Origin of the sequence: Micromonospora sp. NPDC002296 (assembly GCF_040296145.1) — a bacterium.
In the GTDB taxonomy this organism is placed as follows: domain Bacteria; phylum Actinomycetota; class Actinomycetes; order Mycobacteriales; family Micromonosporaceae; genus Micromonospora.
In genome coordinates, this window is record NZ_JBEOWQ010000023.1 from 55,483 (window position 1) to 96,840 (window position 41,358).

Consider the following 41,358-nt stretch of genomic DNA (forward strand, 5'->3'; position numbering starts at 1 on the left):
CTGGGGCGTGCCCGACCTGATCAAGCGGTTCACCTTGCGGGCCGCGCCCGGGGCGTACCTGCGGGTGCTGCGGGAGGGCGAGGTCAGCGCGGGCGACCCGGTCGAGGTGGTGGACCGGCCGGCGCACGGGGTCACCGTCGGCGAGGTGTTCCGGGCCGGCACCCTGGAGCCGGAGCTGCTGCCCCGGCTGCTCGACGTCCCCGAACTGCCGGAGTCGGTCCGGGAGAAGGCCCGTCGCCGCCTCGACGCGGGGCGTGCCTGACCGCGCCGGGCGTGCGAAAGGGCCCCCAGCCGTGCGCGACGCGCGCCGGCGGAGGGCCCTTCGGCTAAGGCGTCAGCGGAGCCAGGGGATGTTGCGATCGAGCTGGCCGCGCTCCTTGAGCTCCTTGCGCAGCGGGATCTCGTCGTCGACGTACCCGTTCCAGTTGATGCCCCAGTAGTTCGCGGTGTGGGTGCCCTCGCCGCAGAGCTGGCGCTGCACCGGCGTGCGGTTGGCCCACCACTCGCTCTCGGGGTCGATGTGCAGCTCGTCGAGGGGGCGGATCCACCGGTAGGTGTAGCCGACGAAGAGCATCTTGCGGGTGATCGTGGAAAGGTTCGTCGACCGGGAGTGCCACTGGCGGCGGTCGAAGATGAACGCGTCGCCCGGGTTGGCGGTGATCTCCACCGTGCCCTCCGGGTCCGGGTTGTGCACCGTCAGGTCGTCCGGCCGGGGCAGCGAGTTCCACAGGTGGCTGCCCGGGATCACCTTGGTCGCGCCGCGCCCGGTCTCCGACAGGTCGGAGAGCACGTACGCCACCTTCAGCGAGAACATCGGCCGGGGCAGGTTCGGGTCCATCGTCTCCGGGTCGGAGTTCTGCCGGTACCCGTCCTGGTGCCAACCCCAGTACGGCTTCTCCGGCTCGGCCGCCGGCGGGGTGACGTCCAGGTGGTTGTGGTGGGTGTAGATGTTCCACCCGGCCAGGCCCCACATGTAGGGGAAGGCGATCGGGTGGGTGAGCAGGTTGCCGAAGAGCTCGTCCCGATCCAGGAAGCCCAGCAGGTGCAGGGTGCCGTCCTTGGTGGTCTTGCCCTTGGCCTTCTCCTCCGCGTAGACGCGGTCGACGGCCTCCTCCAGGGCGGCCCGGTGGTCCTCCGTCAGCACGTTCCGCAGCAGGAGGAAGCCCTGCTCGTGGAACTCCTTGCGATCGGTGTCGCTGATCGGTTCGTAGCCGGTCCGGCCGTCGTAATCGAACACCGCGTAGTACCCCTCCCCATGAGGAAACCATTTCTGGCCCAGGCAGCCGATGGTACTGCGCCGGCATCGGGGGTGGCGCCGCGCCCGGCCGGCACCGGGCGGATGCCCGACGATCGGCAGCCGGCCGGGTGCGGAGGGTGACAATTGGGTGCCGGCTCGGGTAAATCGCCCCTCTATGCCGGATTGTGCGATCACCGTCGGTGGGGAGACCCGGGGACGGTCAGGAGTCGGCGAAGACCTCCGCGACGACCCGCCGGTCGGCAGCCGGGGCGTCGGCCACCCGACCCCAGGTGCCGCCCTCGGCGGTCCACTCCAAACCGCCGAAGCGCACCCGCTTCACCCCGTGGTCGGAGGCGTGCGAGACGAGCCAGTGCGCGTACCGCCAGCCGTCGCGCTGGTCGGTGGTCGGCACGGCGAGCCCGGTCAGCTCGGCCAGCGACACCGTCCTCGACAGTCCCCAGTCGAGGCTCAGGCCCTGGGTCAGCGCCGCCGCAGCGGCCTCGCCGCGCATCACCGGCGTCGACCCCACGGTGCAGGCGACGGCCCCGGTCGCCTGACCGAGCAGCGCCCGGGTCAGCACCTGCGACTCGTCGGCCCACTTCTCGTACGCCTCCGGGTAGGCCGAGCGCTGCACCCGCTGGGCCGCATCGGTGACCCGCATCTTCTCCCAGCCGCGCACCCGCTTGAGCGCGGCGTAGAACTTGTTGGTCGCGTACCGCGGGTCGCCGATCTGCTCCACGGTGCCCCAGCCCTGGCTCGGCCGCTGCTGGAACAGCCCCACGGAGTCGCGGTCGCCGCCGTCGAGGTTGCGCAGCCCGGACTCCTGGTACGCCGTGGCGAGGGCCACCACCACGGCGCGCTCCGGCATCTTCCGCTGGGTGCCGATCGCCGCGATGGTGGCGGCGTTGGCCATCTGGTCGGCGTCCAGGCGCACCTGGCCGTCCGCCTGCACGAGACAGGTGCGGCTGGCCAGGGGGAGCCGTAGGCGCTCACCCACCTGGCTGGCCACGAGCCAGATCCCGATGGCGGCGACGACGGCGACGACGACACCGGCCGCGATGACTGCCCGACTTCGCACCCGCACCCCCTGTTCGACGGCGTCCGCCAAGAGTACGTCCCCGTCGCCGCTGACCGACTGGTCCGACCGGTTCGCTCCGTTCCGTAGCGAGTCGACCACGTTTTCCGCCCGGGCGGCCTGTTCCGCCCGGCCCGGCGTCCGGGCGCAACGGGCGCGGTGCCGGCCGGCTTTCCCGCCGGCCGGGCCGGGAAACGCCTCAGGCGTTCGGCACCCAGCTCGGGTCCCGCTTCTCCCGGAACGCCAGTACCCCCTCGCGTCCCTCCTCGGAGAGGAAGTACCCGGTCGACACGGCGGCCAGCTCGGCGATCTCGGCGGCCAGGTCGGCGGCCGGCGGTCGGCGCAGCAGCGCCTTCGCCCCGGCCAGCGCCTGCGGCGCGCCCCGCACCAGCGACGCGCACACCCGCTCCACCGCCGCGTCCAGCCCGTCGGCCGGCACGGCGGTGGTGACCAGGCCGATCTCGGCGGCCCGCCGGCCGTCGAAGGTGTCGCCGGTCAGGTACAGCTCGGCGGCGGCCCGGGGGGCCAGCCGGGGAAGCACGGTCGCCGAGATCACCGCCGGGATCACCCCGATCCGCACCTCGGTGAAGGCGAACGTCGCCTCCTGTGCGCAGACCGCCAGGTCGGCCGCCGCGATCAGGCCCAGCCCGCCGGCCCGCGCCGGCCCGGCCACCCGGGCCACCACCGGCTTCGGGCACTCCCAGACCGCCGCGAGCACGTCGCCGAGCATCCCCGCCGGGACCGTCCCGCCGGCGTACGCGGCGGCGGTCTCCTTCAGGTCGGCGCCGGAGCAGAACACCGGGCCGGTGTGGTCGAGCACGACCACCCGGACCGCGTCGTCGGCCACCGCGGCGGCCAGCCCGGCCAGCAGCTCGGTCATCAGCGGCGTGGAGAGCGCGTTGCGGTTGTGCGGGCTGTTCAGCGTGAGGGTGGTCACCCCGCGGGCCGTGGTGACCCGCACGAGCGCGTCGGATGAGGTCATGCGGGCACACTAGTGGCCATGCCCGGCGTCCTTCCAGAAGGCGAAGCCGTCCCCGTCGACGGCTCGCTGCCCGCCACCGCCACCCGCGCCGTCGGCGCGCGCGGCTTCGGCGTGTACGTGCACGTGCCGTTCTGCGCCAGCCGGTGCGGCTACTGCGACTTCAACACGTACACGGCCGACGAGTTGGGCGGCGGGATCGGCCGCGAGTCGTACGCCGACACGGTGCTGGCCGAGCTGGCCCTCGCGGGCCGGGTGCTCGGCGACACCCCGCCGCCGAGGGTCGACACCGTGTTCGTCGGCGGCGGCACGCCCACCCTGCTGCCCGCCGACGACCTGGCCCGCATCCTCGACGGCATCGACCGCACCTGGGGGCTGGCCGCCGACGCCGAGGTGACCACCGAGGCCAACCCGGAGTCGGTCACGCCGGAGTCGCTGAAGACCCTGCGGGCGGCCGGGTACACCCGGATCTCGCTGGGCATGCAGTCCGCCGCCCCGGGGGTGCTGGCGGTACTCGACCGTCGGCACAGCGCCGGCCGGGCCACCGCCGCCGCGGCCGAGGCCCGCGACGCCGGGTTCGAGCACGTCAACCTGGACCTGATCTACGGCACGCCGGGGGAGAGCGCCGAGGACTTCGCGGCCTCCCTCGACCAGGTGGTCGCCGCCGGGGTGGACCACGTCAGCGCGTACGCCCTGATCGTGGAGGACGGCACCCGGCTGGCCGCGCGGATGCGGCGCGGCGAGCTGCCGTACCCCTCCGACGACGTGGCGGCGGACCGCTACCTGGCCGCGGAGGCCGCCCTCGGCGCGGCCGGCTTCTCCTGGTACGAGGTGTCCAACTGGGCCCGCACGCCGGCCGGCCGCTGCCGGCACAACCTGCTCTACTGGACCGGCGCGGACTGGTGGGGCCTGGGCCCGGGGGCGCACAGCCACGTCGGCGGGGTGCGCTGGTGGAACGTCAAGCACCCGAGCGCGTACGCGAAGCGGCTCGCGGCGGGGGAGTCCCCCGGCCTGGCCCGGGAGGTGCTCACGCCCGGCGAGGCGCACATGGAGGACGTGATGCTGCGCCTGCGGCTCGCCTCCGGCCTGCCGCTGGACGTGCTGGACGCCCCGGGCCGGGCCGGCGCCCAGCGGGCCGTGGCCGGCGGGCTGCTCGACCCGGCCGGGTACGCGGCCGGCCGGGCCGTGCTCACCCTGCGCGGCCGGCTGCTGGCCGACGCGGTCGTGCGCGACCTGCTGCCCTGACGGGGTGACCCGACCGGCCGGGGGAGCGGCCGGCCGGGGTCACTTGATCAGGCTGACGGTCATCGGGTAGCGGTAGGGGGTGCCCTCGTTCGCCTTGATGCCGGCGATGATGCCGAAGATGATGCCGATGATCATGGCGGCGAACCCGATCAGCAGGCCCACCAGGATGCAGGTGAGGATCCAGCCGATCAGGGCGATGACGGACCAGAGGAGCTGGAAGTTCAGCGCCGCCACCGCGTGGGCGCGGACCGTGGGCGACTGGTTGCCCCGGGCGAGGAGGGCGATCAGCGGCGCGAGCCAGCCGAGCATGCCGCCGCCCATGAACATTCCCGCCGCGCCACCGAAGTGGGCGACCAGGATCCAGGTCTTGTCCTCGTTGTTGGCGTAGCCGCCGGAGGGCGCACCGCCGGTCGGATATCCGCCACCGGGCGAAAAGCCACCGGGGGGCGGGTAGCCGCCCGCTGAGGGCTGGCCGCCGGAGGGCGGCGGATAGCCACCGGGCGGGGGATAGCCGCCCGCCCCGGGTGCGCCGGACAGTGGTGCGGTGGGGGGCTCGTACGACGAGCCGTACGGTGCTGACGGCGGGTTGCCCTCGGGCGGGTAGCCGCCCGGGTCGCCCGCTCCGGGAGGGCGAGGTGGTTCAGTCATGCACGTCACGGTAGGGGCTGCCGACAAGTGGGCACCAGAGCGACACTGGTCGGGTACGAGGGGATGATCGGCCGGCGTCCCGGGTGCCGCGGCCGGACCGACGGTCCGTCTGTGATCTTACCGACGACGGGGCAGCCGACGTAGACTGGCACTCATTACAGTCGAGTGCCAGGCCTCGCCGGCCTGCGGGCAGGCCCCGGGGCGTCGCCGCGACGACGGGCACCGACGTGCGACAGGAGGTAAGGGGAGTGGGTCTCGACGACCGTAAGCTCGCCGTGCTCCGCGCGATCGTCGAGGACTACGTCGCCACTCAGGAGCCGGTCGGCAGCAAGGCCCTGGTCGAGCGCCACCAGCTCGGCGTCTCCCCGGCGACCGTCCGCAACGACATGGCGGTGCTGGAGGAGGAGGGGTACATCCGGCAGCCGCACACCAGCGCCGGGCGGGTGCCCACCGACCGGGGCTACCGGCTCTTCGTCGACCGGCTCTCCCGGGTCAAGCCGCTCAGCCCGGCCGAGCGCCGGGCCATCGAGCGCTTCCTGGTCGGCGCGGTCGACCTGGACGACGTGGTGCACCGCACGGTCCGGCTGCTGGCCCAGCTCACCCGGCAGGTCGCCGTGGTGCAGTACCCGTCGCTGGCCCGGTCCTCGGTGCGGCACCTGGAGCTGGTGCCGATCTCCACCACCCGGCTGATGCTGGTGATGATCGCCGACACGGGGCGGGTCGAGCAGCGGCTGGTCGAGCTGCCCGCGCCGGTCCCCGCCGACGTCGTCACCGACCTGCGCCGGCTGGTCAACGAGAAGCTGGTCGGCAGCCGGCTGTCGGAGACCCCGCCGCTGGTGCAGGCCCTGGTCGAGGAGTCGGCGGCGCACCTGCGCCCGGCCATGACCACGCTGTCCACGGTGCTGCTGGAGACGCTGGTCGAGCGGCACGAGGAGCGCATCGCGCTGGCCGGCACCGCCAACCTGACCCGGGGCGGCCTGCTGGACTTCCAGGGTTCGCTGCGGCCGATCCTGGAGGCCCTGGAGGAGGAGGTGGTGATGCTCAAACTCATCGGCGAGGCCGAGTCGACCACCACCCGGGTGCTGATCGGCGACGAGAACGAGATCGACAACCTGCGCGCCGCCTCGGTGGTGAGCACCGGGTACGGGTCGGGGGCGGCCGCGCTCGGCGGCCTGGGCGTGCTCGGCCCCACCCGGATGGACTACCCCGGCACCATCGCCACGGTGCGGGCCGTGGCACGCTACGTGGGCGAGCTGCTGGCCCAGAACTGACCAGTCAGGGCCGACGGCCGGCTCCGGCCGCCGACCGGCGCAACGCGAGACGAACATGAGGACACGGGAACGCAGTGGCCAGGGACTACTACGGCATCCTCGGCGTAGGCCGGGAAGCCTCCGACGACGAGATCAAGCGCGCCTACCGCAAGCTGGCGCGGCAGTTCCACCCGGACGTGAATCCGGACCCGGAGGCACAGGAGAAGTTCAAGGACATCAACGCCGCGTACGAGGTCCTCTCGGACGACCGGAAACGGCAGATCGTCGACCTGGGCGGTGACCCGTTGGCCCCGGGCGGCGGGGGCGCCGGCCCGGGCGGGCCCGGCGGGGCCGGCCCGTTCGTCGGCTTCCAGGACATCATGGACGCCTTCTTCGGCGGCGCGGCTGGCGGCGCGCGCGGGCCGCGCCCGCGTACCCGGCCGGGGGCCGACGCGATCCTGCGGCTCGAGCTGGACCTGCACGAGACGGCGTTCGGCGTCGAGGCGCCGATCACCGTCGACACCGCCGTGCTCTGCACCACCTGCTCCGGCGCGGGCACCGCCGCCGGCACCCATCTGGCCACCTGCGAGGCGTGCGGCGGCCGGGGCGAGGTCCAGTCGGTGCAGCGCACGTTCCTCGGCCAGGTGGTCTCCGCCCGGCCGTGCACGGTCTGCCAGGGGTACGGCACCACGATCCCGCACCCCTGCCCGACCTGCGCCGGCGACGGTCGGGTGCGTACCCGCCGCTCGCTGACCGTGAAGATCCCGGCCGGGGTCGAGGACGGCATGCGGATCCGGCTGGCCCAGCAGGGCGAGGTCGGCCCGGGCGGCGGCACCGCCGGCGACCTGTACGTGGAGATCCACGAGCGCACGCACGACGTCTACTCCCGCAAGGGCGACGACCTGCACTGCCGGGTGACCGTCCCGATGACCGCCGCCGCGCTCGGCACCCGGCTGACCATCAAGACGCTGGACAGCGAGGAGACGGTGGACGTCAAGGCCGGCACCCAGCCGGGCAGCACCCTGCGGCTGCGCGCCCGGGGCGTGCCGCACCTGCGCGGCACCGGCCGCGGCGACCTCTACGTCCACCTCGACGTGCGGACCCCGACCAAGCTCGACGCCGACCAGGAGAAGATGCTGCGCGACTTCGCCAAGACCCGGGGCGAGGAGGTCGCCGAGCTGTCCAAGCAGGGCGGCTTCTTCTCCCGGATGCGCGACGCGTTCAACGGGCACCCCTCCTGACCCCGGTCCTCCGGCCTCGCCGCCCCGGTTCCGCCGGGGCGGCTAACCTGATCGTCGTGTCCGCGCCGCTGTTCCTGGTCGAGTCGCTGCCCCCCGCTGCCCAGCTCACCCTGGACGGCCCCGAGGGGCATCACGCCGCCACCGTGCAACGGCTGCGGGTGGGCGAGGAACTGCTGCTCGCCGACGGCCGGGGCGGCACCGCGTCCGCCGTGGTCACCGCCGTCGGCCGGGGCAGCCTGGAGCTCGACATCACCTCCCGGGGGTACGTCGACGCGTCCGTGCCCCGGCTGGTGGTGGTGCAGGGCATCGCCAAGGGCGACCGGGGCGAGCTGGCCGTGCAGGCGATGACCGAGGTCGGGGTGGACGAGATCGTCCCCTGGGGGGCATCCCGCTCGGTGGTGCAGTGGCGCGGCGACCGGGGCGTCCGGGCGCGGGAGAAGTGGGTGGCCACCGCCCGGGAGGCGGCGAAGCAGGCCCGCCGGGCGTGGCTGCCGGTGCTGGCCGGGTCCCCCGACGAGTCCACCGCCACCGTGGCCCGGCGGATCGCCGGCTCCACCGCCGCGTTCGTCCTGCACGAGGAGGCCGACGACCGGCTGACCACCGTGGAGCTGCCCGACGCGGGCGAGATCGTGCTGGTCGTCGGCCCGGAGGGCGGCATCGCCGAGCCCGAGCTGGCCACCTTCGCCGCTGCGGGCGCCCGCCCGGTCCGCCTGGGCCCGTCGGTCCTGCGCACCTCCACGGCCGGCGTGGCCGCACTCTCGGTCCTCTCCACCCGCCTTACCCGCTGGTGACCCCGGGGGTCAGGTGCGGAGGTAGCTGGCACCGTTCAGGTCGATGATGGTGCCGGAGGTCCACTCCGCCTCAGGGCTGGTCAGCCAGTGGATGGTGGCGGCGATCTCGTCGGGGCGGGCCACCCGGTTGAACGGGCTCTGGGCGCGGATCGCCGCGCCCCGCTCGCCGGCCAGGTGCTCCGTGGTCATGTCCGTCTCCACGAAGCCGGGGGCCACCGTGGCCACCGCGATGCCGTACGGGGCGAGGGCCACCGCGAGGGACTGGCCGAGCGCGTTCAGCCCCGCCTTGCTGGCCCCGTACGCCGGCTGGTCCGGCTCGCCCCGGAACGCGCCCCGGGAGGAGACGTTGACGATCCGCCCGCCCCGCTCGCGCATGTGCTGGGCGGCGCACCAGGTCACGTTGGCCGCCCCGGTCAGGTTGGTCTCCAGCACCTGCCGCCAGCGCCGCTGCCAGTCGGCGTAGGACGTGCCGAAGACCGGGTGCGGGGCGTCCCGCTCGCCGTACACCCCGGCGTTGTTGACCAGCACGTCCAGGCCGCCGAGGCGGGCCGCCGCGTCGTCGACCATGGCCCGTACCGCGTCGGGGTCGGTCAGGTCCGCGCGGACCACGACGTGGCCGTCGCCCGGCAGTTCGGCGCGCAGCCGCTCGGCCGGCTCCGCCGAGTCCCGGTGGTGGATCGCCACCCGGTCCCCGCCCGCCGCGAACCTCGCCGCCACCGCGCGCCCGATGCCGCGCGAGGCCCCCGTCACCAGTACCGCCCGTGGAGTCACGCCGCCATCATGCCCGAGCAGGCCGGCACGCCTTACCATGCCCCGATGGGATCCGACTGCTTGTTCTGCCGAATCGTCGCCGGGGAGATCCCGGCCACCATCGTCCGGGAGACCGACACCACCCTGGCGTTCCGGGACATCTCCCCGAAGGCCCCGGTGCACGTGCTGGTCATCCCCAAGGAGCACTACGCCGACGTGGCCACCCTGGGCCAGGGCGACCCGGCGCTGGCAGGGGAGCTGCTGGCCGCGGCGGCCGTCGTGGCCGAGGACGAGGGGCTGCTCGGCGACGGCTACCGGCTGATGTTCAACACCGGGGCGTACGGGGGCCAGGAGGTCTTCCACGTCCACGCGCACGTGCTCGGCGGCGCGCCGCTCGGCCCGATGATCTGCCGGTAGGCGGGCGGTGGTGGGCGAGATCGACGGCCGCCTGGAGCGGATGGTGCGGCGGGTCCAGGCCGACGGGCGGGTGCCGGCCGTGTCGGCCGCCCTGCACCGGGCCGACCGGCCGCCGTGGACGTGCGCGGTCGGCGGCACCGGCAACGACGGCGTCCTCGGCCCGCAGACGCTGTTCCGGATCGGCTCGGTCACCAAGACCTTCACCGCCGTGCTGGTCCTGCAGTGCCGCGACGCGGGCCTGCTCGACCTGGACGACCCGGTGGGCCGGCACCTCGACGTCCCGGCGCACGCCGAGCTGACCGTGCGCCGGCTGCTGTCGCACACCTCGGGCCTGCAACGGGAGCCGCACGGCGACGTCTGGGACACCCTGGCCGCCCCCGACGTGGACGCGCTGCTGGCCGACCTGGCCCGGGCCGAGCGGGTGTTGCCGCCGGCCCGCCGCTACCACTACTCCAACCTCGGCATGGCGCTCCTCGGCCAGCTCGTCGCGCGGCTGCGCGGCGGCACCTGGGCCGAGGTGCTCGGCGAGCGGGTGCTCGCCCCGCTCGGCCTGGCCGCCACCACCGACCGGCCGGGCCCGGCGGCGGCCACCGGGTTCCTGGTCGACGCGTACTCCGACGAGGCGCACCCGGAGCCGCCGACCGACTTCGGCGCGGTCGGCCCGGCCGCCCAGCTCTGGAGCACCGCCTCGGACATGGCCCGGTGGGCGGCGTTCCTGGCCGACCCGGCGGCGCTGGACCCGGCCGGCGCGGTGCTCGCCCCGGCCACCCTGGACGAGATGCGCTGGCCGTTGACCGTCACCGACGAGACGTCCTGGGGAGCGGGCTTCGGGCTGGGGCTCATCCTCGTGCCGCAAGGCGAGCGGGTGGTGCACGTCGGGCACGACGGGGCGATGCCCGGCTTCCTGGCCGCCGTCTACGGCCGGCGCGGCGGCGACGGCACCGCCGGGGCGATGGGCGCGGCGGTGCTCGGCTCGTCCGGGACCGGGGTGCAGGTGATGGACCTGCCGCACCGGCTGCTCGCGGCGTCCGCCGAGCACGACCCGGCCGACGTCGAGCCGTGGCGGCCGGGGGAGCCCGCCCCGGCGCACCTGCGCGGGATGCTGGGCCGCTGGTGGGGCGAGGGCTTCGAGTACGTCTTCGGCTGGCACGACGGGGCCCTGCGGGCCCGGGGCGCGGACGACCCGGCGGGGAAGCCCCCGGCGGTCCTCGCCCCGGTGCCGGACCGGCCGGACGTGTTCCGCACCGTGTCCGGGCGGGAGGCCGGCGAGCTGCTCCGGCTGACCCGGGACGCGGACGGGACGGTGGTCCGGCTGCACTGGGCCACCTACCGGTTCACCCGGGCCCAGGAGACCTTCGACGGGTACGACTTCCGGCGCTGAGCCACCGGCCCGCCGCCCCCGGTGGCTCAGCGCGGCGGCGGGCCGGTGGCCCGGCAAAATGGGCGAGGTGCCGCCGAGCGGGAAACGATACGATGGGAGGCAACGTCCGACCGCCGGGCCAGCAGGTTTCGGCGCCGAGAGCGAGAGCAGGTGGCGCAGGGCCCCTCGGCCCGACCTATGACCGGCACCCCACCTCCCGGCCCGCCCCGGGTGCAGACCAGGATCACCGTTCCTGATTCCAAGATCATGGTCAACCTGCTGGGCGCGGGCGACGAGATCCTGCGACTCGTCGAACGCTCGGTCACCAGCGACGTGCACGTCCGCGGCAACGAGATCACCATCACCGGTGCCCCCGCGGACAACGCCCTCGCCGAGCGCTTGTTCAGCGAGCTGCTCGAACTGATCGAGAAAGGCGAGACCCTGACCACTGACGCCGTACGGCGTACCGCCAGCATGCTCGAGCAGGGCAGCGCCGAGCGGCCCGCCGAGGTCCTGACGCTCAACATCCTCTCCCGGCGCGGGCGCACCATCCGCCCCAAGACCCTCGGGCAGAAGCGCTACGTCGACGCCATCGACGCGCACACCATCGTCTTCGGTATCGGCCCGGCGGGCACCGGCAAGACGTACCTCGCCATGGCCAAGGCCGTCCAGGCGCTCCAGGCCAAGCAGGTCAACCGGATCATCCTCACCCGGCCGGCGGTCGAGGCGGGGGAGCGGCTCGGCTTCCTGCCCGGCACGCTGAACGAGAAGATCGACCCCTACCTGCGCCCGCTCTACGACGCGCTGCACGACATGCTCGACCCGGAGACGATCCCGAAGCTGATGGCGGCCGGGACCATCGAGGTCGCGCCGCTGGCGTACATGCGGGGGCGTACGCTCAACGACGCGTTCATCATCCTCGACGAGGCCCAGAACACCACGCCCGAGCAGATGAAGATGTTTCTCACCCGGCTCGGCTTCGGTTCCAAGATCGTGGTCACCGGCGACGTCACCCAGGTGGACCTTCCTAGCGGGACGACCAGCGGCCTGCGGATCGTCCGGGAGATCCTGGGGAACGTGGAGGACGTGCACTTCGCGCAGCTCTCCAGCTCCGACGTGGTGCGTCACCAGCTGGTCGGGGAGATCGTCGACGCGTACGCCCGCTGGGACGCCGAGCGGGAGAACCAGCAGGCGCAGGGCGTGCACGCCGTGCCGGGGCGGACCGCCCAGGGCGGTCGGGCCGGCCGGCGCCGCCAGACCTAGGGAACCCAGTTGTCCATCGAGATCGCCAACGAGTCCGGTGTCGAGGTCGACACCGACGCCGTGCTCGCCGTCGCCCGGTACGCCCTCGACGAGATGGGGGTCAACCCCCTCGCCGAGCTGTCCGTGCTGCTGGTCGACATCGACTACATGACCGAGCTGAACCACCGCTGGATGGGTGGCGACGGCCCGACCGACGTGCTCGCCTTCCCCATGGACGAGGGCAGCGTCGACCACGGGCCGGGCGAGACCAGCGCGTCCGGCGGAGAGCCGGCCCTGCTCGGCGACATCGTGCTCTGCCCCGAGGTGGCGGCCAAGCAGGCCGCGACCGCCGGCCACGCGGCGGCGGACGAGCTGCACCTGCTCACCGTGCACGGGGTCCTGCACCTGCTCGGGTACGACCACGCCGAGCCGGAGGAGGAGCGGGAGATGTTCGAGCTCCAGGCCCGCCTGCTGGCCGGCTGGCGGTCGACCCGGTCCCGGTGATGCCCACCCCGATATCGGCGGCCGGCGCCACCGCCGGCCTTCCCGACCTGCAACTGCTCGTCTTCGCGGCCGGGCTGGTGGTGCTCGCCGGCCTGATCGCGATGACCGAGGCGGCGCTCGCCGCGGTGTCCCCGGCCCGGGCGGCCGAGCTGGCCCGCGACGGAGCCCGGGGCGCCCGCACCCTCCAGGCGGTCGCCGGCGACGTGGTCCGCCACCTCAACCTGCTGCTGCTGCTCCGGCTGCTGGCCGAGTTGACCGCCACCACGCTGGTCGCGCTGGTGGCGGTCGACACGTTCGGTGCGGGCTGGCGGGCGGCCCTGATCACCGCCGGCGCGATGACCGTGATCAGCTTCGTGGTGGTCGGCGTCGGCCCGCGCACCATCGGCCGGCAGCACGCGTACGCGGTCGGCCGGGCGGTCGCCCCGCTGGTGCGCTGGCTCGGGCGGGCGCTCAATCCGCTCGCCTCGCTGCTGATCCTGATCGGTAACGCGGTCACCCCGGGGCGCGGCTTCCGGGAGGGGCCCTTTGCCACCCAGGTGGAGCTGCGTGAGCTGGTCGACCTGGCCGAGCAGCGCGGCGTCGTGGAGCACGGCGAGCGGCAGATGATCCACTCGGTCTTCGCGCTCGGCGACACCATCGCCCGCGAGGTGATGGTGCCGCGCACCGAGATGGTGTGGATAGAGGAGAGCAAGACCCTTTCCCAGGCCCTGACGCTGTTCCTGCGTTCCGGCTTCTCGCGCATCCCGGTGATCGGGGAGAGCGTCGACGACGTGCTGGGCGTGCTCTACCTGAAGGACCTGATCCGGCGTACCCGGGGTGGCGATCTCGCCACGGCCCGGCTGCCGGTGGCCGAGCTGATGCGCCCGGCGACGTTCGTCCCGGAGTCCAAGCCGGTCGACGACCTGCTGTCGGAGATGCAGGCGGCCCGCAACCACCTGGTCATCGTCGTCGACGAGTACGGCGGCACCGGCGGCCTGGTAACCATCGAGGACATCCTTGAGGAGATCGTCGGGGAGATCACCGACGAGTACGATGTCGAGCGCCCGCCGGTCGAGCGGCTGGAGGACGGTTCGGTGCGGGTCACCGCCCGGCTGCCGGTCGAGACCCTCGGCGAGCTGTTCGACGTCGAGCTGCCCGCCGACGAGGTCGAAACGGTCGGCGGCCTGCTCGCCCAGGCCCTGGGCCGGGTTCCGATCCCCGGCGCGGAGGCCGACGTGGCCACGCTCCGGCTGCACGCGGAGGGCACCACCGGCCGGCGCAACCGGATAGACACCGTGCTGGTCAGCCGGGTCGAGCCGACCGACCATCCCGACACCACCCCGGGGCGCGGCGAGCCCGCCGAGCACCGGGGCAACCAGAACCGATCCGAGGAGAGGCAATCCGCCGATGCCTGAGTCACCCGCCGCACCCGCAGCCCTGCCCACCCCGACCGCGCCGGTCGAGCTGACCGCCGAGGACGGCAAGCTGGTCGTCCTGGCGCGCGGCGCGCGGGGCCGGGTGGGCGCCGTGGAGGGAGCGGCGGTACGCGACCAGGACGGCCGCACGTACGCGGCGGCGAGCGTCTCGCTGCCCTCGCTCACCCTCACCGCCCTCCAGCTCGCGGTGGCCTCCGCCGTGGCGGCCGGGGCCACCCGACTGGAGGCCGCCGTGGTGGTGACCGAGGCGTCGACCCTGGACGGGGCCGGGCACGCCGCGGTCCGCGACCTGACCGCCGACGCGCCGGTCCACGTGGCCGCCCCGGACGGCACCGTCCTCGGCACGGTGGTCGAGTGACCGGCCGTCCCGCAGCCGGTCGCCGCGACGGCCGTCCCGCAACCGGTCGCCGCGACGGTCGTCCCGCTGCCGGCCGCCGCGACGGCGGGGGCGCTGCGGCCGGTGGCGGCCCGTCCGCCGGTGGCCGCGACGGCGGGGGCGCTGCCGCCGGTGGCCGCGCGTCCGGCGAAGGCGAGCCGGGGGCCAGCCCGTACCGGGCCGGGTTCGCCTGCTTCGTGGGCCGGCCGAACGCCGGCAAGTCGACGCTGACCAACGCCATCATCGGCACGAAGATCGCGATCACCTCGAACAAGCCGCAGACCACCCGGCACATCATCCGGGCCGTGCTGCACCGGCCGGAGTCGCAGCTCGTCCTGGTCGACACCCCGGGCCTGCACCGCCCCCGTACGCTGCTCGGCGAGCGCCTGAACGACCTGGTCCGCGCCACCTGGAGCGAGGTCGACGTGATCGGCCTGTGCATCCCGGCGAACGAGCCGGTCGGCCGGGGGGACCGGTTCATCACCGGCGAGCTGGCCGAGCTGAAGGCCACCGTGATGGCCGTGGTGACCAAGACCGACCTGGTGGACAAGCGGCAACTGGCCGAGCAGCTCCTCGCGGTCAGCAAGCTGGGCGAGTTCGCCGAGGTGGTGCCGGTCAGCGCGGTCTCCGGTCACCAGGTCGACACCCTGGTCGACGTGATGACGGGCTACCTGCCCGAGTCGCCGCAGCTCTACCCGGACGACATGCTCACCGAGGACCCGGAGCAGGTGCTGATCGCCGAGATGATCCGGGAGGCGGCCCTGGAGGGGGTCCGCGACGAGCTGCCGCACTCCATCGCCGTGGTGGTGGAGGAGATGATCCCCGAGGGTCAGCTCATGAAGATCTACGCCGACGTCTACGTCGAGCGGTCCAGCCAGAAGGCGATCGTGCTCGGTCACCAGGCCAGCCGGCTCAAGCAGGTCGGCATCACCGCCCGTCGGCAGATCGAGGAGCTGCTCGGCACCCGGGTCTACCTGGACCTGCACGTGCGGGTGGCGAAGGAGTGGCAGCGCGACCCCAACCAGCTCCGCAAGCTCGGCTTCTGACCCCGGTCCGCCCCGCGCGCCGTCGCCCGCCCCCGTCCCCGCCGGGCGGCGTGCGGGTCGTCGGCGCGCCGGGGCGGATCTGGGGAGTTTTGAGGAGTGTCGGAGATTGCGCGCCGCAACCAGGGCTTCTTACTGTCCGTACATGAACCCGACACAATTCCTCAGTTACGAGCTGCGCGCGGTCCGGCAGCGGATGGGCCTGACCCAGAGCGACTTCGGTCGGGCCATCCACTTCTCGGACTCGCACGTCTCGGCGGTGGAGACCGGGCACCGGCCGCCCCGCGCGGACTACTGCCGACGGGTGGACGAGGCGGCCGGCACCGGGCGGCTCTACCAGGGGCTGCTGCGCCTGGTCAGCCTGGACACCGCCCCGTCGTGGCTGGTGCCCTGGCTGGAGTACGAGGCGCAGGCGACCGCGCTGCGCTCGTACGAGCCGTTGGTGATCCCGGGGCTGTTGCAGACCGAGGAGTACGCCCGGGCGATCCTGGCGACCGGGCTGGCCCCGCCCGAGGAGCAGGCCCGGACGCTGGAGCTGCGGATGGGCCGCCCGGCGCTGGTGTTCGACCGCGACTCGCCCCCGCTGACCACCTTCGTCATCGACGAGACGGTGCTGCGCCGGGGGCCGGCGGAGGTGCTGCGCCCGCAGTTGGCGCACCTGCTGGCGATGAGCGAGCGGCCCCGCGTCCTGATCCACGTCGTGCCCGCGACGGCCGGGCTTTACCTCGGCCAGTCCGGCGCGTTCGTGCTGGCCAGCCTGGCCGACGGGGATCCGGTCGGCTACCTCGATGACCAGCTCGCGGGGCGGGTGGTGCTGGACCCGGAGCACGTTGCCGCGCTGGAGCGGACGTGGGAGGCTGTCCGGGCCGAGGCCCTGCCGCGCGCCCAGTCGCGCGACCTGATCAGGAAGCTGGTGGACGAGCGATGACCGATCCGCGCTGGCGCACGTCGACCCGGTCGAGCGCGAACGGCGGCAACTGCGTCGAGGTGGCCGACAACCTGCCGGGGCGGGTCCTGGTGCGCGACAGCAAGGACGTCGCCGGCCCGGTGCTCGCGTTCACCCCGGGGGGCTGGCGTTGCTTCGTCGCCGCCCCGCCGTCCCGCTGATCCACCCCCGGCGCGGTCCCGGGTCAGGCCCGGGTATGGATTTTTTCACTTTCAGCCCGTGATGGTGGGCGTTTGCCGGCGTCCGGTCGGAGGGTAGGGAACGTTTGCGCCCTGCCCCCTGACATTGAAGCAGGCTGATGCGAAACCGATACCTGGACCTGCTGCGCTTCCTGGCGATCATCCGCGTCGTGGTCTACCACGTGACCGGATGGGGCACGCTGACGCTGCTCTTCCCGGCCATGTCGGTGATGTTCGCGCTTGCCGGATCGCTCATGGCGGCGTCGCTGGACAGGTCCGGGGCGCCGGCGGTGGGCCGGCGGCTGCGCCGCCTGCTGCCGTCGCTGTGGGTGGTGGCCGCGATCTTCGTACCCGCCATGCTGCTCACCGGGCTGCCGCTGACGCCGAAGGTGCTGCTCTGGGCGTTCCCCGTGGCCGACCCACCGGCCAACTACTGGGGGGCGCTGGCGCTCAGCCCGATCTGGTACCTGCGCGACTACCTCTGGTTCGTGTTCGCCTCGCCCCTCGCGCTCTGGCTGTTCCGGCGGGCACCGTGGCCCACCCTGCTCGCCCCGTACGCCCTGCTGGCCGCGATCGAGGTCGGCATGCTGCCGAACGCGCCGACGGTGCTGCGGGACTTCGGCCTGTACTTCGGGGCCTGGCTGCTCGGCTTCGCCCACCACGACGGCCTGCTGCGCCGCACGGCCACCCGGGTGCTGGTCCCGACCGCGCTCGCCCTCGGCGCCGCCGGGGCGGCCTGGATCGTCACCCACCCCGGCCCCCGGGGGTACGACCTGAACGACATGCCGCTGGGCAACGCGCTCTGGTCGGCGGCGTTCATCCTGGTGGCGATCGGCCGGGCCCCGACGTCGGCGGCCTGGGTGGACCGCAACGCGCTGCTCGGCCGCGCGGTGACCGTGCTGAACCGGCGGGCGCTGACCTGCTACCTCTGGCACATGCCGTTCGTGGTGGCGCTCACCCCGCTGGTCGACGTCGTCGGCTGGTCCCACCAGGACCCGGTCGGGCTGGCGATCCGGGTGGCGCTGGTCTTCGCGCTGGTCGGCGTGGCCACCGTGCTGTTCGGCTGGGTGGAGGACGTGGCGGCCCGCCGGCCCCCGGAGCTGATCCCGGGCGGCCGACCCCGCCCGGCGGCCCGCAATCCCGTGCCGGTCAGCCCCGTCCCGGCCGGCGGTTCCGTCGTGCCGGTCAGTCCCGCTCCGGCGGGGCGGGCGGTGGTGCCGGCGCCCCGGGCCTCCGAGGAGCACACCCTCAGGATCAGCGTGCGCTGACCGTCACGTTCCCGCTGCCGGCGGCGACGTCGATCAGCAGTGGCGCGGCAGGGTCGTCCGGGACGCCGAGGTCGGCATCGCCCGACCCGACGCTCGACCGCACCCGGTACCGGCCGGCGGGCACGATCAGGTCCACGTTCCCGCTGTCGGCGTGGGCCCGCGCCGAGGCGGGGGCGGACAGGTCCACGTCGACGTTGCCCGAGCCGGTCTCGGCGTCGACCTGACCGCTGAGGCCTCGCCCCGTGATGTTGCCGGAGCCGGCCCGCAGGACGGCCGGACCGGGCACGTCGTCCACCTCCACGTTGCCGGAACCGGTCTCGGCCCGTACCGGGCCGGCGGCCCCGTCGATGCGCATGTTGCCCGAGCCGAGCCGCAGCTCGACCGCGCCGACCTTGGTCAGGGTGATGTCGCCCGAGCCGCCCTCGCCGCGCACCGCCGTCCCCGGGGGCACGGTCACGTCGTACGACACCGAGCAGCGGCGTCCGCAGTCGGTGTCCAGCACCAGCTCGTCGCCGTGCACCTCGTGCCGGGTGTCGGGCTGGGCGCCGTGGTAGCGCAGCACCCGCTTGACGCGTACCTGCCCGGTCGGGCCGGTGCCGCGTACCGTCACCTCGCCCGAACCCGGGCGGACGACGACCCGGGCCACGGCGGCGGTCTCGGTGGTGTCGAAGTCGAGCTGGCGCATCGACAGGGTGTCGCATCCGGCGACGAGGATCAGTGCGGCGGCGGCGCCGACGGCGACGGCGGTGCGCGGCACCGTCCGGCGGACGGCGGCGCGGCGGGGCGTGGCGGCCCGGGCGGGCGCGGCGGTGGGATGCGGAGCCATGCCGGCACGCTACGGCCGGGCCGGCCCGGGGCGCATCCGGGATCGCGCGCCGGCTACCCCGAACCGACCCTGATTTCGCACCCCGAGGAGAATGACCGGATGCCCGGGTACCGCCGACAGCTCTACCGCGACGATGCGGTGGTGCTGCGCGTGCAGAAGCTCGGCGAGTCCGACCGGATCATCACCCTGCTCACCCGCCGGCACGGCCGGCTCCGCGCCGTGGCCCGGGGGGTCCGCCGCACCACCAGCAAGTTCGGCGCCCGGCTGGAGCCGTTCGGCCACGTCGACGTGCAGCTCGCCGGCGACCCGAAGGGCAACACCGGCAGCTCGCTGCACAGCGTCAGCCAGGTCGAGGGGATCGACCTGTACGGCAAGCGGTTCCTCGGCGACTACCCGCGCTACACGGCGGCCAGCGCGATCGCCGAGACGGCCGAGCGGCTCACCCCCGTCGAGCGGGAGCCCTCGCTGCGGCTGTTCCAGCTCACCCTCGGCGCGCTGAAGTCCCTCTCCCGGGGCGACCACGCCACCACGCTGGTGCTCGACGCGTACCTGCTGCGCGGGATGACCCTCGCGGGTTGGGCCCCCGCGCTGACCGCGTGCGCGGTCTGCGGCACCCCGGGGCGGCACCGGGCGTTCTCCGTCCCGGCGGGCGGCGCGGTCTGCCCGGACTGCCGGCCCCCCGGCGCGGCCCACCCCGCCCCGGCCACCGTCGACCTGATGTCCGCGCTGACCACCGGCGACTGGGTGCTCGCCGACGCCACCGAGACCGGCGTACGCCGGGAGTGCAGCGGCCTGGTCGCGGCGCACCTGCAGTGGCACCTGGAGCGCGCGCTACGCTCGCTGCCGCTGGTCGACCGGGGTGCTCCGGTCGCCGGCCCGGGGGTGCCGGACGCGAGCAGGGAGAGAGCCGAGTGATCCGATCGATGAGGGCCGGCCGGCGCGAGCCGGTGCCGCCGACTCCGCACCCGTCGGGCGCCCGGCCCCCGGCGCTGCCCCCCGCAGCGGTGCCCCGGCACGTCGCCGTGGTGATGGACGGCAACGGCCGGTGGGCCAAGGAGCGCGGGCTGCCCCGCACCAAGGGCCACGAGGCGGGCGAGTTCAGCCTCTTCGACACCATCGAGGGCGCGATCGAGCTGGGCGTGCCCTACCTCTCGGCGTACGCGTTCTCCACGGAGAACTGGCGGCGCTCGCCCGACGAGGTCCGGTTCCTGATGGGCTTCAACCGGGACGTCATCCGCCGCCGCCGCGACCAACTCGTCGACCTCGGCGTCCGGGTGGTCTGGTCCGGCCGGGCCGGGCGGCTGTGGAAGAGCGTCATCTCCGAGTTGCAGACCGCCGAGGAGATGTCCCGGGGGAACTCGACGCTGACCCTCCAGTTCTGCGTCAACTACGGCGGGCAGGCGGAGATCGCCGACGCCGTCGCCGCGATCGCCCGCGACGTGGCGGCCGGCCGGCTCGACCCGGGCAAGGTCAACGAGAAGCTGATCGCGAAGTACCTCTACCACCCGGAGATCCCCGAGGTGGACCTCTTCCTTCGCCCGTCCGGCGAGGAGCGGATCTCCAACTTCCTGCTCTGGCAGACCGCGTACGCGGAGCTGGTGTTCCTCGACACCCTCTGGCCGGACTTCGACCGCCGCCACCTCTGGTACGCCTGCGAGCTGTACGCCCAGCGGGACCGGCGCTTCGGCGGGGCGCTGCCCAACCCGGTCGCCCCGTCGACCTGAGCCAGGCTTACCGGCGAGCCCGGCTGGGTATCACCTTCTCAGCAGCCACGACACGGAGGTGAACCCACATGATTCAGAAGCGGATAGGCCAGTGGGCGGTCATGGCGGTCGCCGTGCCGCTGGCCGCGGCCGGAGCTCGCCGGCTCAGCCACACCCTGGAGGCCCGGCGCGGCCCGACCGGCGTGAGCCGGGTGCTCAGCAAGGGCGCCGACCTGCTGCGCCCGCAGAAGGCGAAGCGCCGCCGGTTCTGGTGAGCCGTCCGTCAACGCCGCCCCCGCACCGGGGGCGGCGCTGACGCGTTTCAGCGCGGCGCGCGCGTCACGCCCGCACCTCGGAGCGGTCGCCGCCCCACAGCGTGTGGAACGACCCATCCCGGTCCACCCGCTGGTAGGTGTGCGCGCCGAAGTTGTCCCGCAGCCCCTGGATCAGCGCGGCGGGCAGCCGCTGGGCGCGCAGCCCGTCGAAGTACGCCAGCGACGAGGAGAACGCCGGAGTCGGCACGCCGGCCCGGGCCGCGTCGACCACCACCCGTCGCCAACTCGGCACGCCGGCGCTGACCGCCTCGGCGAACCACGGCGCCACCAGCAGTGACGGCAGCTCCGGCTCGGCGTCGTACGCCTCCTTGATCCGGTCCAGGAAGCGGGCCCGGATGATGCAGCCGCCCCGCCAGATCGTCGCGGTGCCGCCCAGGTCGATGTCCCAGTCGTACTCCCGGCTGCCGGCGCGGATGTGGTCGAAGCCCTGCGCGTACGCGACGATCTTGCTGGCCAGCAGTGCGCGCCGCACGTCCTCGACGAAGGCGTCCCGGTCCTCGACCTGCCACTTCTCCCCGGCGTCGCCGAACGCCCGGCGGGCGGCCTCGCGCTGGTCGGCGTGCCCGGACAGCGACCGGGCGAAGGTGGCCTCGGCGATGCCGGTGATCGGGATGCCCAGGTCCAGCGCGCTCTGCACCGTCCAGCGGCCGGTGCCCTTCTGTTCGGCCTGGTCCAGCACGACGTCGACGAACGCCCGCCCGGTCGCCGCATCGGTGTGCCCCAGCACCTCGGCGGTGATCTCGATGAGGAACGACTCCAGCTCGCCGGCGTTCCACTCCCGGAAGATGTCCGCGATCTCCGCCGGGCTCGCCGACAGCCCGGCCCGAAGCAGGTCGTACGCCTCCGCGATGAGCTGCATGTCGGCGTACTCGATGCCGTTGTGCACCATCTTCACGAAGTGGCCCGCGCCGTCCGGGCCGATGTGCCGGCAGCACGGCGTGCCGTCGACCTGGGCGGCGATCTTCTCGAACATCGGGCCGAGCTTCGCGTACGACTCGGCGGAGCCGCCCGGCATGATGCTCGGCCCGCGCAGCGCGCCCTCCTCGCCGCCCGACACGCCGGTGCCGGAGAAGTGCAGCCCGTGCCCGCGCAGCGCCTCCTCCCGTCGCCGGGTGTCGGCGAAGTGGGCGTTGCCGCAGTCGACGACGATGTCGCCCTCCTCCAGCAGCGGGACGAGCTCGTCGATCACCGCGTCCGTCGGGGCACCGGCCTTGACCATCACGATCACCGCGCGGGGGCGCTCCAGCGACGCCACGAAGTCCGCGAGGGACTCCGACGGCACGAACGTGCCCTCGTCGCCGTGCTCGGCGACCAGGCTCCGGGTGCGCTCCGGGGACCGGTTGTGCACCGCCACCGTGAACCCGTTGCGGGCCAGGTTGCGGGCCAGGTTCCGGCCCATCACCGCCAGCCCGGTCACGCCGATCTGCGCCCTCGCCTGCTGCGTCATCCGTTTCCGCCGCCTCTCGCGTCGCCCGTGGTGCTGCGACCGTATCGCGGTGGGCGGACGGCGGGGCCCGGTGCCGGACGCGGTGCCACGATGTGGTGCCGGACGCGGTGCCCTGATGTGGTGCCGGACGCCGGTGTCATGATGCGGTGGCGTCCGGGCGGGATGTGCTGGCGGCCCGGCGGCTTGTGTCCGGCCGGTGGCGGTCCGGCGGGTGGCGGTCCGGCGGGTGGCGGCCCGGCCGGTGGCGGCCCACGACCGGTAATTCGGGTGCGGTGGGCGGGACGGCCGGCTACCGTCACGTACATGCGTAACTGACGCCCCTCTTTCGGAAGCCGACCCGCCGTTCTCGCCGCGGGTCCGCTGTTCCGGGCGTCCGCATTCCACCGCCGCCGTTGCGCGCGGTGCCTGTTGTGGCCGGATGCCCGGGCGCTCCCCGTTCCGTTCGCCCCGCCGTCGCCAGGCGGCAGCGCCGCGCCGCGCAGTCGGCGTCAGCAGCTCGCCGTGCGGCCGGCACCAGCAGTCAGGAGGCCGGGTATGCCAGCCAAGCCCAGTTCCCGCAAGCCCCGCAAGTCCCGCAAGCCGTCCCCGAGTCCGTCCACGGGCTCGTTCCCGAGTCCGTCCACGGGCTCGTTCCCGAGTCCGTCCACGGGCTCGTTCCCGAGTCCGTCCACGGGCTCGTCCCCGAGTCCGTCCCCGAGTCCGTCGACGGGCTCGTCTCCGCCGGAGGTGACCGCGCCGGGCCTCGGCGTCGCGGCGGCTGCTTCCCCTCAGCCGGGGACGGCGTCTCCGCTCCTGTCGCCCGCGGTGGAGTCGCTCCGCGTATCGCCGCCGGCGGAGCCCCTGGACGTGTCGCCCACCGTGGAGACGCCGCCCCCGCCGAGGACCGGCCCGCCGGTCGGCGGGTCCAAGTTCCCCGCCGGCCGTACCCAGCGCGCCGGCCAGACCCGCCGATACGCCTTCCGCCGCAGCTGATCCGCACCCTCCGGGCTGGAGCCTGGTCGAAGTCGACCTACCTCGGCTCGGCTCGGCGCTGTCGGCTCGGCGTGGGTGGGAGCGGAGTGGGATCTGCCGGGGGCCGGCCTGCTCCGGGCGTTCAGGCCTGCCCCCGCGCGGGCGAGCGGTCCGTACGAGCGCACGCGATCACAGCGCACGCGATCGCGCTGGATCGCGCGGGACCGCCCCGGATCGGGGAACAAGATCGTGCTCGATCAGGGATCGAGTGGCCTCGTCCCGGGTGGGAGGCCACTCTTTCCGGGATCGAGCACGATCTTGTACGCCTGGCCCGTCGCCGGCGGTCCCCGGGAGGCCGCCCGGCCGCCGGAACGTTCCGGAACTGGCAGATCTCCGCTCATCGTCAGGGCAGGGGTCGGTTTCGATCGGTACCGATCAGGCTTGCCTGCTGCCGGAGACGTGGCTGTGCGTCTTTCGCACTTCGACACACGCCCTGCCGAGTGCGCCGCTCCAGCGACAACAGACGCACCCGGACCGGAGCAGCTCAGTCTGCCGGTCAGCGGGGCGGTCAGCCGATCAGTGGGCGGAACGCGCCCACCGCGACGCTGACCGCCAGCGCGGCCCCGGCCAGGGCCGCCGCCCCGGCGACCAGCAGGCCGTCGGCGGCCCGGAACCGCTGCCGCCGGGCGACGGTGCGTGGGGTGCCCGCGTCGAAACCGCGGGCGTCCATCGCCACCGCGAGCCGGGTGCCGCGCCGGATCGCCCCCACCAGCAGCGCGAACGCGGTCGAGACGAACAGCCGCATCCGGGCCAGGGGATTACGCCCGGCGTCGACCCCGCGTGCCCGCCGGGCCATGCTGATCATCTGCCACTCCTGGCCCAGCAACGGCACCAGCCGGAACGCCGCCAGCGCACCGATCGCGAACCGGGCCGGTGCCTTCGCGTTCTGGATCAGCGCATCGGCCAGGTCGGTCGGGTCCGTGGTGGCGAAGACGATCACGCCGGGCAGTGCCACGGCCAGCATGCGCAGCGCCAGCCCGAGCGCGGTCAGCAGCACCCCGGTGGTGACCAGCACCGGCCCCGCGTCGACCAGCACCCGGCCGGAGCGATCGGCGGCGAAGAGGACCAGGGTGGCCACGATGCCGACCGCGCCGAGCAGCAGCGGCGCGGCCCGCCGGGCGAGTACCCGGTACCGGATGCCGAACAGCGGCAGCACGGCCAGCTCGATGACGAGGGCGATCGCCGGGGCGACCGGGTCCAGGGTGGCGAGCAGGGTGAACGAGAAGACCAACGCCGCCGTGACCTTCGCCACCGGGTTGCGTCGGGCCAGCGGCGCGCCTGGCGTCGCCACCGGTTCGATGCTGATCACGTGGCCTCCACCACCTCGCCGGACGCGCTGGTCACGCCGCCCGCCGGTTCGCCGTTCCTGTCGGTCACGCCGCCCGCCGGTTCGCCGTTCCTGTCGGTCACGTTGCCGCCGACGGTTCGCGGGTCACGGTGATCCGCCGGTCGGCCAGGGCCGCGACGAAGTCCGGGTCGTGGGTGACGGTGACCACGCCGTGCCCGGCGTCGCGCAGCTCGGCGAAGAGGTCGACCAGCTCAAGCCAGGTCCGTCGGTCCTGACCGAAGGTGGGTTCGTCGCAGACCAGCAGCCGGGGCGCGGTGGCGAGGGCGGTTGCCACGCTCAGCCGCCGGGCCTCCCCACCCGAGAGGGTGTACGGGTTCGCGCGGGCCAGCGCCGCCAGGCGCAGCCGATCCAGCAGTCCGTCCACGGTGGCCCGGACGGCGGTCTCGGGCCGGCCGGTGCGGCGTGGCCCGAGGGCCAGCTCGTCGAAGACAGTTCCGGTGACGAACTGGTGCTCCGGGTCCTGGAAGACCGACCCGATCCGGCCCGCCAGGGCGGGGGCCCGCCAGCGGTACGGGGGAGTCCGGGCATCCCCGCCGGCCAGCTCCCCGGTCGCCGCCACCCGGCCGGCCCCCGGCCGGAGCAGGCCGCCCAGCAGCAGTGCCAGGGTGGACTTGCCGACGCCGTTGGGACCGAGCACGGCCAGCGCCTCGCCGGCGCGTACCGCGAGGTCGATCGGGGCGAGGCGGGGCGGCAGGGCGACCCGGTCGGCGGTGATCAACAGGTCACCCGGAGCCGCGGCGGCGTGCCGGGGCGGCACGGTCCGGCCGGGCACCCAGACCCCCTCGGCGGCGAGGGCGTCGCCGTGGGCGGCGAAGACCGCCTCCGGCGGCCCGTCGGCGCGTACCCCGCCGCCGGGTTCCAGCACCACCACCCGGTCGACCAGTGGCAACGCCTCGGTGACCCGGTGCTCGACCAGGATCAGCGTGGTGTCTTCGTCCATCGCGTCGGCCACCGCGCGGCGGACCAGCGCCGCCCCGGCCGGGTCGAGGTTCGCGGTCGGCTCGTCGAGCAGCAGCAGGCCCGGCCGCAGGGCGAGCGTCCCGGCCAGGGCGAGCCGCTGCTGCTCACCGCCGGAGAGAGCGGCGGTCGGCCGGTCCCGGTGATACGGGAAGCCGACGCGGCGCAGCGCCTCGTCCACCCGGGGCCAGATCTCCTCGGCCGGTACGCCCCGGTTCTCCAGCCCGAAGGCCACGTCGTCGCCGCAGCGGGCCATGACGAGCTGGGTCTCCGGGTCCTGGAAGACGATGCCGACCCGTTCCCGGTTCGCGCGCGGGTCGACCCCGTCGACCTCGACGGTGCCCTCCTGCTCGCCGGAGTCCTCGGGCAGGAGCCCGGCCAGCGCGGCCAGCAGGGTGCTCTTGCCCGCCCCCGACGGCCCGAGCAGCAGCACCCGCTCGCCACGCTCGACGCGCAGGTCCACCCCCCGCACCGCCCAGCCCCGGCGCCCGGCATGCCGCCACCCGAACCCCCGCATCCCGACGCCACCCACACCAACCCCCTCAACCCCCCACCCGAACAGCCTGGTTGATCAAGAGGCTTGCGTCCGGAGAACGGGTTCGGCTGACGCAAGCCTCTTGATCAACACGGTCAGACGGGGGCGCGGTAGTCGCGGGCGGCGGGGAAGCGGTCCAGGACGCCCGTGCCGGCCAGGGCGCGGGTGAGGGCCCAGCCGCCGGCGCCGGCGACGACCGTGGCGCTGACGATGGTGAGCAGGGCGTACGGGATTCGGTAGCTGGTCAGGTCGTACTCGGCGTTCCAGACGAGGAAGTCGAACAGGGCGGCGCTGAGGCCGGTGAGCGCCCCGGCGAGCAGCGCGGTCGGCAGCCGGAACGAGCGGTACCGGAACGCGGCGAAGGCCAGTTCGGCACCGATGCCCTGGACCATGCCCTGCGGGATCACCGTGCCGGCCCACTGGCTGCCCAGCAGGGCGGACAGGACGGCGGCGACGGTCTCGCAGTACAGGGCCGCGCCCGGCTTGCGAATCACCAGGCCGCCGACCACGGCCGGCATCAGCCAGACCCCGTAGAGCAGGGTCTGTGCGGGCGGGAAGAACGCGAACGCCCCCTCGGTGGCGCTCCAGACCAGGCCCCAGGCCCAGAAGATGACGCCGAAGGCGACCGCGATCACCGAGGCGACCACGATGTCGATCGTGCGCCAGCGGTTGCTGTCGGTGTGGTTCATGTGATGGCTCCCAGTTCTGAGTGAACCAGGAGAAGACGCACGCCGCGCCCGGGCTACCGGACGGCGGCGCGGCTGGAGGTCGACCGAACTCCCTGCGCTGGCATTACCCAGATCAGGTTCGAGGGTCTGCGGGCGGTGCCCGCACTCTCAGCGCTGTGCGCTCCCCTGTCGGATATGAAGTTGTCTCGCCGACGCTAACACCTCGGAAGATCGCCGGGCAATGTGAGCCAATCGCAGCTCATCCCCGGTGCGGAAACCGTCATCTCGCCGTACTTCGTCGACCCGGCCCCGGGCCTGCCCGGCGACGTGCCCCTCGGGCCTGCCGAACGACACCCGGGGCGAGGCCACCGGCCGGTACAGCGACCGGGTCGGGCGGGACCCGGTCAACGACACCGAGATCCCGTACCTGGCCGTGGAGTCCCGGCGGGAGGTGCCCGCCCCGCGAAACCGGTACGAGTGAGCCCGGGTCCCGCTGGGTAGGCTGCCGATCATGCAGGTGGAGGCGCGAGGGCTGACGTTCGAGGTCCGCACCGGCGGGCCGGCCGACGGCGAACCGGTGCTGCTGCTGCACGGCTTCCCGCAGCACGGCGGCGAGTGGGACGAGGTGACGCCCGCGCTGCACGCCGCCGGGCTGCGCACGTACGCGCCGGACCAGCGCGGCTACTCGCCGCTCGCCCGGCCCGGGGCGGTCGAGGCGTACCGGCTTCCCGAGCTGGTCGCCGACGCGGCGGCCCTGCTCGACGCGCTGGGCGTCGACGCGGCGCACGTGGTGGGGCACGACTGGGGCTCGATCGTGGCCTGGGGGCTGGCCGCGAGCCACCCCGACCGGGTGCGCACCCTCACCGCCGTGTCCGTCCCGCACCCCGCCGCGATGGCGCACGCGCTGGCCACGGACACCGAGCAGAAGGCCCGCTCGTCGTACATCGCCCTGTTCCGCAAGCCGGGCAAGGCGGAGAAGGTCCTGCTGGCGTTGCGGGCCGCCGCCCTGCGCAAGCTGCTCGGCGGGGTCGGCGACGCCGCCCGGGTGGCCCGGTACGCCGAGCCGATGCGCGAGCCGGGCGCGCTGACCGCCGCGCTGAACTGGTACCGGGCGATGTCGCGGGCCGACCTCGCGGCGGTCGGGCCGGTGCCGGTGCCGACCGCGTTCGTGTGGAGCAGCAGGGACATCGCGATCGGCCGCACCGCCGCCGAGGCGTGCGCCGCCCACGTCACCGGGGACTACCGCCTCGTCGAGCTGCCCGGCGTCTCGCACTGGATTCCCGACGAGGCGCCCGGTCCGCTCGCCGAGACGATCCTGGCCCGCACGGGCACCGCGCGGTGACCCCCGCCCCGCCGCCGTCCGCCCCGGGTCCGTCGTCCGTCCCGGGTCCGTCGGGCGCGGCGGGCGGCGGCGTCGCGGCGGCCCGGCCGCACACCCGCGCGTCGCTCGCCGTGCAGCTCCACGACCTGGGGGTACGCCCCGGCGGCATCGTGCTGGTGCACGCCGGACTGCGGGCCCTCGGATTCGTCTGCGGCGGCCCGCAGGCGGTGGCCCTCGCCCTGCGCGACGTGCTCGGCCCCGAGGGCACGCTGGTGGTGCCGACCCACACGCCGGAGAACAGCGACCCGGCCGGGTGGAGCAACCCGCCGGTGCCGGCGGACTGGTGGCCGGTGATCCGCGCGGAGACTCCCGGCTTCGACCCGGCGGTCACCCAGAGCCGGTTTATGGGGGCGCTGGCCGAGACCGTCCGGGGCTGGCCGGGGGCCCGGCGCAGCGACCACCCGCACGTCTCGTTCGCCGCGCTCGGGCCCGCCGCCGAGGAGATCGTGGCCGGGCACCCGCTGGCCGACATGCTCGGCCCCGGTTCGCCGCTGGGCCGGCTGTACGACCTGGACGCCGACGTGCTGCTGCTCGGCGTCGACCACGGCTGCAACACGTCGCTGCACCTGGCGGAGTACCGGCAGGCCGCCCCGCCGAGGGAACGGGTGGGCGCGGCGGTTCGCACCCGCGACGGCGGCCAGGACTGGGCCTGGTGGGAGGACGTGGCGGTCGACTCGGCCGACTTCCCCCGGCTCGGGGCGGACCTGGAGGCGACCGGCGCGGTCCGGATCGGCCCGGTCGGCGACGGGACGGGCAGGTCGATGCGCCAGCGGGCGGCGGTCGACTTCGCGGTGGACTGGCTGGCCCGCAACCGACGGACGAAGGAGAACATGACGGTGAGCGCCGAGGACTACCTCGCGGTGGTGACGGAGACGATCGACCGGGTGTCGGCCAGCCAACGGGAGGCGGTGGGTCGGGCGGCCGACCTGGTCGCCGACGCGCTGCGCGCCGACGGGGTGGTCCACGCGTTCGGCACCGGCTACTCCGAGGCCCTCGCCATGGAGATCGCCGGCCGGGCCGGCGGCCTGGTGCCGACCAACCGGATCGCGCTGCGCGACCTCGTGCTGCACGGCGGGGCCCCGGCCGACGTCCTGGGCCCGCTGCTGGAGCGCGACCCGGCGGTGGCCCACCGCCTCTACGAGCTGGCCCCGGTCCGCCCGTCGGACGTCTTCGTGGTCGCCTCCAACTCCGGCGTCAACGGGGCGATCGTGGAGTTCGCCGCCCTCGTGAAGGAGCGCGGCCACGGCCTCGTCGCGATCACCTCGACGCAGCACTCGGCACGGATGACGTCCCGCCACCCGTCCGGCCGGAAGCTGGCCGAGTTCGCCGACGTGGTGCTGGACAACGGCGCACCGTACGGCGACGCGACCCTGCCGCTGCCTGGCGGCGGCGCGGTCGGCGCGGTCTCCTCCATCACCGCCGCCCTGCTGGCGCAGCAGCTCACGGTCGAGGTGGTGTCCCGACTGCTCGCGGCGGGTGAGCGGCCCCCGGTCTACCTGTCGGCCAACATCACCGGCGGCGACGAGCACAACAACGAGCTGGAGGCCCGGTACGCCGGGCGTATCCGCCGGGGGTCCTGACCGCGGCGGGCGGGGTGCGGTCGTGAGTCGGTTTCGCCGTTCGCCCGACGGGGCAAAGCCGATGCTGCCGGCGGGATGGATCCCGCCGGCAGTACCGTCACCCGGAGGTAGCGCGTGTCGAAGGAAACCGAGAAGCAGCGCTGGCAGCGCAACTTCGCCGACCTGCTCCAGGAATTGCGGGTCGCGCAGACCGGCGTGCAGATCCTGTTCGCGTTCCTGCTGACCCTGCCGTTCAGCAACGGCTTCACGCACACCAGCGAGTTCCAGAGAGACGTCTACATCGTCGCGTTGCTGTCGGCGGCCGGTGCCACCACGATGATCATCTCCCCGGTGGCCTTCCACCGGGCGCTGTTCCGGCAGGGGCGCAAGCCGGAGCTGGTCCGGTTCGCCCACCGGATGGCCAGTGGCGGGCTCGCCTTCATGCTCATCTCGATGGTCAGCGCGGTCCTGCTGATCACCGACTTCGTGCTGGACCGGGGCATCGCCTTCCTGCTCACCGGGATCACGGCGGCGTGGTTCCTGGCCTTCTGGGTGGTCCTGCCGTTCGCCCGCCGCAACTGGGGCGACGACGACATCGACGACGATGATGACGAGCCGCAGGTGCTCTCCGGCGGCTGATCCCGTCGACCAGCGCGGACGCTGGGAGGAATCCGAGGTGCACGCGACGCTACCCCTGGGTAACAGCCGGGGGTAGCGTTGCTTTTTGTCGAGCGCGTTGACGCATCCGGACCGAGGTTCGAGGGGGCAGCCGTGACCACGACGCAGAACAGCCGACCCACGCCCGACCCGGCGGAGGGAGCCCCGGCGGGCGGCCCCACCGGCCGGGTCGCGCCGATCGACGATCCGGCCCCGGCCGTCCCGGGCCCCGCCGCCGAGGCCACTGCCGACGCCGCCGCCGTCGATGCCGCCGGGGGCGCGGGGGCGCTGCCGACGGAGGCCGGTCAGGTGTCCGAGAAGGAGGCCCGGCAGGTCGCCGAGGCGGCCCGCGAGTCCGCGTGGGACCGGCCGAGCTTCGGCAAGGAGTTGTTCCTCGGCCGGCTCCGGATCGACCTGATCCACCCCTGGCCGCGTACCGACCCGGCCGAGGACGCCCGGGCCGGGGAGTTCCTCGGCCGGCTGCGGGCGTACCTGGAGTCCGAGGTGGACGGGGCGGCGATCGAGCGCGACGCCCACATTCCCGACGAGGTGTTCCAGGGGCTGGCCCGGCTCGGCGCGTTCGGCATGAAGATCGACCGGTCCCACGGTGGGCTCGGGCTGAGCAACCTGCACTACTGCCGGGCGCTGATGCTGGCGGGGTCGGTCAGCCCGGCGATCGGCGCGCTGCTGTCGGCCCACCAGTCGATCGGCGTCCCGCAGCCGCTGAAGATGTTCGGCACCGACGAGCAGAAGCAGCGCTTCCTGCCCCGGCTCGCCGCCGGCGAGGTGTCGGCGTTCCTGCTCACCGAGCCGGACGTCGGCTCCGACCCGGCACGGCTGGCCACCACGGCCGAGCCGACCGCCGACGGCGCCGGGTACCGGCTCAACGGGGTGAAGCTGTGGGCCACCAACGGCACCGTGGCCACCCTGCTGGTGGTGATGGCCCGGGTGCCGGCCGCCGAGGGGCGGCGCGGCGGGATCACCGCCTTCGTCGTCGACGGCGACGCCGAGGGCATCACTGTGGAGCGGCGCAACGAGTTCACCGGCCTGCGCGGCCTGGAGAACAGCCTCACCCGGTTCCACGATGTGTTCGTGCCGAGCGGGAACGTCATCGGCGGCGAGGGCAAGGGGCTGAAGATCGCCCTGACCACGCTGAACACGGGGCGGCTGTCGCTGCCGGCGATGTGCGTCGGCGCGGGGAAGTGGTCACTGAACGTGGCCCGGGACTGGGCCGCCGACCGGGTCCAGTGGGGCCGGCCGGTGGGCGAGCACGAGGCCGTCGCGCAGAAGCTCTCGTTCGTCGCCGCCACCACGTACGGCATGGAGACCATGCTGGACCTGTGCTGCCTGCTCGCCGACGACGACCGCAACGACATCCGGATCGAGGCGGCCCTGGTCAAGCTCTACGCCAGCGAGATGGCCTGGAAGATCGGCGACGAGCTGCTCCAGATCCGGGGCGGGCGCGGCTACGAGACGGCCGACTCGCTGGCCGCCCGGGGCGAGCGCCCGGCCGCGGTCGAGCAGATGCTGCGCGACCTGCGGATCAACCGGATCTTCGAGGGTTCCACCGAGATCATGCACTTGCTCATCGCCCGCGAGGCGGTCGACGCCCACCTCTCGGTCGCCGGGGACATCATCGACCCCGACGCGGGGCTCGGGCGCAAGGCGAAGGCCGGCGCGCGGGCCGGGGCCTTCTACGCGAAGTGGCTGCCCACCCTCGCCGTCGGCCGGGGCCAGGCGCCGAGGGCGTACGCCGAGTTCGGCCCGCTCGCCGGCCACCTGCGCCAGGTCGAGCGGCACAGCCGCAAGCTGGCCCGGTCGACGTTCTACGCGATGTCCCGCTGGCAGGGCAAGATGGAGCGCAAGCAGGCGTTCCTCGGCCGGGTGGTGGACATCGGCGCGGAGCTGTTCGCGATGTCCGCGGTCTGCGTCCGGGCGTACGCGGAGAAGGACACCCGCCCGGAGAACGTCGAGCTGGCCGACCTGTTCTGCCGCCAGGCCCGGCTGCGGGTCGACGCCCTGTTCACCGGCCTGTGGGCGAACACCGACTCCGTCGACGTGGCGGCGGCGAAGCGGATCCTCGCCGGCCGGTACGCGGCCCTGGAGGACGGGGTGATCACCCCGCCGGCCGACCTGCCCTGGGTGGCCCGCTGGACCCCCGGCCCGTCCACCGCCCAGGACGTCCGCCGCCGTATCCCCCGCCCCGAGTGACGAGGCAGGGTCCCCTGCCGACGCCCGTGGCGCGGCAGGGGGCCCGTCCGGAGCTGAGTGCCCCGGGCCGGCGCGGGCTCACCGGGCGATGGCCCAGGCCAGCACGGAGGCCAGGATCAGCCCGTTGAGCGCCGCCAGCACCAGGTACGCCGCCGGCGGTATCTTGCGGCCCCGGCGGACGAAGCTGACGAGCACGGCGGCGTAGGCCAGCAGCAGCACGGCGACGACGATCAGGAAGTAGAGCACCGGACCACCCTAGCGGCCACCCCGGAGCCCGAGTCCGCGCAGCTCCAGCGCGGCGAGCGCCTCGACCGTGGCGTCGTCGCCGCGCCGCCACGCATCGGCCACGTCCGGGGCGATCCGGGTCAACTTGGCGATCGGCTGACCGGCCAGCGCCCGCAGGGCCAGCAGGTCCCGCCCGGCCGGGACGGCGGCCAGCGCCTTGGCCGAGGCGGCCCGTCGCATCCACCGCAGCCGCAGCGGCAGCCAGCCGAACAGCACCAGGCCGAGCGGGAACACCAGCACCGCGATGCTGAGCGCCAGGGCGAGCTGGCCGACCAGTTCCTGCTGGTCCCGGCCCGCCTCGGCCATCGACCGGGCGGCGTCGGCGGCCTTCGTGAACGGGGCGGTCAGCTCGTCGCCGACCAGCGGCACCCGGCGTATCTTGCCGCCGGCGTCGGCCAGGTTGTCGGCGAGGCCGCCGCCGGCCCCCTCCAGCTTCTGTCCGGGTACGGCGAGCTTCTGCACCAGGTCGTGCACCCAGAGCGCGAAGCGGATCGCGGCGTACACCCAGACGGCGACGAGCAGGTCGGTCAGGAACTGGCGGACGGCGGTCGGGAAGCGATCGGCGTAGATCTTCACGCCGGACAGCGTGCCACGGCCCGACCCGCCCGGCACGGGTCGGTTTTCCCGGCCGGCGCGGACGCGATCCGGCCGGCGCGGTACGGCGGTGGGGCCGTGGGGCCGGGCGAGGTCAGCCGGCGCAGGCCGGGCAGGTGCCGAAGATCTCCAGGGTGTGGCTGACGTCGGCGTACCCGTGCTGCGCCGCCACCCGCTCCGCCCAGACCTCCACGGTCGGCCCGGCCACCTCGACGGTGCGCCCGCAGGCCCGGCAGACCAGGTGGTGGTGGTGGCCCTCGCTGCACCGCCGGTAGAGGTGCTCGCCGCCGGGCGGGCGCATGACGTCGATCTCGCCCGCGTCGGCGAGCCCCTGGAGGGTGCGGTAGACGGTGGTCAGCCCCACCCGCTCGCCGCGCTCGCGGAGCATGGCATGCAGGTCCTGCGCGCTGTGGAACCCCTCGACCTCGGCGAGCAGCGCGCTCACCGCCGAGCGCTGCCGGGTGTTCCGGACGGGGTTCCCCTCGGTCACGATGCCTCCCCTGCGTGGCTGACCGCGTCGGCCACGATGTGCGCGACGTGCTCGTCGACCAGCGCGTACGCGATTTCCCGCCCGCGCCGGGAGCCGCGGACCACGCCGGCTCCCCGCAGCACCCGCAGGTGCTGCGAGACCAGCGGCTGCGTCGCCCCGAGCTTCTCCACCAGTTCGTGCACGCACCGTTCACCTTGCGCCAGTTCGCTCACGATCGCCAGCCGGATCGGGGCCGCGAGGGCGCGCAGCAGCTCACCTGCGTCCTCGTACGCCTCGTATCCTGATCCGCCGGTCACCTTGTAACGGTAACCAATCCCACCGGGCCGCCGGGACGCAGGATCAACGCAGCACCACCTCGGGCGGCTCGACGACCGCCGTCCCGGCCGTCGTCCGGCGTCGGCGCACCGCCCGCCAGCCGGCGCCGGCAACCGCGACGACGAGGAACGAGGCGATCGCCAGCAGCACCACGGACGCGCCGGGGGCGGTGTCGGCGTTGGCGGCCACCCAGACCCCGGAGCCGGCGGCGAACAGCCCGAGCGCCATCGCCGCGGCCATCGTGCTGCGGAAGCCCCGGGTGACCTGCTGGGCGGTGGCCACCGGGACCACCATCAGGGCGCTGATCAGCAGCACCCCGACGGCCCGCATGGCGATCGTCACGGTGACCGCGGTGCCGACCGCGAGCAGCATGTTCAGCGTCCGCACGGGCAGCCCGGCGACCCGGGCGTACTCCTCGTCGTGGCAGACCGCGAACAGCGCCGGGCGCAGCGCCAGCATGGTGACCAGGAGCGCCACGCCGAGCACCACGATGGTGGTCAGGTCCTGCGGCGAGATGGTGGTCAGCGACCCGAACAGGTACGCGTTGAGCTTCGCGCTGGTGGCGTCGGAGAGCCCGACCAGCGTCACCCCGCCCGCGATCCCGCCGTAGAACAGCAGCGCCAGCGCGAGGTCGCCCGAGGTGCGCCCGCGCGCCCGGACCAGTTCGATGGTGATCGCGCCGAGCGTCGCCACGACCACGGCCACCAGCACCGGGGAGCGGTTGAGCAGCAGCCCGGCGCCGACGCCGGTGAGCGCCACGTGCCCGACCCCGTCGCCGATCAGGGCCAGCCGGCGCTGCACCAGGTAGATGCCGAGCGCCGGGGCGGCCAGGCCGATGACCAGCGCGCCGATCAGGGCGCGCTGCATGTACGGGTACTGGAAAAGCTCCATGCTCAACTGCTCCACAGCCCAGCGGGCTCGTCGGGTCCGTGCGGGTGCACGTGGTCGTGGTCGGGGTCGGCGTGGTGGCCGGCCGGCTCGGGGACCGCGCCGTCGTGGGCGATCCCGCCGTGGTGCACCACCACGGCCCGGCTGATCAGCGGTCGCAGCGGCCCCAGCTCGTGGGCCACCAGCAGCACCGTCCCGCCGCCGTCGGCGAAGCCGCGCAGCGCCCCGGCGAACGCCTCCTGGCTGGCGGCGTCGACCCCGGCGGTCGGCTCGTCGAGGACCAGCAGCTCCGGCTCGCCGGCCAGGGCCCGGGCGATCAGGGTGCGCTGCTGCTGGCCGCCGGAGAGGGTGGCCACCGGGTCGCCGGCGCGGTCGGCCAGGCCGACGGCGACCAGCGCGGCGTCGACCGCCGCCCGGTCGGCCCGGCCCGGCGGGCGCAGCACGCCCCGGCGGGCCAGCCGGCCCGAGGCCACCACCTCGCGGACGGTGGCCGGGACGCCGCCGCCGGCGCCGAGGCGCTGCGGGACGTACCCGATCCGCTGCCACTGCCGGAACCGGCGCAGCGGGGCACCGAAGAGCGAGACCGACCCGGCGTGCAGCGGGACCAGTCCGAGCACCGCGCGGATCAGGGTGGACTTGCCGGAGCCGTTGGCGCCGAGGACGGCGACCACCTCGCCGGCGGTGACGGTCAGCGAGACGTCGCGCAGCACCGGGCGGCCGTCGTAGCCGACCGTCCCGCCGGTGACGGTGATGACGGGCGCGTTCATGAGCAGCTCAACGCCGTCCGCAGGGTCGCCAGGTTGGTGCGCATCACCGAAAGGTAGTCCCCGCCGTGATCGGCGGACAGTCCTTCCAGCGGGTCGAGCACGGCGGTATTCGCCCCCACCTCGCGGGCGATGGTCTCGGCTACCTTCGGGCTGACCAGGGTCTCGAAGAAGATCGTGGTGGCCCGGTGCTCCCGGGCCTCCCGGGCGACCTCGGCGAGGCGCTGCGGGGAGGGCTCGTTCTCCGGGGCCAGCCCGGTGAGGCCGACCTGGTCGAGCTGGTAGCGCTCGGTCAGGTAACCGAACGCGGTGTGGCTCACCACGAGCTCGCGGCGTTGGCAGGTCCGCAGCCCGGCGGCGAACTCGGCGTCCAGCGTCTCCAGCTCGGCGCGCAACGCACCCGCCCGGGCGGTGTAGTCGGCGGCGCGGTCCGGGTCGGCCCGGCCGAGCCGCTCGGCGAGCCGGTCGCCGACGGTGGCCAGCCGGGTCGGGTCGAGCCACAGGTGCGGGTCCTTGCCGCCGTCCTTCTCCCGGGCCTCCCTACCCCCGTGTCCGGCCTCTTCACCGTCGTGGTCGTGCCCGCCGGCGTTCCCGGCCAGCAGCGGCTGCACCCCGGCGACGTCGAAGGCCCGGTCGCCGCCGTTCTGCTCGACCGCCTCGTCCACCGCGGGCTGGAAGCCCTTGAGGTAGATGATCAGCTCGGCCTGGTTCACCTCGCCGACCTGGCGGGGGGTGAGCTCCAGGTCGTGCGGCTCGGCGCCGGGCTTGGTCAGGTTCGTCACCCGGACCGCGTCGCCCCCGATCCGCTCGGCGACGAACTGGAGCGGGTAGAAGGCGGCGGCCACGTCGACCCGCTGCGGGTCTGCACCTGCGCCGTCCTCCGCGCAGGCGGTGACGGTGCCGAGGGCTATCAGGGTGGTCGCTGCGGCCAGGGCACGTGCGGTGGAGCGGCGGAGCTTCATGCCCCAACTCTCCGTGACAACGAAATTGATTGTCAAAAACGCATGCTTGCATGCGAGCGACGTGTCTGCTAGGGCCACGTTCGGGCGGGCCGGTTCACCGCACCGCGGCGGTCAGAGCAGCTTCGTCAGCGCCGCGGTGACCAGCAGGGTGAGCATCACCAGCCGGATCACCCGGGTGGCCGGCGCCTGCACCGCCCAGGTGGTCAGCAGCAGCGCGACCAGGGCGGCGGCGAGGGCCAGCAGCAGCACCCCGCCGACCACACCCGGGGTGAACAGCGCCACCAGCACCAACGCCAGCGTGACCAGGAAGATCGTCGTCGGGTTCGCCCGGGCCAACCGGCCCAGCAGAGTGCGCTGCGTACGCTGCATCCCACAGACTCTACGAGGAGGACCCGGTGCTGGTCACCAACCGGTTCGTGGTCGACGAGGACGTCGCCCCCGCATTCACCGAACGCGCGCACGCCGCCCTGGCCGCGCTCGCCGCCCGCCCCGGCTACCTGCGCGGGGAACTGCTCCGGGCGTTGGACGACCCGCGCCACTGGTGCCTCGTCACCGAGTGGGAGTCCGTCGGGGCCTACCGGCGGGCGCTGGGCGGGTTCGACGTCAAGGTCCACGCCACGCCGCTGCTGGCCGAGTCGCTCGACGAGCCGTCCGCGTACGAGGCGCTGGCCGCCGCGGCCCCCGGCGGGGCGGTCGAGGTGAACCCCAGTGATCGGGCCGCTGCCCCGTACCGCTGAGCCGCCGGGCACTACCCTGCACCTTATGACCGCACCCGGACCGGCCGGTCCGCCCTCGTACCCCATGGCGCCCGGCCCGGACGAGCCGCCGCCGCACCCGGAGCCCGGGGTGCCCGCGCCCCCGACCGGACCCGGGGTGGCCCCGCCGTTCGTGGCGCCCCCGACTGAGGGGCGCAGCGCCCGGCTCTGGCTCGGCCTCGGGGTCGGGGCGCTGGCCGTGCTGCTCTGCTGCGGCGGGGGCGGGGCGGCCATGGTCGGCCTGGTGATCAGCAACGTGCAGGCGGTGCGGGAGCAGGGCCGCGCGGTGACCGACGACTACTACCAGGGGCTGGTCGAGCGGAAGTACGGCAGGTCGTACGACACGCTCTGCGACGACGCGCAGCGCCGCGAGTCCCGGGCGGAGTTCGAGCGTCGGGCCGCCGCCGAGCCGCAGATCGACTCGTACCGGGTGGGCGAGGTGGACCCCACCACCCTCACCGTCCCGGTCTCCGTCACCTTCAGCGGCGGCAACCGGGGCGACCAGGAGGTCACCCTCGCCGCCGACGGGCAGACCGGAGGCATGGAGGTCTGCGGGGTGAGCTGACCACCCGCCCCGGTGGCCGATCGGAGGCTCGCGGGGGTGGTCGGCCCTGCCCCCGGTATTCTGCTGGGCCCGGGGCCCGTACGGTCGTACCGTTGTCCCCGAACCGACCGATCCATCCACATCTCGCCCCCGCCGACCGCCAGCCGGCGTAGGAGGAAACATGCCAGCCGACCGTATCGACGCCGTCGTCAGCCTCGCCAAGCGCCGGGGCTTCGTCTTCCCCTCCAGTGAGATCTACGGGGGCACCCGGTCGGCGTGGGACTACGGTCCGCTCGGCGTGGAACTGAAGGAGAACGTCCGCCGGCAGTGGTGGAAGACGATGGTCCAGCAGCGCGACGACGTCGTCGGCCTGGACTCCGCGGTCATCCTGGCCCGCAAGGTCTGGGAGGCCAGCGGCCACATCGCCGAGTTCGTCGACCCGCTGACGGAGTGCCAGTCCTGCCACAAGCGGTTCCGCGCCGACCACCTGGAGGAGGCGTACGCCGAGAAGCACGGCAGGCCGCTGGCCTCGCTGTCGGAGCTGAACTGCCCGAACTGCGGCAACAAGGGCACCTTCACCGAGCCGAAGATGTTCAACGGCCTGATGAAGACCTACCTCGGCCCGGTGGAGAGCGACGAGGGCATGCACTACCTGCGCCCGGAGACCGCCCAGGGCATCTTCGTCAACTACAAGAACGTGGAGACGGTCGCCCGCAAGAAGCCGCCGTTCGGCATCGCGCAGACCGGCAAGTCGTTCCGCAACGAGATCACCCCGGGCAACTTCATCTTCCGCACCCGCGAGTTCGAGCAGATGGAGATGGAGTTCTTCGTCGAGCCGGGCTCCGACGAGCAGTGGCACGAGTACTGGCTCTCCGAGCGCTGGAACTGGTACCTCGACCTCGGGCTGTCCGAGGAGAACCTGCGCTTCTACGAGCACCCCAAGGAGAAGCTCTCCCACTACTCGAAGCGCACCGTCGACATCGAGTACCGGTTCCGGTTCGGCGGCAGCGAGTTCGCCGAGCTGGAGGGCATCGCCAACCGCACCGACTTCGACCTGTCCACGCACAGCAAGCACTCCGGCGTCGACCTGTCGTACTTCGACCAGGGCAAGAGCGAGCGCTGGATGCCGTACGTGATCGAGCCCGCCGCCGGCCTCACCCGCGCGGTGCTGGCGTTCCTGCTGGAGGCGTACGACGAGGACGAGGCCCCGAACACCAAGGGCGGCGTCGACAAGCGCACCGTCATGCGCTTCGACCCCCGGCTGGCCCCGGTCAAGGTGGCGGTCCTGCCGCTGTCCCGCAACGAGGCGCTCTCCCCGAAGGCCAAGGGCCTCGCCGCCGACCTGCGCAAGCGCTGGGTGGTCGAGTTCGACGACTCGCAGGCCATCGGCCGCCGGTACCGCCGCCAGGACGAGATCGGCACCCCGTTCTGCGTGACGGTCGACTTCGACACCCTCGACGACAACGCGGTGACCGTGCGGAACCGGGACACCATGACCCAGGAGCGGATCTCCCTGGACCAGGTCGAGCGCTACCTGATCGAGCGCCTCCCCGGCTGCTGAGCTGTGTACGGGGCCCCGACCAGCACGGTCGGGGCCCCGTACACTTGTCCGGTGACCGCCCCGAGCCTGCCCGCGCTGCGTCCGTTGACCCTCGGGCAGCACCAGGTGTGGCCGCCGGTGGTGCTCGCGCCGATGGCCGGGATCACCAACGTCGGGTTCCGCCGGCTCTGCCGGGAGCAGGGCGGCGGCATCTACGTCTGCGAGATGATCACCACTGTCGCGCTGGTCGAGCGGAACCCGAAGACCCTGCGCATGATCGCCTTCGGCGACGACGAGCAGCCGCGCAGCCTCCAGCTCTACGGCACCGACCCGGAGATCACCGCCGCGGCCGTGCGGATCGTGGTGGAGAAGAACCTCGCCGACCACATCGACCTGAACTTCGGCTGCCCGGTCCCGAAGGTCACTCGCAAGGGCGGCGGGTCGGCCCTGCCCTGGCGGCGCCGGCTCTTCGCCCGACTGGTGAAGGCCGCGGTGGACGCCGCCGCGCCGGCCGGGGTGCCGGTCACCGTGAAGATGCGCAAGGGCATCGACGACGACCACCTGACGTACGTCGAGGCCGGGCTCGCCGCCCAGGACGCGGGAGTCGTGGCGGTCGCCCTGCACGGGCGTACGGCCGCCCAGCGCTACTCGGGCACCGCCGACTGGGACGCGATCGCCACCCTCAAGCAGGCCCTCGACGTGCCGGTGCTCGGTAACGGCGACATCTGGGAGGCCGACGACGCGCTGCGGATGGTCGCCCACACCGGGGTCGACGGGGTGGTGATCGGGCGTGGCTGCCTGGGCCGGCCGTGGCTCTTCGCCGACCTGGAGGCCGCGTTCGACGGGCGGCCGGAGCGGCGGCTGCCCACCCTCGGAGAGGTGGCGGCGACCATGCGGCGGCACGCCGAGCTGCTGGTCGACCAGTTCGTGGCGGGGGCGCGGAACCCGGCCCGGGGCGAGCGGGACGGCTGCACGGACTTCCGCAAGCACGTCGCCTGGTACCTCAAGGGCTTCCCGGTCGGCAGCGAGCTGCGCCGTTCCCTCGCCATGATCGACAGCCTGGCCCAGCTCGACGACCTGCTCGGCAAGCTCGACCCGGCCGAGCCGTTCCCGGTGGCGACGCTCGGCCAGCCGCGCGGCCGGACGAACTCCCCGGGCAAGGTCTACCTCCCCGAGGGCTGGCTGGCCAGCCGGGACGACGACACCGTGCCCGAGGGCGCGGAGCTGGCCGACTCCGGCGGCTGATCGACGACGAAAGGGCCGGTCCCCGGGTGGGGGCCGGCCCTTGTCGTTGTGTCGTTGTGGTTGTCAGGAGGTGGCGTAGCCGCGGGTGGCGGTCCAGTCGGCGAGGTTGTCGACGGTGATTTCGTAGCTGGCCTGGTCGGGGTTGGCCGAGTCGGCGATCTTGACGATGTGGCCGTTGTCGCGGTAGCCGACAACGCTGATGTAGTGGCCGCCCTCGAAGGAGTGGACGCCGCCGTCGATGTCGGTGGTGGTGCCGGCGATGTTGGCGACCACGGCCCGGCCGTTGTCGACGGTGCGGACGACGTCGGCGCGCAGCTTGTCGGTCTGGCCGTCGTCGGCCTTGCCGCTGGTGATCTCGACGCTGCGGTACGC

General features: G+C 73.9%; 46 protein-coding genes, 1 pseudogene and 1 riboswitch (1 of these 48 only partly in view). Of the genes and pseudogenes, 28 read left to right on the forward strand and 19 right to left on the reverse strand.

Features of this window, described 5'->3' with window-relative positions; genetic code table 11:
• Positions 1-262: the 3' portion of an MOSC domain-containing protein gene (locus tag ABT023_RS18890; protein ID WP_502890713.1), read on the forward strand. It extends 383 nt beyond the left edge of the window; the window shows 262 of its 645 coding nt (coding positions 384-645); its start codon lies beyond the left edge, outside the window; the stop codon is at positions 260-262.
• A gap of 72 nt (positions 263-334) precedes the next feature.
• Here ABT023_RS18890 and ABT023_RS18895 read toward each other — a convergent pair whose 3' ends face one another.
• The 3 genes from ABT023_RS18895 to ABT023_RS18905 form a co-directional block, all read right to left on the reverse strand.
• Entirely contained in the window at positions 335-1,237 is a 903-nt protein-coding gene (locus ABT023_RS18895) for a phytanoyl-CoA dioxygenase family protein (protein WP_350887203.1), read from the reverse strand.
• Positions 1,238-1,457: 220 nt separating this feature from the next.
• The gene (locus ABT023_RS18900) at positions 1,458-2,321 is read right to left on the reverse strand and encodes a hypothetical protein (RefSeq protein WP_350887316.1); all 864 of its coding nucleotides are present in this window, start codon (positions 2,319-2,321) and stop codon (positions 1,458-1,460) included.
• A gap of 190 nt (positions 2,322-2,511) precedes the next feature.
• Positions 2,512-3,294 carry an enoyl-CoA hydratase family protein gene (locus ABT023_RS18905; protein WP_350887206.1) on the reverse strand — a complete coding sequence of 261 codons (783 nt, stop codon included), beginning with the start codon at positions 3,292-3,294 and terminating at the stop codon, positions 2,512-2,514.
• An 18-nt stretch (positions 3,295-3,312) separates the two neighbouring features.
• Here ABT023_RS18905 and hemW point away from each other — a divergent pair, with 18 nt between their 5' ends.
• Positions 3,313-4,536, forward strand: a complete 1,224-nt coding sequence (hemW, locus tag ABT023_RS18910) for a radical SAM family heme chaperone HemW (protein WP_350887209.1) — start codon at positions 3,313-3,315, stop codon at positions 4,534-4,536.
• Between the two features lie 39 nt (positions 4,537-4,575).
• Here the strand turns inward: hemW and ABT023_RS18915 are convergent, their stop codons facing one another.
• Positions 4,576-5,184, reverse strand: a complete 609-nt coding sequence (locus ABT023_RS18915; RefSeq protein ID WP_350887212.1) for a DUF4870 domain-containing protein — start codon at positions 5,182-5,184, stop codon at positions 4,576-4,578.
• Positions 5,185-5,432: 248 nt separating this feature from the next.
• Between ABT023_RS18915 and hrcA the strand changes: the two genes are divergently transcribed.
• The 3 genes from hrcA (at position 5,433) to ABT023_RS18930 (ending at position 8,466) form a co-directional block, all read left to right on the forward strand.
• The gene (gene hrcA, locus ABT023_RS18920; protein ID WP_350887215.1) at positions 5,433-6,455 is read left to right on the forward strand and encodes a heat-inducible transcriptional repressor HrcA; all 1,023 of its coding nucleotides are present in this window, start codon (positions 5,433-5,435) and stop codon (positions 6,453-6,455) included.
• A 74-nt stretch (positions 6,456-6,529) separates the two neighbouring features.
• Entirely contained in the window at positions 6,530-7,675 is a 1,146-nt protein-coding gene (dnaJ, locus tag ABT023_RS18925; RefSeq protein ID WP_350887218.1) for a molecular chaperone DnaJ, read from the forward strand.
• Between the two features lie 56 nt (positions 7,676-7,731).
• A complete protein-coding gene (locus ABT023_RS18930) occupies positions 7,732-8,466 on the forward strand; it encodes a 16S rRNA (uracil(1498)-N(3))-methyltransferase (RefSeq protein WP_350887220.1) in 735 nt (244 codons plus the stop codon).
• Between the two features lie 9 nt (positions 8,467-8,475).
• Here ABT023_RS18930 and ABT023_RS18935 read toward each other — a convergent pair whose 3' ends face one another.
• Positions 8,476-9,237: an SDR family NAD(P)-dependent oxidoreductase gene (locus ABT023_RS18935; protein WP_350887222.1), complete on the reverse strand. Its 762-nt coding sequence runs from the start codon at positions 9,235-9,237 to the stop codon at positions 8,476-8,478.
• A 45-nt stretch (positions 9,238-9,282) separates the two neighbouring features.
• Between ABT023_RS18935 and ABT023_RS18940 the strand changes: the two genes are divergently transcribed.
• From ABT023_RS18940 to ABT023_RS18985, 10 genes are all read left to right on the forward strand, one after another.
• The gene (locus ABT023_RS18940) at positions 9,283-9,633 is read left to right on the forward strand and encodes a histidine triad nucleotide-binding protein (RefSeq protein WP_350887224.1); all 351 of its coding nucleotides are present in this window, start codon (positions 9,283-9,285) and stop codon (positions 9,631-9,633) included.
• Between the two features lie 40 nt (positions 9,634-9,673).
• A complete protein-coding gene (locus ABT023_RS18945; RefSeq protein ID WP_502890717.1) occupies positions 9,674-11,014 on the forward strand; it encodes a serine hydrolase domain-containing protein in 1,341 nt (446 codons plus the stop codon).
• 177 nt (positions 11,015-11,191) lie between these two features.
• Positions 11,192-12,256, forward strand: coding sequence for a PhoH family protein (locus tag ABT023_RS18950; protein ID WP_350887228.1), 1,065 nt, complete (start codon positions 11,192-11,194; stop codon positions 12,254-12,256).
• Between the two features lie 9 nt (positions 12,257-12,265).
• Positions 12,266-12,739 (forward strand): rRNA maturation RNase YbeY, encoded by a 474-nt coding sequence (ybeY, locus tag ABT023_RS18955; protein WP_350887230.1) that lies wholly within the window; start codon positions 12,266-12,268, stop codon positions 12,737-12,739.
• Complete coding sequence (locus tag ABT023_RS18960; RefSeq protein ID WP_350887319.1) at positions 12,715-14,133, forward strand: hemolysin family protein; 1,419 nt, start codon at positions 12,715-12,717, stop codon at positions 14,131-14,133. Before ybeY ends, ABT023_RS18960 begins: the two co-directional genes overlap by 25 nt.
• Positions 14,126-14,512 carry a cytidine deaminase-like protein gene (locus ABT023_RS18965; RefSeq protein WP_350887233.1) on the forward strand — a complete coding sequence of 129 codons (387 nt, stop codon included), beginning with the start codon at positions 14,126-14,128 and terminating at the stop codon, positions 14,510-14,512. The genes ABT023_RS18960 and ABT023_RS18965 overlap by 8 nt, the downstream gene beginning before the upstream one ends.
• On the forward strand, positions 14,509-15,576 hold the full coding sequence (era, locus tag ABT023_RS18970) for a GTPase Era (protein ID WP_350887236.1): 1,068 nt from the start codon (positions 14,509-14,511) through the stop codon (positions 15,574-15,576). Before ABT023_RS18965 ends, era begins: the two co-directional genes overlap by 4 nt.
• Before the next feature lie 142 nt (positions 15,577-15,718).
• Complete coding sequence (locus tag ABT023_RS18975; RefSeq protein ID WP_350887239.1) at positions 15,719-16,501, forward strand: helix-turn-helix domain-containing protein; 783 nt, start codon at positions 15,719-15,721, stop codon at positions 16,499-16,501.
• Positions 16,498-16,680 (forward strand): DUF397 domain-containing protein, encoded by a 183-nt coding sequence (locus ABT023_RS18980; protein ID WP_350887242.1) that lies wholly within the window; start codon positions 16,498-16,500, stop codon positions 16,678-16,680. Before ABT023_RS18975 ends, ABT023_RS18980 begins: the two co-directional genes overlap by 4 nt.
• Positions 16,681-16,817: 137 nt before the next feature.
• Entirely contained in the window at positions 16,818-17,966 is a 1,149-nt protein-coding gene (locus ABT023_RS18985) for an acyltransferase family protein (RefSeq protein WP_350887245.1), read from the forward strand.
• Here ABT023_RS18985 and ABT023_RS18990 read toward each other — a convergent pair.
• The gene (locus ABT023_RS18990) at positions 17,953-18,792 is read right to left on the reverse strand and encodes a DUF4097 family beta strand repeat-containing protein (protein WP_350887248.1); all 840 of its coding nucleotides are present in this window, start codon (positions 18,790-18,792) and stop codon (positions 17,953-17,955) included. The genes ABT023_RS18985 and ABT023_RS18990 overlap by 14 nt on opposite strands.
• Positions 18,793-18,891: 99 nt before the next feature.
• On the opposite strand from ABT023_RS18990, the gene recO reads away from it, so the two are divergent.
• The 3 genes from recO (at position 18,892) to ABT023_RS19005 (ending at position 20,770) form a co-directional block, all read left to right on the forward strand.
• Complete coding sequence (recO, locus tag ABT023_RS18995; protein WP_350887251.1) at positions 18,892-19,707, forward strand: DNA repair protein RecO; 816 nt, start codon at positions 18,892-18,894, stop codon at positions 19,705-19,707.
• 8 nt (positions 19,708-19,715) lie between these two features.
• Positions 19,716-20,516: an isoprenyl transferase gene (locus tag ABT023_RS19000; protein WP_350887322.1), complete on the forward strand. Its 801-nt coding sequence runs from the start codon at positions 19,716-19,718 to the stop codon at positions 20,514-20,516.
• 68 nt (positions 20,517-20,584) lie between these two features.
• Positions 20,585-20,770 carry a hypothetical protein gene (locus tag ABT023_RS19005; RefSeq protein ID WP_350887253.1) on the forward strand — a complete coding sequence of 62 codons (186 nt, stop codon included), beginning with the start codon at positions 20,585-20,587 and terminating at the stop codon, positions 20,768-20,770.
• 64 nt (positions 20,771-20,834) lie between these two features.
• On the opposite strand, the gene gnd is transcribed toward ABT023_RS19005, so the two are convergent.
• The 4 genes from gnd to ABT023_RS19025 all read right to left on the reverse strand — a co-directional run bounded on the left by gnd (position 20,835) and on the right by ABT023_RS19025 (position 26,817).
• Positions 20,835-22,277, reverse strand: a complete 1,443-nt coding sequence (gnd, locus tag ABT023_RS19010) for an NADP-dependent phosphogluconate dehydrogenase (protein ID WP_350887255.1) — start codon at positions 22,275-22,277, stop codon at positions 20,835-20,837.
• Between the two features lie 1,519 nt (positions 22,278-23,796).
• Positions 23,797-24,597: an energy-coupling factor transporter transmembrane component T family protein gene (locus tag ABT023_RS19015; protein ID WP_350887258.1), complete on the reverse strand. Its 801-nt coding sequence runs from the start codon at positions 24,595-24,597 to the stop codon at positions 23,797-23,799.
• 97 nt (positions 24,598-24,694) lie between these two features.
• Positions 24,695-26,110, reverse strand: coding sequence for an ABC transporter ATP-binding protein (locus ABT023_RS19020; protein ID WP_502890714.1), 1,416 nt, complete (start codon positions 26,108-26,110; stop codon positions 24,695-24,697).
• A 113-nt stretch (positions 26,111-26,223) separates the two neighbouring features.
• On the reverse strand, positions 26,224-26,817 hold the full coding sequence (locus ABT023_RS19025; protein ID WP_350887264.1) for an ECF transporter S component: 594 nt from the start codon (positions 26,815-26,817) through the stop codon (positions 26,224-26,226).
• 71 nt (positions 26,818-26,888) lie between these two features.
• A riboswitch (TPP riboswitch) is annotated at positions 26,889-26,994 on the reverse strand.
• A 70-nt stretch (positions 26,995-27,064) separates the two neighbouring features.
• Between ABT023_RS19025 and ABT023_RS19030 the strand changes: the two genes are divergently transcribed.
• The 6 genes and pseudogenes from ABT023_RS19030 to ABT023_RS19055 all read left to right on the forward strand — a co-directional run bounded on the left by ABT023_RS19030 (position 27,065) and on the right by ABT023_RS19055 (position 32,604).
• Positions 27,065-27,277: a hypothetical protein gene (locus ABT023_RS19030; RefSeq protein WP_350887266.1), complete on the forward strand. Its 213-nt coding sequence runs from the start codon at positions 27,065-27,067 to the stop codon at positions 27,275-27,277.
• Between the two features lie 30 nt (positions 27,278-27,307).
• On the forward strand, positions 27,308-28,138 hold the full coding sequence (locus tag ABT023_RS19035; RefSeq protein WP_350887269.1) for an alpha/beta fold hydrolase: 831 nt from the start codon (positions 27,308-27,310) through the stop codon (positions 28,136-28,138).
• 155 nt (positions 28,139-28,293) lie between these two features.
• A pseudogene (locus ABT023_RS19040) lies at positions 28,294-28,968 on the forward strand (AAC(3) family N-acetyltransferase); the annotation flags it as partial.
• Between the two features lie 39 nt (positions 28,969-29,007).
• Complete coding sequence (locus ABT023_RS19045) at positions 29,008-29,757, forward strand: sugar isomerase domain-containing protein (protein WP_350887325.1); 750 nt, start codon at positions 29,008-29,010, stop codon at positions 29,755-29,757.
• Between the two features lie 114 nt (positions 29,758-29,871).
• The gene (locus ABT023_RS19050; protein WP_350887271.1) at positions 29,872-30,375 is read left to right on the forward strand and encodes a DUF6328 family protein; all 504 of its coding nucleotides are present in this window, start codon (positions 29,872-29,874) and stop codon (positions 30,373-30,375) included.
• Positions 30,376-30,507: 132 nt separating this feature from the next.
• A complete protein-coding gene (locus tag ABT023_RS19055) occupies positions 30,508-32,604 on the forward strand; it encodes an acyl-CoA dehydrogenase family protein (protein ID WP_502890715.1) in 2,097 nt (698 codons plus the stop codon).
• A 78-nt stretch (positions 32,605-32,682) separates the two neighbouring features.
• Here the strand turns inward: ABT023_RS19055 and ABT023_RS19060 are convergent, their stop codons facing one another.
• The 8 genes from ABT023_RS19060 to ABT023_RS19095 form a co-directional block, all read right to left on the reverse strand.
• Complete coding sequence (locus ABT023_RS19060; RefSeq protein ID WP_350887274.1) at positions 32,683-32,850, reverse strand: hypothetical protein; 168 nt, start codon at positions 32,848-32,850, stop codon at positions 32,683-32,685.
• Positions 32,851-32,859: 9 nt separating this feature from the next.
• Positions 32,860-33,465 carry a hypothetical protein gene (locus ABT023_RS19065; RefSeq protein ID WP_350887276.1) on the reverse strand — a complete coding sequence of 202 codons (606 nt, stop codon included), beginning with the start codon at positions 33,463-33,465 and terminating at the stop codon, positions 32,860-32,862.
• Positions 33,466-33,577: 112 nt separating this feature from the next.
• A complete protein-coding gene (locus ABT023_RS19070; RefSeq protein ID WP_350887279.1) occupies positions 33,578-33,973 on the reverse strand; it encodes a Fur family transcriptional regulator in 396 nt (131 codons plus the stop codon).
• Positions 33,970-34,269, reverse strand: a complete 300-nt coding sequence (locus ABT023_RS19075; protein ID WP_161691876.1) for an ArsR/SmtB family transcription factor — start codon at positions 34,267-34,269, stop codon at positions 33,970-33,972. Before ABT023_RS19075 ends, ABT023_RS19070 begins: the two co-directional genes overlap by 4 nt.
• A 43-nt stretch (positions 34,270-34,312) precedes the next feature.
• The gene (locus tag ABT023_RS19080) at positions 34,313-35,179 is read right to left on the reverse strand and encodes a metal ABC transporter permease (RefSeq protein ID WP_350887282.1); all 867 of its coding nucleotides are present in this window, start codon (positions 35,177-35,179) and stop codon (positions 34,313-34,315) included.
• 2 nt (positions 35,180-35,181) lie between these two features.
• The gene (locus ABT023_RS19085; protein ID WP_350887284.1) at positions 35,182-35,943 is read right to left on the reverse strand and encodes a metal ABC transporter ATP-binding protein; all 762 of its coding nucleotides are present in this window, start codon (positions 35,941-35,943) and stop codon (positions 35,182-35,184) included.
• Positions 35,940-36,902, reverse strand: a complete 963-nt coding sequence (locus tag ABT023_RS19090) for a metal ABC transporter substrate-binding protein (RefSeq protein ID WP_350887287.1) — start codon at positions 36,900-36,902, stop codon at positions 35,940-35,942. The genes ABT023_RS19085 and ABT023_RS19090 overlap by 4 nt, the downstream gene beginning before the upstream one ends.
• Positions 36,903-37,013: 111 nt before the next feature.
• Entirely contained in the window at positions 37,014-37,271 is a 258-nt protein-coding gene (locus tag ABT023_RS19095) for a hypothetical protein (RefSeq protein WP_350887290.1), read from the reverse strand.
• A gap of 26 nt (positions 37,272-37,297) precedes the next feature.
• On the opposite strand from ABT023_RS19095, the gene ABT023_RS19100 reads away from it, so the two are divergent.
• The 4 genes from ABT023_RS19100 (at position 37,298) to dusB (ending at position 40,986) form a co-directional block, all read left to right on the forward strand.
• The gene (locus ABT023_RS19100; protein WP_350887292.1) at positions 37,298-37,639 is read left to right on the forward strand and encodes an antibiotic biosynthesis monooxygenase family protein; all 342 of its coding nucleotides are present in this window, start codon (positions 37,298-37,300) and stop codon (positions 37,637-37,639) included.
• A 109-nt stretch (positions 37,640-37,748) separates the two neighbouring features.
• A complete protein-coding gene (locus tag ABT023_RS19105) occupies positions 37,749-38,222 on the forward strand; it encodes a hypothetical protein (RefSeq protein WP_350887331.1) in 474 nt (157 codons plus the stop codon).
• A 160-nt stretch (positions 38,223-38,382) separates the two neighbouring features.
• On the forward strand, positions 38,383-39,762 hold the full coding sequence (locus ABT023_RS19110) for a glycine--tRNA ligase (RefSeq protein ID WP_350887295.1): 1,380 nt from the start codon (positions 38,383-38,385) through the stop codon (positions 39,760-39,762).
• Positions 39,763-39,813: 51 nt separating this feature from the next.
• Positions 39,814-40,986 (forward strand): tRNA dihydrouridine synthase DusB, encoded by a 1,173-nt coding sequence (gene dusB / locus ABT023_RS19115; protein WP_350887298.1) that lies wholly within the window; start codon positions 39,814-39,816, stop codon positions 40,984-40,986.
• A 63-nt stretch (positions 40,987-41,049) separates the two neighbouring features.
• Here dusB and ABT023_RS19120 read toward each other — a convergent pair.
• A partial coding sequence (locus ABT023_RS19120; protein ID WP_350887300.1) for a C39 family peptidase occupies positions 41,050-41,358 on the reverse strand: 309 nt, incomplete at its 5' end.

Coding starts and splice junctions, on each gene's coding strand:
- ABT023_RS18905 (WP_350887206.1), bottom strand. CDS start 3,294: ATGACCTCATCCGACGCGCTCGTGCGGGTCACCACGGCCCGCGGGGTG.
- hemW (WP_350887209.1), top strand. CDS start 3,313: ATGCCCGGCGTCCTTCCAGAAGGCGAAGCCGTCCCCGTCGACGGCTCG.
- ABT023_RS18915 (WP_350887212.1), bottom strand. CDS start 5,184: ATGACTGAACCACCTCGCCCTCCCGGAGCGGGCGACCCGGGCGGCTAC.
- ABT023_RS18940 (WP_350887224.1), top strand. CDS start 9,283: ATGGGATCCGACTGCTTGTTCTGCCGAATCGTCGCCGGGGAGATCCCG.
- ABT023_RS18945 (WP_502890717.1), top strand. CDS start 9,674: ATGGTGCGGCGGGTCCAGGCCGACGGGCGGGTGCCGGCCGTGTCGGCC.
- ABT023_RS18950 (WP_350887228.1), top strand. CDS start 11,192: ATGACCGGCACCCCACCTCCCGGCCCGCCCCGGGTGCAGACCAGGATC.
- ABT023_RS18965 (WP_350887233.1), top strand. CDS start 14,126: ATGCCTGAGTCACCCGCCGCACCCGCAGCCCTGCCCACCCCGACCGCG.
- ABT023_RS18975 (WP_350887239.1), top strand. CDS start 15,719: ATGAACCCGACACAATTCCTCAGTTACGAGCTGCGCGCGGTCCGGCAG.
- ABT023_RS18980 (WP_350887242.1), top strand. CDS start 16,498: ATGACCGATCCGCGCTGGCGCACGTCGACCCGGTCGAGCGCGAACGGC.
- ABT023_RS18985 (WP_350887245.1), top strand. CDS start 16,818: ATGCGAAACCGATACCTGGACCTGCTGCGCTTCCTGGCGATCATCCGC.
- ABT023_RS18990 (WP_350887248.1), bottom strand. CDS start 18,792: ATGGCTCCGCATCCCACCGCCGCGCCCGCCCGGGCCGCCACGCCCCGC.
- recO (WP_350887251.1), top strand. CDS start 18,892: ATGCCCGGGTACCGCCGACAGCTCTACCGCGACGATGCGGTGGTGCTG.
- ABT023_RS19000 (WP_350887322.1), top strand. CDS start 19,716: ATGAGGGCCGGCCGGCGCGAGCCGGTGCCGCCGACTCCGCACCCGTCG.
- ABT023_RS19005 (WP_350887253.1), top strand. CDS start 20,585: ATGATTCAGAAGCGGATAGGCCAGTGGGCGGTCATGGCGGTCGCCGTG.
- gnd (WP_350887255.1), bottom strand. CDS start 22,277: ATGACGCAGCAGGCGAGGGCGCAGATCGGCGTGACCGGGCTGGCGGTG.
- ABT023_RS19020 (WP_502890714.1), bottom strand. CDS start 26,110: ATGCGGGGGTTCGGGTGGCGGCATGCCGGGCGCCGGGGCTGGGCGGTG.
- ABT023_RS19025 (WP_350887264.1), bottom strand. CDS start 26,817: ATGAACCACACCGACAGCAACCGCTGGCGCACGATCGACATCGTGGTC.
- ABT023_RS19035 (WP_350887269.1), top strand. CDS start 27,308: ATGCAGGTGGAGGCGCGAGGGCTGACGTTCGAGGTCCGCACCGGCGGG.
- ABT023_RS19045 (WP_350887325.1), top strand. CDS start 29,008: ATGACGGTGAGCGCCGAGGACTACCTCGCGGTGGTGACGGAGACGATC.
- ABT023_RS19080 (WP_350887282.1), bottom strand. CDS start 35,179: ATGGAGCTTTTCCAGTACCCGTACATGCAGCGCGCCCTGATCGGCGCG.
- ABT023_RS19085 (WP_350887284.1), bottom strand. CDS start 35,943: ATGAACGCGCCCGTCATCACCGTCACCGGCGGGACGGTCGGCTACGAC.
- ABT023_RS19090 (WP_350887287.1), bottom strand. CDS start 36,902: ATGAAGCTCCGCCGCTCCACCGCACGTGCCCTGGCCGCAGCGACCACC.
- ABT023_RS19095 (WP_350887290.1), bottom strand. CDS start 37,271: ATGCAGCGTACGCAGCGCACTCTGCTGGGCCGGTTGGCCCGGGCGAAC.
- ABT023_RS19110 (WP_350887295.1), top strand. CDS start 38,383: ATGCCAGCCGACCGTATCGACGCCGTCGTCAGCCTCGCCAAGCGCCGG.